At 72.4% G+C, this 57003-nt stretch carries 49 protein-coding genes and 3 pseudogenes (2 of these 52 running past the window's edge); 27 read left to right on the top strand and 25 right to left on the bottom strand.

The window, feature by feature from the left end; genetic code table 11:
- Positions 1-516 carry the 3' portion of a SpoIIE family protein phosphatase gene (locus ACFY04_RS21535; RefSeq protein ID WP_389118784.1) on the top strand. Its footprint begins 1551 nt before the window's first position, so the window shows 516 of its 2067 coding nt (coding positions 1552-2067); the start codon falls outside the window, past its left edge; the stop codon is at positions 514-516.
- A gap of 24 nt (positions 517-540) precedes the next feature.
- Here the strand turns inward: ACFY04_RS21535 and ACFY04_RS21530 are convergent, their stop codons facing one another.
- Both ACFY04_RS21530 and ACFY04_RS21525 read right to left on the bottom strand, forming a co-directional pair.
- A complete protein-coding gene (locus ACFY04_RS21530) occupies positions 541-3348 on the bottom strand; it encodes a SpoIIE family protein phosphatase (protein ID WP_389118782.1) in 2808 nt (935 codons plus the stop codon).
- The gene (locus ACFY04_RS21525; RefSeq protein ID WP_389118780.1) at positions 3345-4340 is read right to left on the bottom strand and encodes a GlxA family transcriptional regulator; all 996 of its coding nucleotides are present in this window, start codon (positions 4338-4340) and stop codon (positions 3345-3347) included. The genes ACFY04_RS21530 and ACFY04_RS21525 overlap by 4 nt, the downstream gene beginning before the upstream one ends.
- 106 nt (positions 4341-4446) lie before the next feature.
- On the opposite strand from ACFY04_RS21525, the gene ACFY04_RS21520 reads away from it, so the two are divergent.
- A complete protein-coding gene (locus tag ACFY04_RS21520) occupies positions 4447-5028 on the top strand; it encodes a cysteine hydrolase family protein (RefSeq protein WP_389118778.1) in 582 nt (193 codons plus the stop codon).
- 141 nt (positions 5029-5169) lie between these two features.
- Here ACFY04_RS21520 and ACFY04_RS21515 read toward each other — a convergent pair whose 3' ends face one another.
- Positions 5170-6318, bottom strand: a complete 1149-nt coding sequence (locus tag ACFY04_RS21515) for a glycerate kinase (protein ID WP_389118776.1) — start codon at positions 6316-6318, stop codon at positions 5170-5172.
- A 238-nt stretch (positions 6319-6556) separates the two neighbouring features.
- On the opposite strand from ACFY04_RS21515, the gene ACFY04_RS21510 reads away from it, so the two are divergent.
- Positions 6557-6799: a hypothetical protein gene (locus tag ACFY04_RS21510; RefSeq protein WP_389118774.1), complete on the top strand. Its 243-nt coding sequence runs from the start codon at positions 6557-6559 to the stop codon at positions 6797-6799.
- Positions 6800-6844: 45 nt separating this feature from the next.
- Here the strand turns inward: ACFY04_RS21510 and ACFY04_RS21505 are convergent, their stop codons facing one another.
- Complete coding sequence (locus tag ACFY04_RS21505) at positions 6845-9268, bottom strand: hypothetical protein (protein ID WP_389118773.1); 2424 nt, start codon at positions 9266-9268, stop codon at positions 6845-6847.
- An 83-nt stretch (positions 9269-9351) separates the two neighbouring features.
- A complete protein-coding gene (locus ACFY04_RS21500; protein WP_314246268.1) occupies positions 9352-10371 on the bottom strand; it encodes a glycosyltransferase family 2 protein in 1020 nt (339 codons plus the stop codon).
- A 277-nt stretch (positions 10372-10648) separates the two neighbouring features.
- Here ACFY04_RS21500 and ACFY04_RS21495 point away from each other — a divergent pair, with 277 nt between their 5' ends.
- Positions 10649-11149 carry an NUDIX domain-containing protein gene (locus ACFY04_RS21495; RefSeq protein WP_389118771.1) on the top strand — a complete coding sequence of 167 codons (501 nt, stop codon included), beginning with the start codon at positions 10649-10651 and terminating at the stop codon, positions 11147-11149.
- A 50-nt stretch (positions 11150-11199) separates the two neighbouring features.
- Positions 11200-11628 (top strand): hypothetical protein, encoded by a 429-nt coding sequence (locus ACFY04_RS21490; protein WP_389118769.1) that lies wholly within the window; start codon positions 11200-11202, stop codon positions 11626-11628.
- 10 nt (positions 11629-11638) lie between these two features.
- Here the strand turns inward: ACFY04_RS21490 and ACFY04_RS21485 are convergent, their stop codons facing one another.
- The 12 genes from ACFY04_RS21485 to ACFY04_RS21430 all read right to left on the bottom strand — a co-directional run bounded on the left by ACFY04_RS21485 (position 11639) and on the right by ACFY04_RS21430 (position 25441).
- The gene (locus tag ACFY04_RS21485) at positions 11639-12025 is read right to left on the bottom strand and encodes an SHOCT domain-containing protein (RefSeq protein ID WP_389118767.1); all 387 of its coding nucleotides are present in this window, start codon (positions 12023-12025) and stop codon (positions 11639-11641) included.
- Between the two features lie 88 nt (positions 12026-12113).
- Entirely contained in the window at positions 12114-12635 is a 522-nt protein-coding gene (locus ACFY04_RS21480; RefSeq protein WP_389118765.1) for a methylated-DNA--[protein]-cysteine S-methyltransferase, read from the bottom strand.
- Positions 12636-12647: 12 nt separating this feature from the next.
- Positions 12648-14132 (bottom strand): AlkA N-terminal domain-containing protein, encoded by a 1485-nt coding sequence (locus ACFY04_RS21475; protein ID WP_389118763.1) that lies wholly within the window; start codon positions 14130-14132, stop codon positions 12648-12650.
- 313 nt (positions 14133-14445) lie between these two features.
- Positions 14446-15306: a CDP-diacylglycerol--serine O-phosphatidyltransferase gene (pssA, locus tag ACFY04_RS21470; protein ID WP_389118762.1), complete on the bottom strand. Its 861-nt coding sequence runs from the start codon at positions 15304-15306 to the stop codon at positions 14446-14448.
- On the bottom strand, positions 15293-15949 hold the full coding sequence (locus ACFY04_RS21465; protein WP_030010161.1) for a phosphatidylserine decarboxylase: 657 nt from the start codon (positions 15947-15949) through the stop codon (positions 15293-15295). Before ACFY04_RS21465 ends, pssA begins: the two co-directional genes overlap by 14 nt.
- A gap of 186 nt (positions 15950-16135) precedes the next feature.
- Positions 16136-17341, bottom strand: coding sequence for an acyl-CoA dehydrogenase family protein (locus ACFY04_RS21460; protein ID WP_189967951.1), 1206 nt, complete (start codon positions 17339-17341; stop codon positions 16136-16138).
- A gap of 2 nt (positions 17342-17343) precedes the next feature.
- Positions 17344-17856, bottom strand: a complete 513-nt coding sequence (locus tag ACFY04_RS21455) for a MaoC family dehydratase (protein WP_112450492.1) — start codon at positions 17854-17856, stop codon at positions 17344-17346.
- Between the two features lie 5 nt (positions 17857-17861).
- On the bottom strand, positions 17862-18836 hold the full coding sequence (locus ACFY04_RS21450; RefSeq protein ID WP_030010164.1) for a CoA ester lyase: 975 nt from the start codon (positions 18834-18836) through the stop codon (positions 17862-17864).
- Complete coding sequence (locus ACFY04_RS21445; protein ID WP_389118760.1) at positions 18833-20914, bottom strand: protein meaA; 2082 nt, start codon at positions 20912-20914, stop codon at positions 18833-18835. Before ACFY04_RS21445 ends, ACFY04_RS21450 begins: the two co-directional genes overlap by 4 nt.
- A 31-nt stretch (positions 20915-20945) precedes the next feature.
- Complete coding sequence (ccrA, locus tag ACFY04_RS21440; protein ID WP_389118759.1) at positions 20946-22283, bottom strand: crotonyl-CoA carboxylase/reductase; 1338 nt, start codon at positions 22281-22283, stop codon at positions 20946-20948.
- Between the two features lie 379 nt (positions 22284-22662).
- Positions 22663-23478: a TetR family transcriptional regulator gene (locus ACFY04_RS21435; protein ID WP_314246282.1), complete on the bottom strand. Its 816-nt coding sequence runs from the start codon at positions 23476-23478 to the stop codon at positions 22663-22665.
- A gap of 163 nt (positions 23479-23641) precedes the next feature.
- Complete coding sequence (locus ACFY04_RS21430) at positions 23642-25441, bottom strand: 3-hydroxyacyl-CoA dehydrogenase family protein (protein ID WP_389118758.1); 1800 nt, start codon at positions 25439-25441, stop codon at positions 23642-23644.
- Between the two features lie 395 nt (positions 25442-25836).
- Between ACFY04_RS21430 and ACFY04_RS21425 the strand changes: the two genes are divergently transcribed.
- Positions 25837-26388 carry an adenylosuccinate lyase gene (locus ACFY04_RS21425; protein WP_389118757.1) on the top strand — a complete coding sequence of 184 codons (552 nt, stop codon included), beginning with the start codon at positions 25837-25839 and terminating at the stop codon, positions 26386-26388.
- 144 nt (positions 26389-26532) lie between these two features.
- Here ACFY04_RS21425 and ACFY04_RS21420 read toward each other — a convergent pair whose 3' ends face one another.
- Positions 26533-28125, bottom strand: coding sequence for an alpha/beta hydrolase (locus ACFY04_RS21420; protein WP_389118756.1), 1593 nt, complete (start codon positions 28123-28125; stop codon positions 26533-26535).
- Positions 28126-28237: 112 nt separating this feature from the next.
- Positions 28238-28681 (bottom strand): annotated as a pseudogene (locus ACFY04_RS21415) (radical SAM protein); the annotation flags it as partial.
- 215 nt (positions 28682-28896) lie between these two features.
- Between ACFY04_RS21415 and ACFY04_RS21410 the strand changes: the two are divergent.
- The 5 genes from ACFY04_RS21410 to ACFY04_RS21390 all read left to right on the top strand — a co-directional run bounded on the left by ACFY04_RS21410 (position 28897) and on the right by ACFY04_RS21390 (position 34503).
- A complete protein-coding gene (locus ACFY04_RS21410) occupies positions 28897-29319 on the top strand; it encodes a hypothetical protein (protein WP_389118754.1) in 423 nt (140 codons plus the stop codon).
- 75 nt (positions 29320-29394) lie between these two features.
- The gene (locus tag ACFY04_RS21405; protein ID WP_033220130.1) at positions 29395-29838 is read left to right on the top strand and encodes an SRPBCC family protein; all 444 of its coding nucleotides are present in this window, start codon (positions 29395-29397) and stop codon (positions 29836-29838) included.
- Between the two features lie 373 nt (positions 29839-30211).
- Positions 30212-31045 (top strand): M55 family metallopeptidase, encoded by an 834-nt coding sequence (locus ACFY04_RS21400; protein WP_189740868.1) that lies wholly within the window; start codon positions 30212-30214, stop codon positions 31043-31045.
- Between the two features lies 1 nt (position 31046).
- Complete coding sequence (locus ACFY04_RS21395; protein ID WP_389118752.1) at positions 31047-32474, top strand: M20/M25/M40 family metallo-hydrolase; 1428 nt, start codon at positions 31047-31049, stop codon at positions 32472-32474.
- Between the two features lie 13 nt (positions 32475-32487).
- Positions 32488-34503: a prolyl oligopeptidase family serine peptidase gene (locus ACFY04_RS21390; protein ID WP_389118750.1), complete on the top strand. Its 2016-nt coding sequence runs from the start codon at positions 32488-32490 to the stop codon at positions 34501-34503.
- On the opposite strand, the gene ACFY04_RS21385 is transcribed toward ACFY04_RS21390, so the two are convergent.
- Positions 34500-35042: a hypothetical protein gene (locus ACFY04_RS21385; RefSeq protein WP_389118748.1), complete on the bottom strand. Its 543-nt coding sequence runs from the start codon at positions 35040-35042 to the stop codon at positions 34500-34502. The two genes, ACFY04_RS21390 and ACFY04_RS21385, sit on opposite strands and share 4 nt — an antisense overlap.
- A gap of 24 nt (positions 35043-35066) precedes the next feature.
- The gene (locus ACFY04_RS21380) at positions 35067-35780 is read right to left on the bottom strand and encodes a hypothetical protein (RefSeq protein ID WP_389118747.1); all 714 of its coding nucleotides are present in this window, start codon (positions 35778-35780) and stop codon (positions 35067-35069) included.
- A gap of 106 nt (positions 35781-35886) precedes the next feature.
- Between ACFY04_RS21380 and ACFY04_RS21375 the strand changes: the two genes are divergently transcribed.
- The 7 genes from ACFY04_RS21375 to ACFY04_RS21345 all read left to right on the top strand — a co-directional run bounded on the left by ACFY04_RS21375 (position 35887) and on the right by ACFY04_RS21345 (position 45685).
- Positions 35887-36339 carry an SseB family protein gene (locus ACFY04_RS21375; RefSeq protein WP_389118746.1) on the top strand — a complete coding sequence of 151 codons (453 nt, stop codon included), beginning with the start codon at positions 35887-35889 and terminating at the stop codon, positions 36337-36339.
- Positions 36339-36905, top strand: coding sequence for a hypothetical protein (locus tag ACFY04_RS21370; RefSeq protein WP_389118744.1), 567 nt, complete (start codon positions 36339-36341; stop codon positions 36903-36905). Before ACFY04_RS21375 ends, ACFY04_RS21370 begins: the two co-directional genes overlap by 1 nt.
- Entirely contained in the window at positions 36906-41564 is a 4659-nt protein-coding gene (locus tag ACFY04_RS21365; protein ID WP_389118743.1) for a putative T7SS-secreted protein, read from the top strand. It abuts the gene before it with no gap.
- A complete protein-coding gene (locus ACFY04_RS21360) occupies positions 41561-41773 on the top strand; it encodes a hypothetical protein (protein ID WP_389118742.1) in 213 nt (70 codons plus the stop codon). The genes ACFY04_RS21365 and ACFY04_RS21360 overlap by 4 nt, the downstream gene beginning before the upstream one ends.
- A 136-nt stretch (positions 41774-41909) precedes the next feature.
- The gene (locus ACFY04_RS21355; protein ID WP_389118741.1) at positions 41910-42674 is read left to right on the top strand and encodes a hypothetical protein; all 765 of its coding nucleotides are present in this window, start codon (positions 41910-41912) and stop codon (positions 42672-42674) included.
- 72 nt (positions 42675-42746) lie between these two features.
- Positions 42747-43646, top strand: coding sequence for an arginase family protein (locus ACFY04_RS21350; protein WP_389118739.1), 900 nt, complete (start codon positions 42747-42749; stop codon positions 43644-43646).
- Between the two features lie 65 nt (positions 43647-43711).
- Positions 43712-45685 carry a DUF5107 domain-containing protein gene (locus ACFY04_RS21345; RefSeq protein ID WP_389118737.1) on the top strand — a complete coding sequence of 658 codons (1974 nt, stop codon included), beginning with the start codon at positions 43712-43714 and terminating at the stop codon, positions 45683-45685.
- Between the two features lie 163 nt (positions 45686-45848).
- Here the strand turns inward: ACFY04_RS21345 and ACFY04_RS21340 are convergent, their stop codons facing one another.
- Positions 45849-46700: a methyltransferase domain-containing protein gene (locus ACFY04_RS21340; protein WP_389118736.1), complete on the bottom strand. Its 852-nt coding sequence runs from the start codon at positions 46698-46700 to the stop codon at positions 45849-45851.
- A gap of 200 nt (positions 46701-46900) precedes the next feature.
- Here ACFY04_RS21340 and ACFY04_RS21335 point away from each other — a divergent pair, with 200 nt between their 5' ends.
- The 3 genes and pseudogenes from ACFY04_RS21335 to ACFY04_RS21325 all read left to right on the top strand — a co-directional run.
- The gene (locus ACFY04_RS21335; protein ID WP_389118735.1) at positions 46901-47473 is read left to right on the top strand and encodes a TIGR03086 family metal-binding protein; all 573 of its coding nucleotides are present in this window, start codon (positions 46901-46903) and stop codon (positions 47471-47473) included.
- Positions 47474-47634: 161 nt separating this feature from the next.
- Positions 47635-48852 carry an aminotransferase class I/II-fold pyridoxal phosphate-dependent enzyme gene (locus ACFY04_RS21330; RefSeq protein WP_389118734.1) on the top strand — a complete coding sequence of 406 codons (1218 nt, stop codon included), beginning with the start codon at positions 47635-47637 and terminating at the stop codon, positions 48850-48852.
- A gap of 205 nt (positions 48853-49057) precedes the next feature.
- Positions 49058-49315 (top strand): annotated as a pseudogene (locus ACFY04_RS21325) (hypothetical protein); the annotation flags it as partial.
- A 15-nt stretch (positions 49316-49330) separates the two neighbouring features.
- Here ACFY04_RS21325 and ACFY04_RS21320 read toward each other — a convergent pair.
- Positions 49331-49792: a MarR family transcriptional regulator gene (locus ACFY04_RS21320; protein WP_389118732.1), complete on the bottom strand. Its 462-nt coding sequence runs from the start codon at positions 49790-49792 to the stop codon at positions 49331-49333.
- Between the two features lie 62 nt (positions 49793-49854).
- Here ACFY04_RS21320 and ACFY04_RS21315 point away from each other — a divergent pair.
- Together ACFY04_RS21315 and ACFY04_RS21310 are read left to right on the top strand one after the other, a co-directional pair.
- A pseudogene (locus ACFY04_RS21315) lies at positions 49855-50529 on the top strand (serine hydrolase); the annotation flags it as partial.
- A gap of 86 nt (positions 50530-50615) precedes the next feature.
- A complete protein-coding gene (locus ACFY04_RS21310; protein ID WP_389118730.1) occupies positions 50616-50762 on the top strand; it encodes a hypothetical protein in 147 nt (48 codons plus the stop codon).
- Between the two features lie 103 nt (positions 50763-50865).
- Here ACFY04_RS21310 and ACFY04_RS21305 read toward each other — a convergent pair whose 3' ends face one another.
- Together ACFY04_RS21305 and ACFY04_RS21300 are read right to left on the bottom strand one after the other, a co-directional pair.
- A complete protein-coding gene (locus ACFY04_RS21305) occupies positions 50866-51399 on the bottom strand; it encodes a DedA family protein (protein ID WP_389118812.1) in 534 nt (177 codons plus the stop codon).
- A 92-nt stretch (positions 51400-51491) separates the two neighbouring features.
- Positions 51492-52268: an MBL fold metallo-hydrolase gene (locus tag ACFY04_RS21300; RefSeq protein WP_389118811.1), complete on the bottom strand. Its 777-nt coding sequence runs from the start codon at positions 52266-52268 to the stop codon at positions 51492-51494.
- A gap of 120 nt (positions 52269-52388) precedes the next feature.
- On the opposite strand from ACFY04_RS21300, the gene ACFY04_RS21295 reads away from it, so the two are divergent.
- The 4 genes from ACFY04_RS21295 to ACFY04_RS21280 form a co-directional block, all read left to right on the top strand.
- Positions 52389-52793 carry a hypothetical protein gene (locus ACFY04_RS21295; RefSeq protein WP_314246320.1) on the top strand — a complete coding sequence of 135 codons (405 nt, stop codon included), beginning with the start codon at positions 52389-52391 and terminating at the stop codon, positions 52791-52793.
- 189 nt (positions 52794-52982) lie between these two features.
- Positions 52983-55217, top strand: a complete 2235-nt coding sequence (locus tag ACFY04_RS21290; protein WP_389118728.1) for a phage holin family protein — start codon at positions 52983-52985, stop codon at positions 55215-55217.
- A 75-nt stretch (positions 55218-55292) separates the two neighbouring features.
- Positions 55293-56699 (top strand): amino acid permease, encoded by a 1407-nt coding sequence (locus ACFY04_RS21285; protein WP_389118727.1) that lies wholly within the window; start codon positions 55293-55295, stop codon positions 56697-56699.
- A gap of 41 nt (positions 56700-56740) precedes the next feature.
- Positions 56741-57003, top strand: partial view of an SRPBCC family protein gene (locus ACFY04_RS21280; RefSeq protein ID WP_314246326.1) — the 5' portion only. 178 nt of this gene lie beyond the right edge of the window; only the first 263 of its 441 coding nucleotides appear in the window; its start codon is at positions 56741-56743; its stop codon lies off the right edge, out of view.

Below are 57003 nucleotides of genomic sequence, written 5' to 3'. Positions count from 1 at the left end.
GTCCACGCCGCCGCCGTCATGGGGCAGTTGCGGACGGCCGTACGCACCCTCGCCCGCCACGACGTGCCCCCGGCCCAGCTGCTCCGCTCGCTCGACGCCGTCGTGGCCGACCTGGGCGAGGACGAGATGGCCACCTGTGTGTACGCCGTCCACGACGCGGCGTCCGGCGGCTGCGTGATCGCCCGGGCCGGCCACCCGCCGCCCGCCGTGGTCACCCCCGACGGGGCCATCACCTTCCTCGACGGCCCGCCCGGGACCCCGCTGGGCACGGGCGGGCAGGACTTCCGCACCGAGGAGGTACGGCTGCCGCCGGGGAGCCTGCTCGTGCTCTACACCGACGGCCTCATCGAGGCCCGGGACCGGGACCTCGACCAGGGCATGGCCCAGCTGGCGGGGGCCCTGCAGCGGGTGGAGCAGCCCCTGGAGGAGCTGTGCGAGGGGATCCTGCGGCTGCTGCTGCCGTACGCACAGCAGGACGACGTCGCGGTGCTGCTGGCCCGCACCCGGCCGGTGTGACCCCGACCCCGGTCGGCGGGCGGCTCACCAGGCCAGGTCCTCCAGCGCGTCCAGGTCCAGCGGGTCCGCCGCCCGCGCCTCCGGGCCCCCGGTCAGCGGCAGCTCGGCCCAGATGACCTTGCCGCGCTCGGTGTAACGGGTGCCCCACCGGTCGGCGTACTGGGCGACGAGGAACAGCCCGCGCCCGCCCTCGTCGGTGGTCGCCGCGTACCGCAGGTGCGGTGAGGTGCTGCTGCCGTCGGAGACCTCGCAGACGAGGCTGCGGTCGCGCAGCAGCCGCACCCGCACGGGCGCGCTCCCGTACCGGATGGCGTTGGTGATCAGCTCGCTGAGGATCAGCTCGGCGGAGAAGGAGATCTCCTCCAGCCCCCACGCCGCGAGCTGCGCCGCGCCCGCGTTGCGCACGCGCGAGACGGCCGAGGCCTCGCCCGGCACCTCCCACTCGGCGATCCGGTCGGCCTCCAGCCGCCGGGTATCGGCGACCAGCAGGGCGATGTCGTCGCTCGGCACCGGGAACAGCATCGCGGCGAGCACGTCCGAGCAGGCCTGGTCGGGGCTGCGGCCGGGCCGCGCCAGCGACTCGCCCAGCAGCTGCAGTCCGGCGTCGAAGTCCCGGTCGCGGTCCTCCACCAGGCCGTCGGTGAACAGCACCAGCCGGCTCCCCTCGGGGAGCGTGAACTCGGCGGCCTCGAAGGGCATGCCTCCGACGCCCAGCGGCAGCCCGGCCGGCAGCTCGGGGAACTCGACGTCTCCTCCGGGGCGGACCAGCGCGGGCCCGGGATGGCCGGCGCTGGCCATCAGGCACCGCCCGGAGACCGGGTCGTAGACCGCGTAGAGGCAGGTGGCACCGGTGACCCCGGCGGGCTCGGCGGCCCCGTCCGCGGCGTCCTCGGCACCGCCCTCCCCGTCCCCGTCCGCGAGCCCGCTCCCGGTGTCGTTCTGGTCGATCCGGTCGATCAGCTCGTCCAGGTGCCCGAGCAGCTCGTCGGGGGGCAGGTCCAGGGTGGAGAAATTGTGCACCGCGGTCCGCAGCCGGCCCATGGTGGCCGCGGCGTGCACCCCGTGCCCCACGACATCGCCGACGACCAGCGCCACCCGGCCTCCCGGCAGCGGGATCACGTCGAACCAGTCCCCGCCCACCCCCGCCTTCGCGGGCAGATAGCGGAAAGCCACGTCCACGGCGTTCTGGGCGGGCAGCACCCGGGGCAGGAGGCTGCGCTGGAGCGCCACGGCCACCGCGTGCTCGCGGGTGAAGCGGCGGGCGTTGTCGATGGAGACGGCCGCGCGCGCACCCAGCTCGGCCGCGAAGGACCGGTCCTCCTCGTCGAAGGCCTCCGGGGTGTCGGCCCGCCAGAAGTTGGCCATGCCCAGGACCACGCCCCGGGCCCGGAGCGGTACGGAGATCAGCGAGTGCAGCCCGTAGTCGAGCGCCACCCGGGTGCCGTGGGAGTCCTGGGCCCGCCAGCCCATGGCCGCGTTCAGGTCGGCCGCGAGCACCGCGTGCCCGGCGTCCAGGGCGGCCGCCATCGGGGCCGTCGGAACGACGAACCGGATGATGTCGCCCACCGGCTGGAGCGGCGAGTCGGCACGCACGCCGGTGATGGCGGCCCGGCGCATCTCGGTGTAGACACCGGTGACCAGCGAGGGCTCGTCACCGTGTAGCACCGGCTCCAGCAGCTCCACCGTGACGAAGTCCGCGAACCGGGGGACGGCGACCTCCGACAGCTCCTCGGCCGTCCGCACCACGTCCAGGGTGGTACCGATCCGCACACCGGCGTCGTAGAGCAGCTGCAGCCGGCCACGGGCCACCTCGGCCCGGCCGGAGAGCGCGGCGAGCTCGGTGGAATCGCGCAGGGTCACGACGCTTCCCGTGGACATGCCCTTGTACTGCGCGGTGGGCCGGACGTTGACGGCGAGCAGCCGGTCGCCCGCCAGGTGCACGTGGTCCGTCACGACCCGGCCGGAGGCGAGCAGTTCGGCGGTGCGCGGGTCGAGGCCGAGGTCGGTGACGTGCCGGTTCTCGTGGTCGGGCGGCAGGCCGAGCAGCCGGCGGGCCTCGTCGTTGGCCAGGACGAGCCGCTGGTCGGCGTCGATGATGACCACGCCCTCGCGGACGGCGTGCAGGACGGCCTCGTGGTGTTCGTTGATCCGGCTCATCTCGGCGGCGCCCAGGCCCCGGGTCTGGCGCCGCAGCCGGCCGCTGACCAGGGCGGCGCCACCGGTGCCGAGCAGCAGGGCGCCGGCGGCCGCACCGAGCAGGAGCGGGAGCTGGCCCTCGACGACCTGGGAGACGTTCTCGATGTCTATGCCGGTGCCGACCAGGCCGATGACGACGCCGTCGGTGTTCCGTATCGGGACGATGGCCCGGACGGCGTCGCTGGGCTCGCCCCGGAAGGTCTCCGTGAAGGCATGCCCGGCGAGGGCGCGACTGAGGTCTCCGGTGGCCCGCCGGCCGATCAGCTCGGGCCGCGGGTCGGTGTAGCGGATCCCGTCGGTGTTCATGACGGCGATGAAGTCGACGCCCGAGCCCCGGCGGGCGGCCTCGGCCAGCGGCTGGAGCAGGGCGGTCGGATCCGTCGAGAGCAGCGCCGACGCGATACCGGGGGCGTGCGCGAAGGACTCGGCCGCCGCGAGCGAGCGGTGACGGGCGTCGCGCTCGCTGTCGTACCGGGCCTGGAAGACCAGGGCCGCCGCGGCGGCGGCGATCAGCAGGAGCACGATCATCGCCTGGAGGGCGAAGACCTGACCGGCGACGCTGTGTGCCCACCGGGACAGGCGCGCGAACAGCCGCGAGCCCCACCCGGTCGGCTGGCGACCAAAACGTCCGGTCATGAGCCCTTTCTAACACTGTCCGGGGGGTTTGGTGCGGCTGCCGGTACGGAGGAGGCCGCACGGTACGCCCGGGGGCCGAGCCCGACGTGCGCGGTGAAGTGCTGGCGGAAGGTGACCTCGCTGGCGAAACCGGCTCGCCGGGCCACCTCCGGCACCGGGTGGTCGGTGCGCTCCAGCAGCTTGCGGGCCGCGTCCAGCCGGTGGCCCAGGAGCCACCGGTGCGGGGTGGTGCCGGTGGCGGCGGCGAAGTGCCGGGCGAAGGAACGCGGGGACATCCCGGCCCAGCCGGCCATGGTCGCCACGGACAGGGGCTCGTGCAGCGAACGCAGGGCGCGCGCCCGTACGGCGGCCAGCGCCTCGGCGGTCCGGTCCGCGGCCGGGACGGGCCGGTCCAGGTACTGGGCGTGGTCCCCGGTGCGGAAGGGGCCCGTCACCATGGAGCGGGCGATGGCGGCGGCGGCCTCGGCGCCGTGCGCCTCCCGGACCAGGTGCAGACACAGGTCGATCCCGGAGGCCACCCCGGCGGAGGTCCACAGCCCGCCGTCCTCGACGTAGAGCGGGGCGTCCTCGACCACGATCCCCGGGTAGCGGGCGGCGAGCTGCGGGGCCAGCCACCAGTGGGTGACCGCCCGGCGGCCCTCCAGCAGACCGGCCTCCGCCAGGATGAACGCCCCGGCGCACAGGGCGGCGACCGGCACGCCCCGGCCGTGCGCCTCACGCAGGGCGGCGAGGACCGGCGCGGGCGTCGGATCGGCCGGCTCGGCCAGCGCCGGTACGACGACCAGGTCCGCGGTGGCCAGCCAGTCCAGCCCCCGGTCGGGGGACAGGGTCAGCCCGCCGGGCAGCGGGATCGGACCGGGCTCCAGGGCGCACCGGCGCAGCTCGAAGCCCGGCACCCCGGCGTGGCTGCGGTCGGGGCCCCAGACCTCGGTGATGACGGCGAGGTCGAAGCTGCGGATACCGGGCTGGACGACGATCGCGACACGGCGCATCCGGCCAGTCTGCCAGGGGGCCGGAACTGCCAGTCTGGCAGGATCCCATCGATACGGGGCCTCGCGGGCGCTGTCGGGCCCGCGGCCCGGCGGACAGCATGGAGCCATGACAACGACCGCGATCGAGATCGCCCCCGACAGTGCCCTGCTGGTCATCGACGTGCAGAAGGGCTTCGACGAGGAGTCCTTCTGGGGGCCCCGCAACAACCCGGCGGCCGAGGACAACATCGCGGCCCTGATGGACGCCTGGCAGGCGGCCGGCCGCCCGGTGGTCCTGGTCCGGCACGCGTCCGTGCAGCCCGGCTCCGTCCTCGCCGCCGACCACCCCGGCCACGCCTTCAAGGACCTGGTCGAGAAGCGGAGCCAGGGAGCCCTGGTGATCACCAAGACCGTGAACTCGGCCTTCTACGGCACCCCGGACCTGGACGACTGGCTGAAGGCTCAGGGGATCGGCCAGCTGGTGCTGGTGGGCATCCAGACCAACATGTGCGTCGAGACCACCGCCCGGATGGCAGGGAACCTGGGCTACGACGTGCTCGTCCCGCTCGACGCCACGCACACCTTCGACCTCGCCGGGCCGGGGGATCTCGCCCTGACGGCGGACGAGCTCGCCACCGCCACCGCGGTGAGCCTGCACGGCGGCGGCTTCGCCCGCGTGGTCACCACGGCCGACCTCCTCGCGGCGTAGCCGCCTGGCCGCCACCGGTCTCGCCGGGCCTCCTCCAGCCCTGCCGGGCCCACATCCAGCGAGGCTGAAAAGGCGAGGCCGAAAAAGGGGGGGCCCGGACCCCGGCGAGGGAGTCCGGGCCCCCAGGAGCCAGGAGCCGGGTCAGAGGATGTCGGCGGCGATGTCGGCGGCGACCTGCTCCAGCAGGGGACCCGCGTTCGGGATGGACTTGGCCGGGTCGGGCTCCAGGTCCGTGAGCGGGTACGCCTTGCGGATCCCGGCCCCCTCCAGGGCCTCCTGGGTCAGCAGCAGCCGGCCGCAGACCGCCACCACGGGCTTGCCCGCCGCGCGCGCCGCGGCCGCGACACCCGCCGGGGCCTTGCCGTGCAGGGTCTGCTCGTCCAGGGAGCCCTCACCGGTGATGACCAGCGTGGCCCGCTCCAGCGCGGGGGCGAAGCCCAGCACCTCCAGCATCAGCTCGATGCCGGGACGGAACGTCGCGCCGAGCAGCAGGGCCCCGTAGCCGATGCCGCCCGCGCCACCGGCACCCGGGAGCACCGCGCACTCGGCGGCCTTCGCGCCGATCGACTTCTCCAGCACCACCGCGAAGTGCGCCAGCGCCGCGTCGAGCGTCGCCACGTCCTCGGGCGACGCCCCCTTCTGCGGGCCGTAGACCGCGGCGCAGCCCTTCGGGCCGGTCAGCGGGTTGTCCACGTCGCTCGCGAGGACGAACTCCACCTCCGCGAAGCGCGGGTCGACACCGGACAGGTCGGCCGAGGCCAGCTCCGCCAGCGCGCCGCCGCCCGGACCCACCGGTTCGCCGTTCGCATCCAGGAACACCGCGCCCAGGGCGGCCAGCATGCCGGCGCCGCCGTCGGTGGTGGCACTGCCGCCCACGCCGAAGACGATCGAGCGCGCGCCCGCGTCCAGCGCGGCCTTGAGCAGCTGGCCCGAGCCGTACGTGGTCGCCGTCAGCGCGGCGAAGGTGCCCGCGGGCAGCAGCTGCAGCCCGGAGGCCTCCGCCATCTCGACCACCGCGGTGCCCTCGCGCAGCGCGAAGGCGGCCGTGACCTGGTCGCCGAGGGGTCCGGTGACCCGTACCTCCCGGCGTTCGAAGCCCGCTGCCACGGCTGCCGCGACCGTTCCGTCGCCGCCGTCCGCGACGGGGAGGGTCTCGATCTCCACGTCCGGTACGGCCCTGCGCAGGCCGGCCGTGACCCGCTCCGCGACCTGCACGGCCGTGAGTGAACCCTTGAATTTGTCCGCGGCGATGAGCACGCGCGCGGCCTCAGTTACTGCTCCGTCCGTCACCTTGCTATTCCCTTGCTATCGAACAGTGCAGTCGCGCCGCCACGAGCTTATCCGGAGGATCCTCCTATGCCCATGAGTGGCCTGGGCCACACCCGGCGCGCCATGCCCCTAAATGGGGATATACGCCTGCATAGTGTGGCCGGATGAGCGCGGAATCACTGGAACGGCCACGTCCGGACCCCCGGGAGGGGGATCCGGCGGCCCGGCGGCCGGCGCGCCCGACCACGGCGTCGTCACCGTGGGTGTGATCGCCGTGGTGGCCGTCGTCGCCTGGGCGGCCCTGGCCGGGGACTCCTCGGACCCCGGCGCCGGACCCGCCCGCCACCACCCCCTGCACGGGATGCGGGACGCGGTCCGGGCCATGGTCGGCGACGCCCTCGCCGAACAGGGGGCGGCCCGCCATCCACGGCTGCGGCGCGTGGCCGGGTCCAGGGGACGGGAGCACGAGGACGGCGAAGGCCCGGGGTCCCCGGAGGCGTGACGCCTCGGGGCCCCGGGCCTCGAACCGGCGGGTCCTGCGGGCCCGTCAGGACAGCTCGTACACCGCCATCCGGCCGTTGTCGTAGACCTTCTTGGCGAGTTCGGCCAGGAGCGGCGATTCGGCGCCCGACGGGCGGTGCGCCACCACGTAGCGGACGTGGTGCCGGTCGTGGAGCCGGCCCAGGATCGCGGCCGTCGGCCGGTAGACGGCGTCCTCGTTGAGCCGGAACAGCTCCTGGTCCCAGAAGGGGCCGCCGTAGGCGGCCGAGCCGCCCGACAGCGCCATGGCCCGCGGCGCGTACGCCCAGCCCTCGATCAGCACCGACCGCTCCGAGTACGCGCTGAGCCACTGCGAGCGGACGTTGTCGCACGGCGCCCCGGCGGGCAGCGGGCCCTCCAGCTCCCAGCAGTGGCTGTTGGTCGCCAGCACGTCCGACGGCTCGCTGTGGGCACGGATCCAGCGCGCCGCCTGCACCTGCGAGCCGGGCATGACCCAGGAGTACGACCACAGGGATTCCCGGGACTGCAGGACGTCGTGGAAGAGCCCCGGGGTGCCGGCCGTGAGGGCGGCGGTCAGCAGGACGATCGCGCCGCGGCCGCGCAGCGCGGGCCACACCCGGCCGCCGAGCCGCCACAGGACCGCGCCGACCAGGGCGGCCAGGGCCAGCGCGGCGGCCAGGGCGAGCGCGGGCAGCAGCACGGAGTAGGGGGTGGCCGCGCCCCGCTCGTCCCCGGCGAGCCGCAGCACGTAGGCCCACCAGCGGCCGGAGTAGCGGTAGATCCCGAAGGTGAGCAGCGCGGAGAAGGCGATCACGCCGAAGGCGAGCGCGGCCTTGCCCCGCGCGCCGAGCGCGGCGCGTTCGAAGGTCTCGCAGAAGCCCCAGGCCGAGAGCACGGCCCCGAAGGGCAGCGCGGCGAGGGTGAAGTAGCTGGCGTTGTAGCCGTTGACGGCCAGGTAGGCACACGGTCCCGCCACGGAGGCGCCGAGCAGGAACCACTGGACGGGTTCCAGCCGGAAGCGCCGCTTCGAGATCAGCGGGATCATGCCGAGCAGCTTCAGCTGGTGGTTGAGCACGAAGGCGGCCAGGGTGCCCACGACCACGAGGGCCTGGAACGCCGGTGAGCGCAGTTGACCCGGATCGGCCCAGTAGTTGCGCACGTTGCCGAACGGGATGATCTCCAGTCCGTAGCTCTCGAAGTTGAAGATGACGGCCGTCGCGAAGAGCTGGGCACCGCCGAGGACCGCGCCCAGCCCGACCACGTGCCACGGGATGCGCCGGGTGGTGATCAGCAGGACGAGGCCGGTCAGGGCCAGGCCGGCCAGGGTGACGGGCAGGGTGCTCGCCTTGGCCGCGGTGGAGGCCAGGGCGAACAGCGCGACGAGGACGTACACCCCGCGGCCGAAGAGCGGGGCCCGGTCGACCCCCTCGCCGTCCGTGGCTGCCTCGCCGTCCTTGCGGCTCCGGCGCAGCGCGTCGCCGACGACCCCCATCAGCGCGATCAGCAGCGGCTGGCTGTACGTCTGGGAGAGGCTCGACCAGGACATCAGCCGCACGGCGGGGGCGCCGAAGGTCCAGGTGGGGACGGGGTTGGGGTAGGTGGCGGTGAACTCGGCGACCGCGAAGACCAGCAGCGCGGCGAGCGGCCCCGCCCAGGCCCGCCCGATGAGCCGGCGGGCCACCACGGCGGTGATCACCATGCCGAGAGCCGCCAGCGCGGGGACCATGAGCCTGGACTCGATCACCGCGAGGTCGAGTTGACCGACCATGTCGGTCATCGCCATGTGGGCGAAGGTGAACCAGTGGTAGTACAGGGGCTCGCCGGCAGCCTGGGGAAGGGTCAGCGGGACGTTCTGCTTCGCGTTCGCGGCGAGCGACAGCATGTACGGCATGTCGCCGAACAGCCTGCTGTCCTCCTTGTCCGGGAGCACCGGGTAGAGGGACAGGAAGACCTGGTGGAAGTAGACGCTGCTGAGCATCACCGTCCCGGAGACCGACCAGGACCAGCCCGGCGAGGGGCTGGTGTACCCGCGCGGACGCCAGTGCCGGCGGAGCTTCGGTACGGCCGCGAAGGGGACCACCACGGCGAGCGGCCACGCGAGGGCGAGCCCCTGGGCGCCGGCCCCGACGAGGACCGCCCAGGCGGCCAGTTCCAGGACGAGGCCGGTGACCGCACCGAAGGCGAGGTCCTCGACCAGCGAGTGCGGCCGCCGGCGCAGGGCCCGGAAGACCAGCGTGCCGGGGAGCATGACGCCCCAGAGCACGTAGAAGGTGTACCGGGCGATGTCGCTGACCGGGGTGTCCGAGGCCAGCAGCAGGGAGACCAGGAGAAGGTACGCGGCGGCCGCCGGCAGGAAACGCCAGAACGCGTGCGGTCCGGGCCGGTCGGTCGTGCGGGACGGGGACGAGCCGCTCAGCGGCCGCGCTCCGAGGTCGGTCCGCTCGGGCGTGGCGCTGCCAGTTGTGCCCATATGTCTTGTTCTTCCCTACCTGCTATGCGTCGGCCGCCCCGGACGGGGGCGGCCGGGAGCGCCCCGGACCGGGGCGCCAGGGATCAGGCCGCGTACTCGGAGACCCGCTGGTCGCGGTCGGCGGCCGCGGCGTCCTCGGCGGAGTCGTAGCCGACGAAGTAGGCGGGCCGGGCCTGGACGGCCGAGTAGATCCGGCCTATGTACTCGCCGAGCAGGCCCACACAGATGAGCTGGACACCGCCGATGAAGAGCATGCCGATGAACAGCGACGACCAGCCGGGCACGGTCGAGCCGAACGCGTACTGGAGCGTCGTGTAGATCGCCAGGCAGAAGCAGACGAGGAAGCTCAGCAGGCCGAGCCAGGTGGCGAGCCGCAGCGGGCTGGCCGAGAAGTTCGTGATGCTGTCGAGGGCCAGGCGGACCATCTTGGACAGCGGGTAATGGGTGCTGCCGGCGACCCGCTCCTCGCGGACGTAGACGACCTCGCCGCTGCTGAAGCCGAGCCACGGCACGAGCAGCCGGTAGACCGGCTGGTGCTCGGGCAGGGACTTGAGCGCGTCGACGGCGGCCCGGCTGAGCAGGCGGAAGTCGCCGGCCTGGTTGGGCATGTTCTTGCCGACGAGCTTGCGCATCAGCCAGTAGTAGACGCCGGCCGTACGCCGCTTGAAGAAGGTGTCGGTGCCGCGGTCGCCGCGGACGCCGTAGACGATGTCCAGGTTCTTCTCGCGGGCCAGCTCGTACATCTCGACGATCTTCTCCGGCGGGTCCTGGAGGTCGGCGTCGATGCTCACGACGTACTCGCCGTAGGCCCGGTGGATGCCCGCGGTCAGCGCGGCCTGGTGCCCGGAGTTGCGGGCGAAGCGCACGATGCGCAGCTCGGGCCACTCCTGGCGGATCTTCTGCATGATCATCGGAGTGGCGTCGGTGCTGCCGTCGTCGATGCCGACCACCTCGTAGCTGATCCCCATGCCGTCCAGGATCGGGCGCAGGCGTGCCACGGTCAGGGGCAGGGCCTCCTGCTCGTTGTAGATCGGGATCACGACGGACAGCACGGGTGCCGACCGGTCGGCTGCGTCGCGTGCCGGGGCTGCTGCGTTCTGCATGGAGGGGCTTGTCTTCAATCTCCGAGTGCGGAAGACCGCCGGCGGGTGCCTGACGATCTGACCTGCCGAGAGCAGGACGTCGGCAGTGGACCACCAGGCCGACAATGCGGAGGCGCACCAGCTACCGGAGCCCTTGGTGCCACAGGGCAGAAGTGAGTGACCCGGGCGAGCGGCAACAATATCATCAGGTAAAGCAATCATCGTGTGACCATCTCCGGTCCCGAGTGGACCGAACACCCCGCACCGCCCGGCTCCGACGCCTCGGTAGGGTTGCGGAGTGACCACCGCAGATGACTACGCCACGTACATCGCGAGCCTGCCCCGGGTGCTGGCCGGCGCGGCCGCCCTCTACCGGGACGCCGAGGGCCGGGTCCTGCTCGTCGAGCCCAACTACCGCGAGGGCTGGGCCCTGCCGGGCGGCACCATCGAGTCGGACCAGGACGAGTCGCCGCGCACCGCGGCCCGGCGCGAGAGTGCCGAGGAGATCGGCCTCGACCTCCCCCTCGGCCGTCTTCTCGCCGTCGACTGGGTGCTGGGCCCCGGCCGCCCGCCGCTGGTCGCCTACGTCTACGACGGCGGCGTACTCGACGAGACCCAGCTCGCCTCCGTCACGCTGCAGGAGGCGGAGCTGATCTCCTGGCGGCTGGTCGAACCCGCCGAACTCACCGCCTACCTGCCCGAATCGCTCGCACTGCGCACCCAAGAGGCGTACCGGATCGTGCAGTCGGGCGAGGGCACCGTGGAGCTGGAGAACGGACGGCGCCCGGTCACCTCGTGACAGGACGCGCCGTAACACCGGACTTACCCCGACCAGGACAGAATCAGCAGATGATCACGATGTACGCCTGGCCCAGCACCGCCGACGGGCCCGACGCCCTTCCCATGGTGCACTTCACCACCGACCAGCAGGCCGGTGGTGAAGTCACTCCGGAGGGGACCCCGGTCTGGCTCTTCGACACCGCGATACGCGAGGGCGGCTGGGCGCTGTTCACCGATTTCGAGAGCTGGTCCGTCCCGGCCGCCGGCTGGCAGGCCTTCTACCGCCGCGAGGACGACCTCCTCGCCGTCACCGGACCCGGCTCCTGCGAGGGCTGGTACCAGGGCAACCTCGGCGCCGACCCCGACTGGGTGGCGGCCGCCGCCACCCAGCAGAGCGTGGTCCTGCTCGCCGCCCCGGTCCAGCACCCCTCGCTGTACGGCTACGCCGTGGAGGCCGGGGCCGCCTTCGCGCTGCTCGTTCCGCTCCTCGTCGTCTGACCCGACCGGGTCAGGCCAGCAGCTTGGCCTTGGCGCGGTCGAACTCCTCCTGGGTGATGTCGCCCTTGTCCTTGAGGGCGGAGAGCTTGTGCAGCTCGTCCGCGCTGCCGCCGGAGCCCGCCGTCTTCTGGACGTAGTCCCGGAAAGCGGCCTGGTTCTCCTGGGCCTGCTTCAGGTCCCGTTCGCCCATGCTCCTGCCCCGGGCGATGAGGTAGACGAACACGCCCAGGAAGGGCACCAGGAGGACGAAGATCAGCCATCCCGCCTTCCCCCAGCCGCTGAGGCTGTGGTCACGGAAGATATCCGTGATGATCTTGAAGAGCAGGAAGAACCACATGATCCACAGGAACAGGTACAGCATCGTCCAGAAGATGTTGAGAAGCGGATAGTCGTCCATGCCCGACTCCGATCATGTAGCGGTATTCCATTCATACAACCGCTTCAAAAACTCCGCATTTCGGAATGGGGCAGGGCCGGAACGGCCTTCAGGACAGAACTGAGGCCTGCTCGCCGGACTCGAAGGCCAGCAGTCGGACCTTGCGGTCGAGCCCGCCGCCGTAGCCGGTCATCCCACCCGACGCGCCGATCACCCGGTGGCAGGGCACGATGATGCCGACCGGGTTCTTCCCGTTCGCCAGGCCCACCGCGCGCGAGGCGTTGGGCTTGCCCAGCCTGGCCGCGAGCTCCCCGTACGACCACGTCTCGCCATAGGGGATCCGCACGAGCTGGTCCCAGACGCTGCGCTGGAAATCGGTGCCCTGCAGGCGCAACGGGAGGTCGAACTCCGTGAGTTCCCCGGCGAAGTACGCGGTCAGCTGGCGCGCCACCTCGGGGAAGGGCTCCTCGGCGGCGGCCACCCGCTCCCCGAAGGACTCCTCGGCCGGCCGGTGGCGCTGCCCGGTCATGTAGAGGCCACTGAGGACCCCGTCCGTGGCGACCAGGGTCAGCGGGCCGTAGGGGCTGTCGACGACGGCGTGCGTCTTGGTGCTGTTCATGGTGGATCGCATCGCTGGTGCTCCTCAGGCGGGCAGGTGGTTGATGGGGTGGGCGTCGGTGGCCCACAGGTACTGGACGGCGTACGCGCGCCAGGGCCGCCATGCGGCCGCCCGCGCGGTGAGCGCCGAGGGGGTGAACGGCAGCCCGAGCCCCTGCGCCGCCCGCCGGATCCCCAGATCGGACGGCAGGAAGGCGTCCGGGTCGCCGAGCGCCCGCATCGCGATCACCTCGGTGGTCCACGGGCCGAAGCCGGGCAGCGCCGTCAGCTGTGCCCGCGCCGCCTCCCAGTCACTGTCGAAGCCGAGCGCCAGCGAGCCGTCGGCCAGCGCCGAGACCAGGGTGGTCAGCGTGGCGCGCCGGCTGCGCGGCAGGGCCAGAGACTCCGGGTCCAGCCCGGCGAGCGCCTGCGGGGAGGGGAAGAGGTGGGTCAGCCCGCCCAGCGGGTCCTCGACCGGCTCCCCGTGCGCGGTGACCAGCCGGGCCGCGTGCGTGCGCGCAGCCGCGGTGGAGACCTGCTGGCCCAGCACCGCCCGTACGGCGAACTCCGGCGCGTCGACCGTACGGGGTACCCGGCGCCCGGGGGCCTTGTCCACGAGCGGGGCCAGCAGCGGATCGGAGCGCAGCTGCTCGTCGACCGCCTCGGGGTCGGCGTCCAGGTCGAGCATCCAGCGGCAGCGGCTGATGGCGATGGTGAGGTCGCGCAGGTCGGTCAGGGCGAGCCGGCAGCCGATGTGGTCGGGCTGCGGGGTCAGGGCGACGACACCGGTGCCGTAGGGCAGGCGCAGGGTGCGGCGGTAGGCGCCGTCGCGCCACTCCTCGACCCCGGGGACGGCGGTCGCGGCGAGGTGCCCGAAGAGGTTGTCGGGGTTCAGCGGGGCCCGGAACGGCAGCCGCAGACTGATCGTCCCCGGGATCCGGGGCGGGGCGTTCCGGCTGCGGCCGGCCTTGACGGCCCGCTCCCGCAGCTCGCTGGGGGACAGGGCGAAGACCTCGCGGACCGTGTCGTTGAAGGTCCGGATGGAGGAGAACCCGGCGGCGAAGGCCACGTCGCCCATCGGGAGCTCGGAGGTCTCGATGAGCAGCCGGGCGGTCTGGGCGCGCTGGGCCCGGGCCAGGGCCAGCGGACCGGCCCCGAGCTCGGCGTTCAGCTGCCGCTCGACCTGGCGGGCGGAGTAGCCGAGCCGCGTGGCCAGGCCCGGCACCCCCTCCCGGTCCACCACACCGTCCTGGATCAGCCGCATCGCGCGCGCGACGGCGTCGGCGCGGGCGTTCCACTCGGGGGAACCGGGACTCGTGTCGGGGCGGCAGCGCTTGCACGCGCGGAACCCGGCCTGCTGGCAGGCGGCCGCGCTGGGCAGGAAGGTCATGTTCTCGACCTTCGGCGGCACGGCGGGGCAGCTGGGCCGGCAGTAGATCCGGGTGGTCAGGACGGCGGTGAAGAACCAGCCGTCGAAGCGGGCGTCCTTCGACTGCACGGCCCTTACGCAGCGCTCGGTGTCGGTGTGCATGGCTCTAGGATCCGGTGTCGCGGAACCGCCGGCTGGCGGTTTTCCGACATCAAGGCTAGCCGTGCCCCTGGCCGGGGCTCGGAGGCGGGCCGGGCAGGGCCGTGTCCGGCGGCGGGGCCGGACACTCCCCGCCCCGCCGCCCCCGGCCCCATCCCGCCCCCGACCCGGCTCCGGCCCTGACCCCGGCTCCGCCCGGGCCCCGGGAACGGCCCCGGCTCCGACCCCGGCTCCGACCCCGGCCCCGGGAACGGCCCCCGGGAACGGCAGAAGGCCCCCGGATGCCATCGGCATCCGGGGGCCTTCTCCGGTACAGCTAGCGCAGCGTAGTGGCGCGGGCCTCGCGGCGGTTGTGCCGGAAGGTGTTGGCCTTCCGGGTCGTCGCGAAGAGCGGAATGGTCGCCGCCATCGCGATCTGCAGGGCGCAGCCGGTCTGGAGCAGCAGCTGACCGCCCGGGGCGTCGAACGCCCAGGCCGCCAGCAGCCCCATCGCGCTGATGATCCAGCAGAGCATCGCCACGGCGAGAACACCCCGCGGCTTGGGGTACTCGACCCGGCTCACCATCAGCCAGGCCACCCCGATGATCGCCAGCAGCGTCGGGACGAACGGCAGCTCCAGCAGCACGATCGAGACGACCGTGAGCGCGCCGAAGGGGCTCGGCATGCCCTGGAACATGCCGTCCTTCATCGTCACGCAGCTGAATCTCGCGAGTCTGAGCACCACGGCGAGCAGCACCACGATCGCGGCCAGCGCCGACATCTTCTGGTGCGCGTCGACGGCGACCATGCCGTAGACGAGCACGAAGTAGGCCGGCGCGAGGCCGAAGCTGATCAGGTCGGACAGGTTGTCCAGCTCGGCACCCATCGGCGAGCTGCGCAGCTTGCGGGCCACGATGCCGTCGAAGAGGTCGAAGACCGCGGCGAGCAGCATCAGTATCACTGCCGTCGCGGCGCTGTTCCGGGCCATGCCCGATTCGCCACTGCCGGTGAGGTGCGGGATGAGGATTCCGGTGGTGGTGAAGTACACCGCCATGAATCCGCACGTCGCGTTACCGAGCGTGAGGGTGTCCGCTATCGACAGCCGCAGCGAGAGCGGCATGTCGTCCTCGGCGGACTCCTCCTCGGCAGATTCGGGAACCCAGCCGGCGGCCGGAGTCTCAGGGTCAGTCACGGTCAATTCGTGTCACCCCCGCGGTGGTGGCCTGACCGACCTCGACCGCGACCTCGACGCCCTCGGGGAGGTAGATGTCGACGCGGGAGCCGAAGCGGATCAGACCGATGCGTTCGCCCTGCTCCACCTTGGTTCCGGCCGGCAGGTACGGGACGATGCGACGGGCGACGGCGCCGGCGATCTGCACCATCTCGATGTCACCGAGTTCGGTGTCGAAGTGCCAGACAACGCGCTCGTTGTTCTCGCTCTCCTTGTTGAACGCCGGAACGAATCCGCCGGGGATGTGCTCCACGGACGTCACCGTGCCCGCGAGGGGCGCACGGTTGACGTGGACGTTCAGCGGGCTCATGAAGATCGCGACCCGGGTCCGTCCGTCCTTCCACGGCATGATGCTCTGCACCACACCGTCGGCGGGCGAGATGACACGGCCCTGAGCGATCTCACGCTCGGGGTCGCGGAAGAACCACAGCATGCCCGCGGCGAGCGCGGTGGCGGGCACGGCCGCCGCGGCCCAGCGTCCGGACTTGCGGGCCCGGGTGAGGCTGAGCGCCGCGGTGGCGACGGTCGGCAGAAGCCACGGCGATGCTCCGCGCGCGAGGCGTACGCCAAGGAGGCTGTCGCGAGGTGCAGAGGTTTGGCTGTGGGGCATGGATGACCTTCGTAGCGGGTGATTGCCGCGCCGTAAACGGGGGGACGGGACGGCGGCTTTACTGGAATGCTATCGGTTGCGCGCAACAACTGGGCAAGCCAGAAGCCGAGTCGATGACGGTCAGCCAGTCACTGCCAGTGATCCTTTCGCAACGAACCCATGGACGATTCGCTGCAAAAGGGACTTTCAGCCCTGAAGCCGGTACTCCTCGAGCAGGCGTCGCCCGATGATCATTTTCTGGATCTCGGCGGTACCTTCACCGATCAGCAGCATCGGGGCCTCCCGGTAGAGACGCTCGATCTCGTACTCCTTCGAGAACCCGTATCCACCGTGGATACGGAAGGCGTCCTCGACGACCTCCTTGCAGTACTCGGAGGCGAGGTACTTCGCCATCCCTGCTTCGAGGTCGTTTCGTTCCCCGGAGTCCTTTTTGCGTGCTGCATTCACCATCATCGCATGGGCGGCTTCGACCTTGGTAGCCATCTCGGCCAGCTTGAACTGAATCGCCTGGTGCTCGGCGATCGGCTTGCCGAAAGTGTGACGTTGCTGGGCATAGGAGACACCCAGTTCGAAAGCACGCTGAGCGACGCCGCAGCCACGCGCCGCCACGTTGACGCGGCCGACCTCGACCCCGTCCATCATTTGGTAAAACCCTCGGCCCGTCTGACCGCCGAGTACCCGATTGGCCGGAATGCGCAGTCCGTCCATGATGAGCTCGGTCGTGTCGACGCCCTTGTAGCCCATCTTGTCGATCTTGCCGGGGATGGTCAGTCCGGGACGGACCTCACCGAAGCCGGGCTCCTTCTCGACGAGGAAGGTCGTCATCGACTTGTGGGGCGCGGTGCCCTCGGGGTGTCCTTCGTCACTCCGGACGAGAACGGCCACCAGGGTGGAGCTGCCGCCGTTCGTCAGCCACATCTTCTGGCCGTTCAGGACGTACTCGTCGCCGTCCTTCACCGCCTTGGACGAGATGGCCGACACGTCGGAGCCCAGCGCCGGCTCGGACATCGAGAACGCGCCGCGCACCTCGCCCAGGGCCATGCGCGGGAGGAAGTGGTCCTTCTGCTCCTGCGTGCCGTGCTGCTTGAGCATGTACGCCACGATGAAGTGGGTGTTGATGATGCCCGAGACGGACATCCAGCCACGGGCGATCTCCTCGACGCACAGGGCGTAGGTGAGGAGCGACTCACCCAGGCCGCCGTACTCCTCCGGGATCATCAGGCCGAAGAGGCCGAGTTCCTTGAGGCCGTCGACGATCTGCTGCGGGTACTCGTCACGGTGTTCGAGCTCGGTCGCGACCGGGATGATCTCCTTGTCGACGAACTCCCGGACGGTCTTGAGGATCTCCCGCTGGACGTCGGTCAGCCCGGCGGTCTGGGCGAGTCGGGCCATGGCTACTTCCCCTGTTCCTTCAGCGTGGGGCGGCCGGGCTGCTCGCCGCCGCGCTCCTTGATGTACGTCTCGGTCGGGACCATCACCTTGCGCCGGAAGACGCAGACGAGGGTGCCGTCCTGCTTGTAGCCCTTGGTCTCCACGTAGACGATCCCGCGGTCGTTCTTCGACTTCGACGGGGTCTTGTCGAGGACCGTGGTCTCGCCGTAGAGCGTGTCGCCGTGGAAGGTCGGCGCCACGTGCCGCAGGGACTCGATCTCCAGGTTGGCGATGGCCTTCCCGGAGACGTCCGGCACGGACATGCCGAGCAGCAGCGAGTAGATGTAGTTGCCCACGACCACGTTCTTGCCGAAGTCGGTCGTGTTCTCCGCGTAATTGCTGTCCATGTGGAGCGGGTGGTGATTCATGGTCAGCAGACAGAAGAGGTGGTCGTCGTACTCGGTGACGGTCTTTCCGGGCCAGTGCTTGTAGACCGCCCCGACCTCGAACTCTTCGTACGTGCGTCCGAACTGCATCGGGATCAGGCCTCCGGAATCTCGAACTTGGTGGTGCGCTCCATGCCGGCCGCCCGGCCCTTGCCCGCGATGACCAGGGCCATCTTGCGGCTGGCCTCGTCGATCATCTCGTCGCCGAGCATCGCGGAGCCCTTCTTGCCGCCGGCCTCCGAGGTGCACCAGTCGTACGCGTCGAGGATCAGCTCGGCGTGGTCGTAGTCCTCCTGCGAGGGGGAGAAGACCTCGTTGGCCGCGTCGACCTGGCCCGGGTGCAGCACCCACTTGCCGTCGAAGCCCAGCGCGGCGGCCCGGCCGGCCACCTCGCGGTACGCGTCCACGTCGCGGATCTGCAGGAAGGGACCGTCGATCGCCTGGAGGTTGTGCATGCGGGCCGCCATCAGGATCCGCATCAGGATGTAGTGGTAGGCGTCCGCCGGGTAGCCGGGCGGCTGCATGCCCACGACCAGGGACTTCATGTTGATCGAGGCCATGAAGTCGGCCGGGCCGAAGATGATCGTCTCCAGCCGCGGCGAGGCGGCGGCGATCTCGTCGACGTTCACCAGGCCCTTGGCGTTCTCGATCTGCGCCTCGATGCCGATCTTGCCGACCTCGAAGCCCATGGTCTTCTCGATCTGGGTCAGCAGCAGGTCCAGGGCCACGACCTGCTGGGCGTCCTGGACCTTCGGCAGCATGATGCAGTCGAGGTTCTGGCCGGCGCCCTCGACCACCGTGACGACGTCGCGGTAGGTCCAGTGCGTGGTCCAGTCGTTGACGCGCACGACGCGGGTCTTGCCGGTCCAGTCGCCGTTGTTCAGCGCGTCCACGATGGTGTGGCGGGCGCCTTCCTTGGCGAGCGGCGCGCAGGCGTCCTCCAGGTCCAGGAAGACCTGGTCGGCCGGCAGGCCCTGGGCCTTCTCCAGGAACCGCGGGTTCGAGCCGGGCACCGCGAGGCAGGAGCGACGCGGGCGAAGGCGGTTCACCGGGTGGACGGGCGTGGTCATGCGGGGACCTCCGTGCTTGCAACGATTTCGTTGTCGATGTCGAGGGGGGCGAGCTTGTTTGCCTTGCGGATCTCGTCGACGATACGGCCGATGATCTCCGTGATGCCGAAGTCCTTGGGCGTGAAGACCGCGGCGACACCCGCGGCCTTCAGGGTTACGGCGTCGGCGTTGGGAATGATGCCCCCGACGATGACGGGGATGTCACCCGCCCCCGCCAGCCGCAGCCGTTCCAGGACGTCCGGGACCAGAGCGCTGTGCGAGCCGGACAGGATGGACAGTCCCACGCAGTGCACGTCCTCGGCCAGCGCCGCGGAGGAGATCTCCTCCGGCGTCAGCCTGATGCCCTGGTAGACCACCTCGAAGCCGGCGTCGCGGGCGCGGACGGCGATCTGTTCGGCGCCGTTGGAGTGCCCGTCCAGGCCGGGCTTGCCGACCAGCAGGCGCAGCCGGCCCGAGCCGAGCTCGTCGGCCGTACGGGACACCTTCTCGCGGACCTCGTGCATCGGCGTACCGGGCTCGGCGGTGACCGCGACCGGGGCCGAGGAGACCCCGGTGGGGGCGCGGAACTCGCCGAACACCTCGCGCAGGGCGCCGGCCCACTCGCCGGTGGTGACACCGGCGCGGGCGCACTCCAGCGTGGCCTCCATCAGGTTCTCGGTGCCCGCCGCGGCCTCCTTGAGGCGCTCCAGCGCCTGCTGGGTGGTGGGGAAGACGAACGGGTCGCCGTTCCCCTGGCGGTCCGAGGACTCCTGCCGCTCGGCGCGCCAGCGGCCGATGCGCTCGACGGTCAGCGCCTCCACGGCGCCGTCGACCGTCATGATGGCGCCGTCCAGGTCGGCCGTGAGCGGGTTCTCCTCGGTCTGCTGGAAGCAGTTGACACCGACGATCTTGTCCTCGCCGGCCTCGATCCGCGCCCGCCGTTCGGCGTGCGAGGAGACCAGCTCGCCCTTCAGGTACCCGGACTCGACGGCCGCCATGGCGCCGCCCATCTCCTGGATCCGGTCGATCTCGGCCAGGCAGTCGGCGACCAGGGAGCCGACTTTGGCCTCGATGACGTGGGATCCGGCGAAGATGTCCTCATACTCCAGCAGGTCGCTCTCGAGCGCCAGGACCTGCTGGATGCGCAGCGACCACTGCTGGTCCCAGGGCCGGGGCAGACCCAGCGCCTCGTTCCAGGCGGGCAGCTGCACGGCGCGGGCCCGGGCGTCCTTGGACAGGGTGACCGCGAGCATCTCCAGCACGATGCGCTGGACGTTGTTCTCCGGCTGGGCCTCGGTCAGCCCCAGGGAGTTGACCTGGACGCCGTAACGGAAGCGACGCTGCTTCGCGTTCTCGATGCCGTAGCGCTCGTGGGTGACCTTGTCCCAGATGCGGCCGAAGGCGCGCATCTTGCACATCTCCTCGATGAAGCGGACGCCCGCGTTCACGAAGAAGGAGATCCGGGCGACGACCTCGCCGAAACGCTCCTGGGGCACCTGGCCCGAGTCGCGCACCGAGTCGAGGACCGCGATCGCCGTGGACATCGCGTACGAGATCTCCTGGACCGGGGTGGCCCCGGCCTCCTGGAGGTGGTACGAGCAGATGTTGATCGGGTTCCACTTGGGAATGTGGTTGACCGTGTACGCGATCATGTCCGTCGTCAGCCGCAGGGACGGCCCCGGCGGGAAGACGTGCGTCCCGCGCGAGAGGTACTCCTTGACGATGTCGTTCTGGGTGGTGCCCTGGAGCTGGGCGATGTCCGCGCCCTGCTCCTCGGCGGCCACCTGGTAGAGCGCCAGCAGCCACATGGCCGTGGCGTTGATCGTCATCGAGGTGTTCATCTGCTCCAGGGGTATGTCCTGGAACAGCCGCCGCATGTCGCCCAGATGGGAGACCGGGACCCCGACCCGGCCCACCTCGCCGCGGGCGAGGATGTGGTCGGGGTCGTATCCGGTCTGGGTCGGCAGGTCGAAGGCGACCGACAGACCCGTCTGGCCCTTGGCGAGGTTGCGGCGGTACAGCTCGTTGGACGCCTCGGCCGTGGAGTGGCCGGCGTACGTCCGCATGAGCCACGGACGGTCCTTCTGGCGCTCTGTCATCTCAGGCTGTCCCTTAGGCCTTTGAACGGTCTCAGACGTTACGGAAGCGGTTGATCGCGTCGAGGTGCGTCGCGCGCAGCTCGTGGTCGCGCACGCCCAGGCCCTCCTCGGGGGCCAGCGCGAGGACGCCGACCTTGCCCTGGTGGAGGTTGCGGTGGACGTCGTAGGCGGCCTGTCCGGTGTCCTCCAGGGAGTAGACCTTCGACAGGGTGGGGTGGATCTTGCCCTTGGCGACCAGGCGGTTCGCCTCCCACGCCTCGCGGTAGTTCGCGAAGTGCGAGCCGACGATCCTCTTGAGGGACATCCACAGGTAGCGGTTGTCGTACTCGTGGTTGTAGCCGGAGGTCGAGGCGCAGGTGACGATCGTGCCGCCCTTGCGGGTGACGTAGACGCTCGCGCCGAAGGTCTCGCGGCCCGGGTGCTCGAAGACGATGTCCACGTCCTCGCCGCCGGTCAGCTCGCGGATGCGCTTGCCGAAGCGCTTCCACTCCTTCGGGTCCTGGGTGTGCTCGTCCTTCCAGAACTTGTAGCCCTCGGCGTTGCGGTCGATGACCGCCTCGGCGCCCATGGCCCGGCAGATGTCCGCCTTCTCGGGGCTGGAGACCACACAGATCGGGTTGGCGCCGCCGGCGAGCGCGAACTGGGTCGCGTACGAGCCGAGGCCGCCGCTGGCGCCCCAGATCAGGACGTTGTCGCCCTGCTTCATGCCGGCGCCGTTGCGGGAGACCAGCTGGCGGTAGGCGGTGGAGTTGACCAGACCGGGGGAGGCGGCCTCCTCCCAGCTCAGGTGGCCGGGCTTCGGCATCAGCTGGTTGGACTTGACGAGGGCGATCTCCGCCAGGCCGCCGAAGTTGGTCTCGAAGCCCCAGATGCGCTGCTCGGGGTCGAGCATCGTGTCGTTGTGGCCGTCCGAGGACTCCAGCTCGACCGAGAGGCAGTGGGCGACGACCTCGTCGCCCGGCTTCCAGGCGTTGACGCCCGGGCCGGTGCGCAGCACGACGCCCGCGAGGTCGGAGCCGATGATGTGGTACGGCAGGTCGTGGCGCTTGGTCAGCTCCGACAGGCGCCCGTAGCGCTCCAGGAAGCTGAAGGTGGACACCGGCTCGAAGATCGAGGTCCACACGGAGTTGTAGTTGACCGAGGAGGCCATGACGGCGACCAGGGCCTCGCCCGGGCCCAGCTCCGGCACCGGGACGTTGTCCAGGTGAAGGGACTTGCGCGGGTCCTTCTCGCGTGTCGTCAGCCCCGCGAACATCTCCGCCTCGTCCTTGTGCACGGTGATCGCGCGGTACGAGTCGGGCAGCGGCAGGGCCGCGAAGTCTGCGGCGGTGGCGGACTGCGACTGAATCGCGTCCAGGATGTCCTTCACGGTAGAGCCTCCGGCTAGCGCTGATGAGGGTGCGCTGAGGGGAACGGGGGTGCGTGGTGCAGGTGTGGTGTGCCGTCGGTCCGGCTGCTGCGGTGGTGCTGGGCGACGCCCGTGGTGAGGCGTGCGGTGCCTGGTGACGCAGGCGATCCGGGGCGCGTTCCGTGCCGTGTGGGCGCGGGCCGCGGGGACATCCGGACGTCTTCAACGTATGGCACCCCGTGTCACCCGGCAAGGCACCGCGTGCCAAAACTTTCTCTCATTTGCCGATTGACCTGCACCGATGAGCGATGATCGATCAAAGTTACCCGCGAGTAGGGGCAAGCCGGACATACGAAAGCGGCCGCCCCCGGATCGGGAGCGGCCGCTGTGACGAGAGTGACTACTGCTTGGCGCGCAGGGCTTCTTCGATGGTCCGCATGACCTCGTCCAGCGGGGCATCGGTGCGGGCCACCGCCACCAGCACCTCGCCCTGCGTACGGACGGCCGCCGGCGCGGCCGGGGCCGTGCTCAGGGTGCGGCCCGCGCCGATGCCCGAACCGAAGGTCTTCCGGACGATCGAGAACGCGTGGTCCAGCTGCGCCTCCACGTCCCCCTGGCCGCCCGCGCGCAGCCAGCGGCGCAGCACGTGGTTGTGGGCGGTGACCACCGCCGAGGCGGCCACCTCGGCCAGCAGCGGGTCGTCGTTGCCGTCGTGGTGGTCGTGCTCGTCGAAATGGGCCAGCAGGTAGCGGGTGAACAGCCGCTCGTACCGGGCCACCGAGGCGATCTCCCGCTCCCGCAGCGCCGGCACCTCACGGGTCAGCCGGTACCGCTCCACCGACACCGCCGGCGAGGCGGCGTACATCTTCATGACTTCCTTGATCCCGCGGCACACCGTGTCGAGCGGGTGCTCGTGCGCCGGGGCCACGTCCAGCACGGCCTCGGCGCGGGTCAGGGTGTCGTCGTGGTCCGGGAAGATCGCCTCTTCCTTGGACCGGAAGTGCCGGAAGAAGGTCCGCCGCGCCACCCCGGCGGTCGCGGCGATCTCGTCGACCGTCGTCGCCTCGTACCCCTTGGTCGCGAAGAGCTCCATGGCCGCGGCGGCGAGCTCACGGCGCATCTTGAGCCGCTGAGCGGCCGCCTTGGTGCCCGCCGGGCTCTCCGGGGTGTCGGAGGCCGTGGCGGCGCGGGGCGAGGTCTTGGCGGGCTGGGACATAGAGCGAAAGTACTTCATTCGTGCAGGGGTGCGCGCCTGCGGGGGGTGGGAGAGGGGTGGATGCGGGGGAGAGCCCGCACTGGGCTCGTGAGGGTTGGCCCGCCGTGAGGGTCCGGCGGGCCCGAGCAGCCCTCCCCACGCATCCGGCTCGTGGCCCGACGGATTACCGGCGGGCGGCGTACTCACGGAATCCGCGGCCGGTCTTCCGGCCCAGGCAGCCCGCCGCCACCAGGTGCTCCAGCAGCGCGGACGGGGCCAGGCCCGGGTCGCGGAACTCCTTGTGCAGGACCTTCTCGATGGCCAGCGAGACATCCAGGCCGACCACGTCGAGGAGCTCGAACGGGCCCATCGGGTAGCCGCCGCCCAGCTTCATCGCCGCGTCGATCTGGTCGATGTCGGCGTAGTGCTGCTCGACCATCTTGATCGCGTTGTTGAGGTACGGGAACAGCAGCGCGTTCACGATGAAGCCGGCCCGGTCGCCGCAGTCCACCGGGTGCTTGCGCACCTTGAGACAGATCTCGCGGACCGTGGCGTGCACGTCGTCGGCGGTCAGGACGGTCCGGACCACCTCGACCAGCTTCATCGCAGGGGCCGGGTTGAAGAAGTGCATGCCGATCACGTCCTGCGGACGCGAGGTCACGCGGGCGACCGCGATCACCGGCAGCGAGGAGGTGGTGGTGGCCAGCACCGCACCCGGCTTGCAGACCTTGTCCAGGGCCGTGAACAGCTCCTGCTTGACCGCCAGGTCCTCGGCGACGGCCTCCACGGCCAGGTCCACCTCGGCGAAGGCGTCCAGCGAGCCGGCCGGGGTGATCCGGTCCAGGGTCTGGGCCGCACCCTCCTCGGTCAGGCGGCCCTTGGACACCGCACGGCCCAAGGACTTCCCGATCGCGGCCTTGGCGGCCTCGGCCTTCTCCTGGCTGCGGGCGGCGAGCACCACGCTGTAACCGGCCTGCGCGAAGACCTGGGCGATCCCGCTCGCCATGGTCCCCGAGCCGGCCACGCCGACCGAGCTGACGGGACGGCCGCTGCCGACCAGGGACCCGTCGAGCGGGGTCTGCAGGTCGCGGACGATCACCGAGCTGCCCGGCGCCTCGTACGTGTAGAAGCCGCGGCCGGACTTCTGCCCGGTCAGGCCCGCCTCGGCCAGCTGGCCCAGGATCGGGGCCGGGGCGTGCAGGCGGTCGCCGGAGGAGGCGTACATGGCCTCCAGGACGGTACGGGCGGTGTCCACGCCGATCAGGTCGAGCAGCGCGAGCGGGCCCATGGGCAGCCCGCAGCCCAGCCGCATCGCCGCGTCGATGTCCTCGCGGGAGGCGTACCGCGCCTCGTACATGGCGGCGGCCTGGTTGAGGTAGCCGAAGAGCAGGCCGTCGGCGACGAAACCGGGCCGGTCGCCGACCGGAACGGGCTCCTTGCCGAGCTCGCGGGCCAGTTCGGTGACCGCCTCGACGGCCGGCGGGGCGGTGAGGACGCAGGAGACGATCTCGACCAGCTTCATCGCCGGGACCGGGGTGAAGAAGTGCAGGCCCAGCACGCGCTCGGGGCGCAGGGACTCGGCGGCCATGCGCGTCACCGACAGGGCGTTGGTGCCGGTGGCCAGGATGGTGTCGGGCCGCACGATCGCGTCGAGCTCGCGGAACACCTGCTGCTTGATCTCGTACGACTCGGGGACGACCTCGATGACCAGATCGGCCTCGGCGGCGGCGCCCAGATCGGTGAAGGTGCGGAAGCGGGCGAGCACGTCGGCCCGCTCCTGCTCGGTGAGCCGCTCCCGGGCGACGGAGCGCGCGGTGGCCGCGGCGAGGGCGGTCGCGGCCCGGTGGGCGGCGGCCTCGCTGATGTCGATGCCGATGACCTCGCGGCCGGCCCGGGCGAGGACCTCGGCGATGCCGGTGCCCATCGTGCCGAGGCCGACGACGGCGATGGTCTGGAGGGTGGACTGACTGGACTGACGGTCCATCGAGGGACTCCAGTGGAAGAGGGTGACGACTGAGGGGGCGCGCGGCGCACGGCGCGCGCGGATGCCGTACGGAAGAGCCGTGCGGTGAAGGACCCGGGGTGAGCGGGCCCGAGGAGAGGAGCCCGCGGGGAGCGAGTCCCTGGGGCGGAAACGGCGGAACCCTGTCCCGGGGTCACACCGTGAAGAAACGAACCGACCGGCACGAGGCGGCTGCGTCACCAGGCCGCCCTCGTACGTGTTGCAACGACAGTAACCCGCCGGTAACTGGTCCGCCAGAGCGCGGAGATGTGACCTGTACCGCCCAAATGTACCGATCATCGATCATCGATCAACCGGCTGTCTCCGATGTCCCGAAACCCGGCACGGCGACCGCTGTGTCCCCCTAGGGTGGCCGGGTGAACGACGTGCTGGAGCGCCTGCGGGCGGAGGCGGGACCGTCACCCGAGTACGAGGTGCTGCTCACGGCCGCCCCCGACGCTCTGGCCGCTTCCCTGACCTCGGCCGGGCTGCCCCTGTGGGCCCGCGAGCTGGCCGCGTACCGGCTGGGCCTCGCGGGAGACCGCCGCGCCTTCGAATCCCTCGTCCTGCTCCTCAACCACCGGGACCCGGCCCGCTGCGCGGCCGCCGCCGAGGCGCTGGCCGTCCTGGACGACCCGCGCACCGCCCGCGCGGCGGCGGCCCTCGCCACCAACAGCCTCCGCACGGCCTACGCCCTGCAGCCCGTGCGGCTGCTCACCGCGCTGCGCGCCCCCGAGTCCGTACCGGCTCTGATGGCCACCCTGTCGCGGCTGCTGTCCCCGCACGACCCCTACTGGCGGGTGGCCCTGGCCTGCGTCGAGGGCCTCGGCGCCCTCGCCGACCCCCGCGCCCGCGACGTGCTCACCCGCGCCCAGTCCCACCCCCGGCTGGCGGTGGCGGCGACGGCAGCGCTGCGCAATCTGGGCTGAGGTCGCGACCCGCCTGCGCGACGGTGATCACGAAGGCCTCGACGTCGGCGAGGAGTTCGGGCCGGAACAGCGCCGCGACCCGCACCGCCGAGGAGGCGGGGAGCCGGCCGGTCGGGAGCCCGCCGGCCGGGAGCCCGCCGGGTGTCAGCCCCGGAAGCCGAGCAGGCCGTGCAGGGCCGCGCCCCCCGCGGAGGCGGGCACGGCGCGGGTCGCCGTGGTCGGCTTCGGCGCCGCCTGGGCGGGGCAGGTGGCGTCCGTGGCCTTGCCCGTCGTCAGGTAGGCCGCCACCTTCTCGTCCAGGCACTTGTTGCCGCTCAGGGCGATGCCGTGGTTGCCGCCGCCCTCCTCCACCACCAGGGCCGAACCCGACAGCTTCTCCCGCATGCTGAGCGCCCCCTCGAAGGGGGTCGCCGCGTCGTCCGTCGCCTGGAGCAGGAGGGCGGGCGGGAGATCCGCGTTGGTCACGTCCGGGGCCTGGAGCGGCTCCGTCGGCCAGAACGCGCACGGGGCGTTGTACCAGGCGTTGTTCCAGGTCATGAACGGCGCCTTGGCGTGGGTGCGCCACATGTCCGCGCGCCACTGGTTCCAGTCCTTCGGCCAGGCCGAGTCCCGGCACTGGACCGCCGTGTAGACGCTGTAGCCGTTGCCCGCGGAGGGCTCCACCGCGCCGAACCGCTCGTAGGCGGCCACCAGCGGCTTCGGGTCCTTGGCCACCGCGTACGCGGCGAAGGCCTCGGCCAGGTTCGGCCAGTAGCCGTTGAAGTACCCGCCCGGCATGAAGGTGTCCTCCAGCTCCGCCGGGCCCACCTTGCCTCCCGCCGGACTCTCGCGCAGCGCGTCCCGCATCGCGTACCAGGCCTCCTCGACCGCCGCCGGGTCGGTGCCCAGCTTGTAGGTGGCGTCGTACTGGGCCACCCAGGCCAGGAAGGCCTTGTGGCGGGCGTCGAAGGCGTGGTCCTGGGCGAGGTTGTCCTCGTACCAGACGCCGCCCGGGTCGACCACGGAGTCCAGGACGAGCCGGTGGACGCGGCCCGGGTGGAGCTTGGCGTACACCGCGCCCAGGTAGGTCCCGTACGAGTAGCCGAAGTAGCTGATCCGCTCCGCGCCGAGGGTGCCGCGCAGCGCCTCGATGTCCCGGGCGGCCGAGACGGTGTCGATGTACGGCAGTACGTCCGCGTGCTTGGCCCCGCAGGACTCGGCGAAGGAGCGCACCCGGTCGAGGTTGGCCCGCTCGGTGGCCTCGTCCATGGGGACGGAGTCCGGCCGGGCGGGCTTGAAGTGCCCGGCCGCGCAGTCCAGGGCGGGCTCGCTCTTGCCGACGCCCCGGGGGTCGAAGCCGATCACGTCGTACTGGGCGGCCACCTCCTTGGGCAGGGCGGAGGCGATGTAACCGGCCAGGCTGCGGCCGCTGCCGCCCGGGCCGCCGGGGTTGACCAGCAGCGGGCCCTGGGAGGTGGGGCCGGTGTGGGGGACCCGGGTCAGGGCGAGGGCGATCTGCCGGCCGTCCGGCCGTGCGTGGTCGAGGGGCACCTTGAGGGACGCGCACTGCAGCGTGGGGTACCGCGGGGTGGCGCAGCCGGTCCAGCGCAGCGCGGCCCGCGCCGGCGCCTGGGCGGCAGGATCGGCCGGGGCGGCGGGCGCGGCCGTGACCGGGCTCGCGAGGGCGGCCGCGACGGTGGCGGCGACGGTGGAGATCGACAGCAGGACAGCGGCGCGCTTCTTCAAGGGGTGGAGCATGGGGCCTCCCAGCCGAGGGTTCTGGGCGGAATCGTCCCGGAAACCACGCCTGGAAGGCGGGATTGGGCCGCCGATTGGCCCGATGTGATGACCGTTCAGGCGGTGCCGGCCGTCACAGGAGGCTGAGCTGTGTGGCTTCGGCGGGCGCGGAGCCGTCCGGACGCTCCGGTGCGACGATCTTGCGGGCCTCGCCCCGCCGGGCCGGGCCGATGCCGAATTCGGCCGCCAGTTCGTGGACTTGGCGGGTGATCCGGCGCTGGTACCAGGTGGGCGCGTACGACCCGCCCGCGTACATCCGCTCGTACCGGGGGACCAGGTGGGGGTGGCGGGCTCCCAGCCAGGCCGTGAACCACTCGCGTGCCCCGGGCCGCAGATGGAGTACCAGGGGTGTCACGGAGGTCGCGCCGGCCTCGGCCACGGCCCGTACGGTCGCCCGCAGCTGCTCCGGGGAGTCCCCGAGGAAGGGGATCACCGGGGCCATCAGCACTCCGCACTCGATCCCGGCGTCGGTGAGCGTCCGTACGGCGCCCAGCCGGGCGGTGGGGGAGGGGGTGCCTACGCGATCCGTCCCGGTCACGAAGCGGACCCCCGGATCATTCACGACCAGTCGTTGCGGGACGGCACCCGCAGGCCGAGCCGACCGGGCTGGTGCACGGGCGGGCCGCGCGGACTGCTCGCCCCGGGCGAGCCGCAGAAGCGGGCCGCCGAACTGGCCGGCGTCGCCTGGGACCGCTGGCACGAGATGGCGGCGGAGCACCCGCCCGGCCGGTCGTGGGAGGAGTTCGCCCCGGCGTCGACACCGAAGCTCGGCACGCGGGGTGGGAGAGGTACCTCGCGCAGCCGCCCGCCCCCGCCTTCCGCGAGTGGGCCGCCGGGCTGCCGGACCACCCGGATGCCGGCAGTTTCGGCGCCGTCCTGCGCCGCGCGGACGACCCTCTCAGGATGGTCGGCGGGCGCAGCCGGGAGGAATTCCTCGCCTTCGGCGCCGACCGGGCGGTCGGGTACGGCAACGTCCTGACCCTCGACGGCTGGTGGTGCGAGGAGGGGTGCGATCCCGTCCACGGCGACTGCGACGGCCCGGACGCCTGCGTCCACCGCCCGCCCCTGCCCGGGCCCCGGGCCACCGCCACGACCAGGTACCTGGAGGAGCTGCCCGGGGACACCCTCCTCGTGTACGTCCGCTGCCACGTCTGATCCGGATTTGGGCCACCGCTCCGAAGGTGGTTGGCTTCGCCGTGACGAGCGGACACAACTGCTGGAGGAACAGCTATGGCGCAGGTCGAGGCCACCACGGAGCGGATCATCGCGGCTGACGCGGAGACCGTGTTCGACGCGCTGGCGGACTACACCGGGACCCGCAAGAAGCTGCTGCCCGAGCACTTCAGCGAGTACGAGGTGCGCGAGGGCGGCGACGGCGAGGGCACCCTGGTGCACTGGAAGCTGCAGGCCACCAGCAAGCGCGTACGCGACTGCCTGCTGGAGGTCAGCGAGCCCACGGACGGCGAGCTGGTGGAGAAGGACCGCAACTCCTCCATGGTCACCACCTGGCGGGTCACCCCGGCCGGTGAGGGCAAGTCCAAGGCCGTGGTCACCACCGTCTGGAACGGCGCCGGCGGCATCGGCGGCTTCTTCGAGCGCACCTTCGCGCCCAAGGGTCTCGGCCGGATCTACGACTCCGTGCTGGAGAACCTGGCCACCGAAGTGGAGCGCTGAGCAACGGCGTTGGCGGTGAGGCCGGGACCGCGGCCTCACCGGATCGGGTGAACCCGGCGTGTCCGAGGGCCGTAGTCCCCCGCGCCGACGGCGCGACCGGCCGACAGCGCGACCGGCCGACAGCGCGACCGGCCGACCGGCCGGCGGGCCGACGGGCCGCGGCCGAGGTACCGCGCACCGAGGTACCGCGCACCGAGGTACCGCGCACCGAGGTACCGCGCACCGAGGTACCGCGCACCCACGGGCCGCGCACCACGGGCCGCGTGCCGAGGGTCACGCACCGCGCGCCGCGCCGGGGCGTGAGCCCCACAGCCACCGGGGGCCTCGGCGGCTAGGGTGGCACCCTGAGCGCAACCGACCGCCCGGGGGCCCGATGAAGATCCTCATCTCCGCCGACATGGAAGGCGCCACCGGCGTCACCTGGCCCGCGGACGTGCTGCCCGGAACCCCGCAGTGGGAACGCTGCCGCGCGATGTTCACCTCCGACGTCAACGCCGCCGTACTCGGCTTCTACGACGGCGGAGCCGACCAGGTCCTCATCAACGAGGCGCACTGGACCATGCGCAACCTGCTGCTGGAGAAGCTCGACGCCCGCGCCGAGATGATCACCGGCCGCCACAAGACCCTCTCCATGGTCGAGGGCGTCCAGCACGGCGACGTCGACGGCATCGCCTTCGTCGGCTACCACACCGGAGCCGGCTCCGAAGGGGTCCTCGCCCACACCTACCTCGCCAACTCCATCACCGGAGTCTGGGTCAACGGGACGCGCGCCAGCGAGGGTCTGCTCAACGCACACGTCGTCGCCGAGTACGGGGTCCCCGTCATCCTGGTCACCGGCGACGACCTCACCTGCGTGGACGCCGCCGGATACGCCCCCGGAGCCGCGACCGTCGCCGTCAAGGACCACGTCTCGCGCTACGCCGCCGTGTGCCGCACCCCGGCCCGTACCGCCGCCGACATCCGGGCCGCGGCCAAGGAGGCCACCGCCCTGGCCGTGCGCCACGATCCGGTCCGCGGCGGCCCCTTCACCGTGGAGCTGGAGTTCGACGCCGCGCACCTGGCCATGTCCGCGACGGTGGTCCCCGGCGTGGAGCGGAGCGGGGAGCGCAAGGTCGCGTACACCAGCGAAACCATGTACGAGGGGATCCGGGCCTTCAAAGCGGTCACGACGGTCGTCTCGGCGGCCGTGGAGGAGCAGTATGGCTGACATGTGCGCAATCAACGCCGAGATCCCCGCGGGCGCCGGCGCCGGCGCCGTCGACACCGCGGACCCGGTGGACGCCGTGCGCGGGTTGGACGCGGCGGGCGTGGCGGACGTGGTGGACGCGGTGGCTCTCGACGAGGCCGTCGAGTTCACCTCCGGCCTCATCCGGATCGACACCACCAACCGGGGTGGCGGCGACTGCCGCGAGCGCCCCGCCGCCGAGTACGTCGCCGAGCGGCTCGCCGCCGCCGGCCTGGAGCCGCTCCTGCTGGAGCGCACCCCCGGCCGCACCAACGTGGTCGCCCGGATCGGGGGCACCGACCCCTCCGCCGAGGCCCTCCTCGTCCACGGCCACCTCGACGTGGTCCCGGCCGAGGCCGCCGACTGGAGCGTGGACCCCTTCTCCGGCGAGGTGCGGGACGGCGTGGTCTGGGGGCGCGGCGCCGTCGACATGAAGAACATGGACGCGATGGTGCTGGCCGTCGTACGGGCCTGGGCACGCGCGGGGGTCAAGCCGCGCCGGGACATCGTGATCGCCTACACCGCCGACGAGGAGGACAGCGCGGTCGACGGCTCCGGCTTTCTCGCCGACCACCACCCGCACCTCTTCGAAGGGTGCACCGAGGGCATCAGCGAGTCCGGGGCCTTCACCGTGCACGGCGGCCCGGGCGGCCGCGCCCTCTACCCGATCGCGGCGGGGGAGCGGGGCACCGCCTGGCTGAAGCTCACCGCCCACGGCACCGCCGGCCACGGCTCCAAGCCCAACAGGGCCAACGCCGTCAGCCGGCTCGCCGCCGCCGTCGCGCGGATCGGTGAGTACGCATGGCCGGTCCGGCTCACCGACACCGTCACCGCCTGCATCACCGAACTCGCCTCCCTGCAGGGCCTGTCGGTGGACCCGCGGCGGCCGGGCCTCGACGTCGACGAGCTCCTCGACGCACTCGGACCGGCCGGCTACCTGGTCCGCGCCACTGTGCGCAACAGCGCCAACCCGACCATGCTCAGCGCCGGTTACAAGCTCAACGTGATCCCCGAGCACGCCACCGCCTACGTCGACGGCCGGACCGTGCCCGGCGGCGAGGCCGAGTTCGCAGCCACCCTCGACGCCCTCACCGGCCCCGACGTGCGCTGGGAGTTCCACCACCGGGAGGTCGCCCTCCAGGCCCCCGTGGACGGCCGGACGTACGGGATCCTGCGTGAGTCGGTCGAGCGGTTCGACCCGGCCGGCCACGTGATCCCCTTCTGCATGGCGGGCGGCACCGACGCCAAGCAGTTCTCCCGCCTCGGCATCACCGGCTACGGCTTCTCCCCGCTGAAACTGCCGCCCGGCTTCGACTACTGGGCCCTCTTCCACGGCGTGGACGAGCGGGTGCCCGTCGAGGCCCTGCACTTCGGCGTCCGCGTCCTCGACCGCGCGCTGCGGACCCTGTGAACGGGGCCCGGTGATGGCGGCGACGACCCGGCCCTACGGCAGCTGGCCCTCACCCATCGACGCGGGCCTCGCGGCCTCCCTCGACGGGCGGCCCGAGTACCTCGGCACGGTCGGCCCCGAGGTGTGGTGGACCGAACCCCGGCCCGAGGAGGCCGGCCGCCGCACCCTGGTGCGCCGCCGCCTCGCCGACGGCGGGCCCGAGATCACCGAACTGCCCGCACCGTGGAACGTGCGCAGCCGCGTCACCGAGTACGGCGGCCTGCCCTGGGCAGGGCTCGAACGGCCCGCCGGCGGACCCCTGCTGGTCTTCGTCCACTTCGCCGACCAGCGGCTGTACGCGTACGAGCCCGACGCCCCCGGCGGCCCCGAGCCGCGGCCGCTGACCCCGGTCTCCCGGACCGGCGGCGGCCTGCGCTGGGCCGACCCGGTGCTGCGCGGCGGCGAGGTGTGGTGCGTGCTGGAGGAGTTCACCGGGCCCGCGCCGACCGATGTGCGCCGGGTACTGGCCGCCGTACCGCTGGACGGCTCGGCGGCCGGGAACCGCGGCGCGGTGCGGGAGCTGACGCACGACCGGTACCGGTTCACCACCGGGCCCCGGCTCTCCCCGGACGGCCGGCGGGCCGCCTGGCTGGTGTGGGACCACCCGCTGATGCCGTGGGACGGTACCGAGCTCAGGGTGGCCGAGGTCACCGGGGACGGGGAGCTTGCCGACGCCCGGACCGTACTCGGCGGCCCCGACGAGGCCGTCGCCCAGGTCGAGTGGACGGCCGAGGGGACCCTCCTCGCGGTCAGCGACCGCGGCGGCTGGTGGAACCCGTACAGCGTGGACCCGCGGACCGGCTGGGCGATCAACCTCTGCCCGCGGGAGGAGGAGTTCGGCGGCCCGCTGTGGAAGCCGGGGCTGCGCTGGCTCGCACCGCTCCCCGGGGACGCCCCGCACCCGGCGGGCTCGGGGGCCGGGCTCGTCGCCGTCCTGCACGGGCAGGGCGCCTCGGTGCTCGGCATCCTCGACCCGGAGAGCGGCGACCTGGTGGACGCCGCCGGGCCGTGGACCGCCTGGCAGCCGACCCTCGCCGTGCACGGCACCCGGGTCTACGGGGTCGCCGCCAGCCCGCGCAGCGCGTACGAGGTGGTCGAGCTGGACACCGCCACCGGGCACGCCCGGGCGGTCGGCGGGCAGCGCCCGGACCCGGTGGACCCGGCCTACTACCCGGAGCCGCAGAGCCGCATCTTCCTCGGCCCCGACAACCGCCACATCCACGCGCACGTCTACCCGCCGCACCACCCGGCCTGCCGGGCCGCCGCCGACGAACTGCCCCCGTACGTGATCTGGGCGCACGGCGGACCCACCGACCACGTGCCGCCCGTACTCGACCTGCACATCGCCTACTTCACCTCGCGCGGCATCGGCGTGGCCGAGGTGAACTACGGCGGGTCCACCGGCTACGGCCGCGCCTACCGGGAGCGGCTGCGCGAGCAGTGGGGCGTGGTGGACGTGGAGGACTGCGCGGCGGTCGCCCGCGCGCTGGCCGCCGAGGGCACCGCCGACCCCGCCCGGCTCGCGATCCGGGGCGGCAGCGCGGGCGGCTGGACGGCGGCGGCCTCGCTGGCCGCCACCGACCTGTACGCGTGCGCCGCGATCATCTACCCGGTGCTGGACCTGCTGGGCTTCGCCGGGGAGACCCACGACCTGGAATCCCGCTACGTCGAGAGCCTGGCCGGGCCGCCGCAGACCCTGGCGGTACTCAACCGCGAGCGTTCCCCGGTGGCCCGTGCCGACGGGATCACGGCGCCGTTCGTCCTCCTCCAGGGACTGGAGGATCCGATCTGCCCGCCGGCCCAGGCGGAGCGGCTGCTCGACGCCCTGCGGGGCCGGCCGGTGCGGCACGCGTACGTGACCTTCGAGGGCGAGGGCCACGGCTTCCGGCGGGCCGACACCATGATCCGCGCGCTGGAGGCAGAACTGTCGCTGTACGCGCAGGTCTTCGGCATCGAACGCACCGACGTGCCACGGCTGGACCTGGCCTAGCGGGGGGCGCGCAGGCTCCGGGCGACGGAGCCGAGCAGCAGGGCGCCGGGGGCGATGCCCGCGACGGTCGCGATGACGGCGAGGGAGGCCCCGCAGGCGGCCAGGACCAGACCGGCGGCACCGCAGGCGGCCATCGCGGCCGCCAGCAGCCGGAGCGCCGGCATGCGCCAGACGACCGCGAGACCGAAGAAGTGCAGGCCGACGATCAGAGAGATCCAGGCCACCGTGGCCTGCGGGACGTGCAGCACGAGGTTGATGACGAGGACGCCGGCCAGCGCGGCGACCACCTCGGCGGCCACGACGAGGACGTAGCCCCGCCCGAACATCCTCGGCGCCGCACCGGGGCGGGCGTCGCCGCCCACGCCGCCGGCCGGGGACGTACGTGCCCGCCGCAGTGCGATGAACAGCCAGATGAACGAGGCGATCGCGAGGAGGCGCAGGGGAACGGCGGCGGCCGTGGGCAGGGCTCCGGCATTCGCCACGACGAAGACGAGTCCGGATATGGCGCCGATGAGTCGGCTTGTCTGATGCGATGTCACGGCGCCGGTCTCACCCGAAGTTGATCACTGGGCAAAAAGCCAGACCCGCAGCGGACCGATGGGGGCGAAGCCGCAGCGGACCGCCGCCTCCAGGTCCTCCCCGTGCTCGTAGCCGACCACGTCCAGCTCCGGCCACCGGGCGGAAACCGCACCGAGGACACCCTCCCAGGCGGCCCCGAAGAGGTTGGACACGCCGACCACACCCCCGCCGGTGCTCGCGACGGCCCCGGCGACGATCCGGCCGCCGTCGCGCCCGGCCAGGAAGACGATCCCCTCGCCGAGCAGGGCGGGCCGGAACAGCCCGTCGCCTTCGGTGCTTTCCCCGCCGTCGAAGGCGGCCTCCCAGGCCGCCAGCTCCTCGGCGCCCGAGACCTCGGACCACTCCAGCCCGGCCGCCTCCGCCTCCGCCTCGGGGAGCGGCGCCCCGGCGGGCCGATGGATCCACTGCGCCTCGAACAGCACCTCGAAGCCCGCCCCGGCCAGGTCCAGGTCGGCGAAGCTGTCCTTCACCGAGCAGCCGGGGGAGTCGGTGTCGACGCCCCGGACCACGCTCCTGGCCGGCACGGCCGGTTCCAGGGTCACGGCATCGGGATACATCGGCGGAGTCCGCCGCGCACTGAACCAGAGCTGCTCGCCGTCGTACCGCGGCGCCAGCCCGTGCGCACGGCACACCGCCTCGCACCAGGCGGCGTTGTTCACCGCGGCCCTGCGGAGCAGCGCCATCCTCGTCTCGTCCATGATCACGCTGGTAATGCAACACACCCCGGCAGCAATGTCCATCTGATTATGTGATCAAGGTACTGTTCCCTCTTTGTGAATGCATCGGGTGGAGGGGCGCGACGCCGTGGGACTGACCGAACAGATAGCCCGTTACCGTGAAGGATCGGGGGATCCGGCGAGTCTGGTGGGGGAGTTCCGCCGTACTGCCCTGCTCGTGCCGCTCACCACGGCTGACGGTGATGAGGACGCCTCACCTCCCGGTGATGCCGCTGGCGGTCTGATGGCGGCGGTGTCGGGCGGGATCCGCTGGCTGTACGCGTTCACAGAAGAGGAGGCCCTCGTCCGCTTTGCACAAGCGCGCGGAGAGGGCGGCCGGGACTGGCCGTACCTGGCGATGCTCGGCGCCCGGCTGATGGATGCGGTGGTGCCGGAGTCGGACGGTCCGACGGGCGTCGCCGTCAACGTGGCGGACGGCGACGGGGCGATGCTGTTCCCGCCGGTGGCCGGGATCGTCCCGGATGCCTTCGCCGTCGACCTGCGCCAGGATGCCGACAACGACCGCGGGGCGGTGGCCTGATGGCGGGCGACGGTGACCTTGAGGTCTCCCCACAGGCGGTCGCGGCGGTCCAGAGCGGTCTGCGGGCGGCGATATCGGAGCTGCGCGAGTCCGGGGACGCGGCGGGCGCCTCGCAGGGCGCCGGTTTCGAGAACCTGTCGATGACGGGGATGGAGACCGGGCACGCAGGGCTGGCGACCGACTTCGAGGACTTCTGCGAGCGCTGGGAGTGGGGTGTGCGCGCCCTGATCCAGGACGCGTCGACGCTGGCCGCGAACCTGGGGATCGCGGCGGGGACGATGTGGGAGGAGGACCAGTACATCGAGGGCGCCTTCAAGGTCGCCGCGAACGCCGCGTACGGAAATCCGTACGCGAGCGAGGACGAGATCGAGAAGAAGAAGTGGGGCGACATCTTCCGCGCTGACGTCTACAAGCCGGACTACAGCGACGAGTCGTTCGAGAAGGGCGCCAAGGACATCAAGCAGACCTGGTCGGACACCAAGGACACGGTGACCTCGAACGGCAAGATCGGTTCGTTGATGGACCTGCTGGACCAGTCCGGCGTGGGCAATGGGGGGAAGCGCTAGATGGGCTGGCGGGATTGGGTACCGGACTCGGCGGAGGACTGGGCCGAGGACCGTGCCGAGGACGTCGGTGACTTCGTCGAGTGGGGCGGCGACAAGGCTGCCGGCTGGGCCGACGAGGTCGGCGCGGACGGCGCGGGCGACTGGCTCCGCGAGAAGAGCCGCTCCGCCGCGAACCAGCTCGGCGCGGAGGTCGCCGAGCTCGAACTCGGGCAGACCGAGGACCCGAAGAAGCTGGTCTTCGGCAGCCCTGCCGAGATCCGTGCACAGGTCGCCCACCTGAACGACTTCAAGAAGGCCTTCGAGTCAGTCGGGAACGGCCTGAAGAACCTCGCCGAGCCCGACGGGCTCAAGGGCGCGGCCGCCACCGCGTTCCGGGAGTCCGTCGCGAAGGAGCCGCCGCGCTGGTTCGACGCGGCCGACGCCTTCGGGAAGGCCGCCGATGCCATGGGCCGGTTCGCCGAGACCGTCGAGTGGGCCCAGGGCAAGGCCAAGGAGGCGCTGGAGGACTGCAACAAGGCGCTGAAGGCCTCCCAGGACGCCTACGACGCGCACGAGAAGCTCCGCAAGACCTACAACGACGCCCTGAAGGCGAAGTCGGAGCACCTGCCGCCGCGGCCGTCGGACGAGTACCCCGACCCCGGGAAGGAGATGGAGAAGGCCGCGAAGGAGAAGCTCAACAGCGCCCGCAAGCAGCGCGACGAGCAGGCCGAAACCGTCGCGGCGGCCGTCCGCGCGGCCCGGGACTCCGCCCCGCCCAAGCCCTCGTACAGCGAGCAGTTCGCCGACGGCGTCGACTACCTCGACCTGGCCTCCACCCACCTGGTCGGCGGCCTCGTCAAGGGATCCGCCGGCGTGGTCAACTTCGCGCGCGGCCTCAATCCGCTCGACCTGTACAACCTGTCCCACCCCGCCGAATACCGGACCAACCTGAGCTCCACGGCTGCCGGCCTGGTCGTCATGGCCAACGACCCCGTGGGCGCGGGCAAGCAGATGCTCGACGAGTTCATGAAGGACCCCACCGAAGGAGTCGGCAAACTCATCGCCGAAGCCATCGGCTCCAAGGGCACCGGCGCGGCCAAGCGGCTCGCCACCGCCACCAAGCACCTGGACGATGCCAAGGGCCCGGCCCGCAACGGACTGGACACGGATGGTCCGCACCCCTCGGAACGGCCGGACAACGCCAAGACGAGCGGTAAGACGGACCCCATCGACTTGGCGACAGGGCGGATGTACCTCCCCCAGACCGATGTGGTCCTTCCGGGTACGCTCCCCCTCGTCTTCAGCCGCCGAGCGGAATCCGGGTACACCGCCGGACGCTGGTTCGGGCCGACCTGGTCGTCCACGATCGACCAGCATCTGGAGATCGATCCCGAGGGCATCGTTCTCGTCACCGAGGACGGCCTTGTCATCGCCTATCCGCACGGGGCGCCCGGCATTCCGGTACTACCCGTCTCCGCGTCGGCGCCGCAGCGCCGGCTCGAGCGCCTACCGGAAGGTGACTGGACGGTCACGGACCCGGTCACCGGCCACTCCCGCCGTTTCAGCCTGCCTGCCGGATCCACCGCGGGAGACGAGTACGGCGAGGTGCACGGCATTGCACCGATCGTCGAGCTGGAGGATCGCCACGGCAACCTCATCACGTTCGAATACGACGAGCAGGGCACTCCGAACGGCATCAGCCACAACGGCGGTTACCGACTCCGCCTCGATTCCGCCGATGGTCGCATCACTGCGCTGCACCTCGACGGTGGGCCGCGCATCCTCTCGTACGGTTACACCGACGGGAGCCTGACCGATGTCACCAACTCGTCCGGCCTGCCGTTGCGTTTCACCTACGACGAGCGCGCACGCATCACCTCCTGGACCGACAGCAACGGGAGCAGCTACGCATACACCTACGACGAACTCGACCGGTGTGTCGCGGAAGCAGGAGAAGCCGGTCACATCGCCCTGACCATCACGTACGGGGAGGCCGACCCCGAAACTGGCCTCCGTACGACCCGGTTGACCACGGCTGCCGGCCAGTCCCACCGTTACCTCATCGACAAGCGCTGCCGAGTCGTCGCGGAGATCGACCCGCTGGGTGCCCAGACCCGCAATACGTACGACCTCAAAGGCCGCCGACTCGCCCAGATCGGGTCGCTCGGCATCACCACGCAGAACGCCTACGACGATGAAGGGCGTCTGGTCTCGGTCACGCGTCCGGACGGCCGCGCGGCACGAGCCGAGTACGACGTACACGGGAACGCGGTCAAGTTGGTTGGCTGGGACGGCAATGTCATCCGTCAGACCTTCGACGATCGGGGCAACCGGACGTTGATCACTCGAGCAGACGGTACCGTCACCCGGTATACCTACAACGAACGTGGGCACCTCACCACGATCACGGATCCGCTTGGGTCGGTGACCCGTATCTCCTGCAATTCGGCAGGTCTTACCGTAGCCGTCACAGACCGGCTGGGCGCCACCACCGCGTGCAAGAGGGACGGCTTCGGACGGCCGATCGAGGTCACCGATGCCGCGGGCGGGGTCACCCGCACCGAATGGTCAGTCGAAGGCAACCTGCTGCGCCGGGTCGGACCGGATGGCGGGGAGCAGCGTTGGGTTTACGACGGCGAGGGCAACTGCGTCTCGGAGGACGACGGTTCCGACACGACATCCACGCGCTTCGAGTACACCCACTTTGATCTTCTTGCTGCGCGGACCGACGCGGACGGTGCACGCCATGAATACACCTACGATGCCGCCCTGCGCCTGACAGGGGTACGAAATCCGCAGGGCCTGCTCTGGGAGTACGAGTACGACGCGGCCGGAAGGCTTGTCACGGAGACGGACTTCGACGGTCGCTGTCTGCGCTACGAATACGACGCGGCATCACGGCTCGTCGCCCGCACCGACGCGCTGGGACAGCGGGTCACGTACGAGCGCGACACCATGGGCCAGGTCATCCGCAAGGACGCTCAAGGCTTTGTGACGTCGTACGAGTACGACACCTTCGACAAGGTGGCAAGGGCTGCCAGCGCCGACTCGGTACTGGTCCGTCTGCGTGATCGCACGGGACGGCTCCTGCAGGAGACCGTCGACGGTCGCACCCTCACCTTCGACTATGACGCCACTGGCCGTCGTACGGGTCGAACCACTCCGACCGGCGCGAGTACAGAGGCTGGGTTCGATGCGGTGGGGCGTCGAGAGACGCTCACCACCTCCGGACGGCCGATCTCGTTCACTCGCGACGCTCTGGGCCGCGAGATCGGCCGCGCATACGGTGACGTGGTGTCCTTGGCCAGCAACCGGGACGCGGTCGGCAGGCTGACGGGCCAGTTGTTGACCGACCGGGACGGGCGCGTTCTTCAGCGCCGCGGCTACGCCTACCGCGCCGACGGACACCTGACCGGCATGGACGATCTCCTTGCCGGGCCGCGCACCTTCGAACTCGACGTGCTCGGCCGCGTGACGGCGGTCCACGCCGAGGACTGGACCGAACGGTATGCCTACGACGTGGGCGGCAACCAGACGTCGGCCTCTTGGCCCGAATCCCACCCGGGCGGCCAGGAAGCCGGCGGTCCCCGCATCTACGACAACGGTCGGTTGGTCCGTGCGGGTGGAGTGCGGTACGAGTACGACGGACTTGGTCGCATCACCCTCCGCCAGAAGACCCGGCTGTCGCGCAAGCCCGACACTTGGCTGTTCAACTGGAACGCTGAGGACCAGATCACCGAGGTCACCGATCCGGCCGGCACCCGATGGCGGTACACCTACGACGGACTCGGCCGACGCACCGCCAAGGATAGGCTGACGGCCGACGGCCGGGAGGTGGCCGAGCGGACGGTCTTCACTTGGGACGGCGAGGTGCTGTGCGAGCAAGTGACCCATTCTCCTGCAGGCAGTCGGTCGACCGGAGTGGCGATCACCTGGGACCATCAAGGCTCCATACCCATCGCACAGACCGAGCGCGTCCTCTCGGACGCAGAAGTGGTCGATGAGCGATTCTTCGCAATCGTCACAGACCTCATCGGTGCACCTCGCGAGCTGGTGGACGAAGACGGCAACATCGCCTGGCGAACCAGATCCACCCTCTGGGGCAGCACAACATGGAATCGCGATGCCTCCGCGTACACTCCGTTGCGGTTTCCCGGCCAGTACTACGATCCCGAATCAGGTCTGCATTACAATTATTTCCGCACCTACGACCCGGAAACCGCTCGGTATCTTTCCCCCGACCCGCTAGGGCTGGCCCCTGCTGCAAACCCAGTGGCCTACGTCCAGAACCCTCATCGGTGGGCCGACCCGCTCGGCCTCTCTCCGTACGATCTGGAGGATTTGGGTGACGGCTGGTTCCGTAGCCGGGAGGGGCTGGACTACGGACCGGGTCGGAACGGCGAGCATCGGATCACGCATGTGATGGACCATGGACATCCGAATCCCTCCAAGCCTGATCACGGTGTCTTCGATACGGGTAGCAAGGGCATCCTCGAAACAGTTGACGAGGCGTGGGTGCAGCGAGACCTTGCCGTGAATGTGAACGTCCAGGGGGCGCGTACCACCTATATCATCCCCATGGGCAGACAAGTCGGCTACGAATTCGGGCAGGACTATATATCGATAACCGTCGAGCACGGAAATGAAGTTATCACCGCCTTTCCCAGGAGCTTCCCATGAGTAGCAAGGTCATCTGTCGTCACTGTCAGCAGGACTGGCTGGCCCAGTACGAAGTCAAATCCACGGGCGAGGAGTTCTTTATGTGCCCGGAGTGTGAATCGATTTGGCTGGGTCGCCAGGACACGTCCGAGGAGACGGAGGACTATCTCAGCGAGTTCCTTGAGTCGAGAGGGCTCTCTTGGGGTGACCTCGAAAGGCGGGAATCCTAGCTTTGGGGCGAGATGCAGGTGGCCTCGAGCCGTCACATTCCGCCTGGGCTCCGAGCGGGTCCGGCTCGTCCCGGTCCGTGGTGCTGACGCTCGTCGCGCGGCCGCGCCGGGGCGGGGCGGATCGGACGGACCGACTATGACCGTGAAGCTGGCCCTTGACGGCGACTGGACCGCGACGGTGACGGGGGAACCCCTGGGCATGGCCCCGCGTTTCGATTTCCGGGACTTCTGCGTGCGCGTCGCGCCGTACGCGGACGTGGAGGAATGGCAGCGGTTCCTCGGCGAGACCTTCGGCAGCCGGCCGTGGCTGTGGGACACCCCCGACGAGCTCTGCTTCGACCCGGGCTCCCGGGAACTGGTCGGCGTCGTGGTCCAGTTGCCCTGCGGGGACACCGATGCCGAGGACGCGGCCCGTGTCCCGGTGGCACCGCTCGTCCGCCCGGCCGGTCTTCGCGCGGAGGAGGTCCGGGACTTCCGCCTGGAGGTGACCACGGAGCTGTGCCGCGCCCCCGGGGACACCGTGCTGACCTGCCTGCGTGACCTCGACGTTCTCGACGAGCCTCTGGAAGCCCGCATCGGCATCGCCCCCGACGTGGCGCTCCTGGTCCAGCACGGAACCGTCGTCGGCTGGAGCCTGACCGACCCGGTGCGCTACCTGACCACCACCTTTGCCCCGCCTGATCCAGGTGCCCCCGCCCCTGCCACCCGGCTCCTGTTCACCGCATGCCTGGATCTGGTCACCGTGCCGCTGATCGACGAGGTGACGGACCGCGAGCCGGCCGCCCTCGCCAGGCTGCGGGCCGCCGACGAGGCCCTGCGGAACCAGCGTGAGGACCGGCACCGGGCCGACGCCCTGTCCGCGCTGATCGCCGACCTGGTGGAGAACTACGGGAACCGGTGACGCGGTGGGCCCCGCGGGGCGGCGCCGGGGAAATGCCGGGCCCCGCGGGGCCGCATCGCACAGGATGAGGGCATGCGAACCCTCGTGCTCCTCGACGCCCCCTCCAATCTCGGGCTGCGCCCGCCCGCGCCCGGCACCGTGCCGGGCGTCTACAAGCTCGCCGGTGCCCTGCGCGAGCAAGGGCTGCTGGCCCGGCTCGGTGCCATCGAGGGCGGGGAGGTGGTGCCGCCGCGCTACGACCGCGGCGACTGGCGGGAGGGCGACGGCGTGTTCCACGCCGAGGCCCTCGCCGCGTACACCGTCACCCTCGCCGACCGCATCGAACGGCACCTGCGGGCGGGGGAGTTCCCCGTCGTGCTCGGCGGCGACTGCTCCATCCAGCTCGGCGCGGCCCTCGCCATGCGCCGCCTGGGACGCTACGGCCTGGCCGCGATCGACGGCTCCGCCGACTTCCGCCACACCGGCAACGAGGCCGTGAACGGACCCGTCGGCGCCGCCGGCGGCGAGGAGCTGGCCCTGTCGACCGGCCGCGGCCAGGCGGATCTCGCCGACCTGGAAGGGCGCGGCCCCTACCTGCGCGACGAGGACGTGCGGCTCTTCGGGCTGCGCGACGGCGACCCGGACCTCGCCGAGCTGCACGCGGCCGGGATCTCCGTCGCCACCGTCGGGGAGATCCGCCGGCGCGGCGCGGGACCGGTGGCCCGGGCGGCCCTGGACGGGCTGCACCCGCCGGAGACCGCCGGGTTCTGGGTGCACCTGGACGCCGACGTGCTGGACCCGGCCGTCATGCCGGCCGTGGACAGCCCCGACCCCGGCGGCCTGCTCCCCGACGAACTCGCCGAACTGCTCGCCGTCCTGGTGGGATCACCGCGCTGCGCCGGGCTCAACGTCACGATCTACGACCCGGACCTGGATCCGGACGGACGTGCGGGCGCCCTCCTCGCCGACCTGGTCGCGGGCGCCTTTGCGTAATCCTGACCGGTGGTGATCCGCGGAACCCCTGTGCACCGGCCGCCGTGGCGTGTTCCATTTCCTTCATGGCCACCACCGTCCGACGTGCCGTACTGACCCTCCCCGCAGCCCCGTTGGGCCCGGACAACCCGCTGCCGGCCCTGCGCGCGCCCGACGACGCGCACGTACTGGACGAGCGTGCGCGCGAGGGGATGCCGCGCGACATGGCACGGCAGATCGGCTACGAGCCACTGCGCTCGCTCCTGCCCGTACGGATCCGCGACGGGTACGGACGGGAGCGTGTGGAGCGGGAGTTCGAGTCGATCGTCATCGAGAACGACCACCTCCGGGTCACCGTGCTCCCGGGCCTGGGCGGGCGCGTCCACTCGCTCGTGCACCTGCCGACCGGCCGTGAACTCCTCTACCGCAACCCGGTGTTCCAGCCGGCCAACTTCGCGCTCAACGGGGCCTGGTTCTCCGGCGGCATCGAGTGGAACACCGGTGCGACCGGACACACCACCCTGTCCTGCGCCCCGGTGCACGCCGCGCTCGTCCCGGCCCCCGACGGGGGCGTGATGGTCCGGCTGTGGGAGTGGGAGCGGCTGCGCGACCTGCCCTTCCAGGTGGACCTGTGGCTGCCGGAGGACTCGGAGTTCCTCTACGTCGGCGTCCGCGTGCGCAACCCGCACGAGCGGCCCGCCCCCGTGTACTGGTGGTCCAACATCGCCGTCCCGGAGGACCCCGGCACCCGGGTGCTCGCCCCCGCCGACGAGGCCTGGCACTTCGGCTACGAGCGCGCGCTGCGCCGCATCCCCGTACCGGAGTGGGAGGGCGCGGACCGCACGTACCCCCTGCGCGGCGAGTATCCGGCCGACTTCTTCTACGAGGTCCAGGGCGGGGCCCGGCCCTGGATCGCCGCCCTGGACGCCGCCGGGCACGGGCTCGTGCAGACCTCCACCGCGCGGCTGCGCGGGCGCAAGCTGTTCGTGTGGGGCGCGGGCGGCGGTGGCCGGCGCTGGCAGGAGTGGCTGACCGAGCCGGGCACCGGCGGCTACGCGGAGATCCAGGCCGGGCTGGCCCGGACCCAGCTGGAGCACGTACGGCTGGAGGGCGGGTCGGAGTTCAGCTGGCTGGAGGCGTACGGGCCGCTGTCGGCGGATCCGGCGCAGGTGCACGGCGCGGACTGGGCGGCGGCCCGCGGCGCGGCCGAGGGTGCGCTGGACGCCGCACTGCCGCGGGAGCGGGTGGACGCGGCGTACGAGGCGTGGCGGGGCCGGGCCGACACCGAGCCGGGGGAGCGGCTGGCGCAGGGCTCCGGCTGGGGCGCGCTGGAGCTTCTGTGCGGGGGATTCGAGCTGCCGGGCACCCCGTTCGCGGAGGACATGCTCGGGGAGGAGCAGGAGCCGTGGCTGCAGCTCTGGCGCACGGGCGTCCTGCCGGCCCCGCCCCGGGTGGTCCCGCCGGGGCCGAGCCTGGTCGCCGCGCACTGGCGGGACATGCTGGAGACGGCCGCGGCGGATCCGCTGACGGAGTACCACCTGGGCGTGGCCCAGTGGCATGCCGGGGACGTGGCCCAGGCGGTACGCAGCTGGGAGCGCGGGATGGCGCTGGCCCCCTCGCGGTGGCCGCTGCTGCGGTGCCTGGCGGTGGCGGACGCCCTGGCGGGCGACGCGGAGAGGGCGGCCGACGGATTCGCGGCGGCCTTCGAGGACCTGGCCGTGGAGAGCCGAGGCGGCGAGCCGTGGACGGCCGCCGAGTCGGCGCTCGGCCAGGAGGCGATGGCCGCCCTCCTCGCGGCGGGCCGGCTGCCGCAGGCCCGCGCCGTCTGGGACCGGCTGCGGCCCGCCCTGCGCGAACAGGGCCGCTTCCGGCTCCTCGCGGCCCGGCTCCTCGCGGCGGAGGGGCATGTGCGGGCGGCCCGCCGGGTCTTCGAGGACGGCTTCGAACTCCCGGACCTGCGGGAGGGTGAGGAGACCCTCGCCGAGGTCTGGTCCACCCTCACCGAGTGCCCGCTGCCCGCGCGCTACGACTTCAGGATGCGGCCGCCTACTTCTTCTTGATCCCGTCGAAGCAGAGCACGAACCGCTTGCCGGACCCCTGCTGGGGCGAGGGTCCCTGCGGCGGTCCGGTCATGGGTGTGTCCCCCGGTGTGCGTGAGATGCGTATTGACGTGCACACGCTATATCAACGGGCAGGCACTCCCGAGGGCGAGGCCGCCCGGCGTCAGGCCCGGCACAGGATCTCGGCGTTCAGGACCGAGAACCACGCGTCGGGTTCCGCGCCCCAGGCGTGCCAGGCGTCGGCGACGGCCGCCAGGTCCGCGGCCGTCGTGTGGCCGCCGCCGGTGGCGACGGAGGCGTACGCGGAGGCCTGCGTACGGTCCGCCCACAGGGCCGACCACCACGCGGTCTCCTCCGGGGTGGCGAAGCACCAGGCCGTCGCCGAGGAGGCCACGTCCGTGAAACCGGCCTGCCGGGCCCAGGCCCGCAGGTGGCGGCCCGCGTCCGGTTCGCCGCCGTTGGCGCGGGCCACCCGCCGGTACAGGCCCAGCCAGTCGTCCAGGCCCGGCGCGGCCGGATACCAGGTCATCGCCGCGTAGTCGGCGTCGCGCGCGGCCACGATCCCGCCCGGCCGGCACACCCGCCGCATCTCGCGCAGCGCCTGGACCGGGTCGCCCACGTGCTGCAGCACCTGGTGGGCGTGGACCACGTCGAAGGAGCCGTCCGGGAAGTCCAGCGCGTGGACGTCCGCGGTGGCGAAGGACACGGCCTCGCCCAGGCCGCGCTCCTCGGCGCACGCGCGGGCCTGCTCCAGGACGTCCTCGGCGGCGTCGACCGCGGTGACGTGCCCGCCCGGCGCGACCAGCTCCGCCAGGTCCGCGGTGATCGTGCCCGGGCCGCAGCCGACGTCCAGCACCCGCATCCCGGGGCGCAGCTCGCCGATCAGGTACGCGGCGGAGTTCTCGGCGGTGCGCCAGCGGTGCGAGCGCAGCACCGACTCGTGGTGGCCGTGCGTGTAGACGGCGGTCTCCTTGGCTGCGGCTTCCCTGGTGGCGGTTTCGCCGGCGGTGTTCATGGCCGGACCCCTCCTCGTTTCCTCGTCGAAGCGTTGTCCCCACCGTAGACGATCAGTTCGTCATCTGAGATCGGCGTTTTGACATGTGGACATGGATGGTGTGCGCCAAGGGGATCGGGTGGGGCGGTGGCAGGCTGATGCGGGTGCGAGGAGAGTGGCAGCAGGGGGACACATCCCCATGGCAGAGGGCGGTGAGGGTCATGACGGACACGCTGCTCGAACGGCACGCCGAGGCGCTGAGGCTCTTCGGCGAGCGGGTGCGTGACGTCCGCGGCGGCCAGTGGGGAGAGCCGACCCCGTGCACGGAATGGAACGTGCGGGAGCTGGTCAACCACGTCACCGCGGAACAGCTCTGGATCCCGCCGCTGGTCGCCGAGGGCCGGACCGTCGAGGAACTGGCGGGCAGGTTCTCCGGCGACGTGCTGGGCGACGACCCGGTCGCGGCCTGGGACCGGGCCTCGGCCGCCGCGCACGCCGCCTTCGCCGCGTCCGGCGCGATGGACCGGACCGTGCGCCTGTCGTACGGGCCCGCGCTCGGATCGGCGTACTGCTCGGAACTGACCGCCGACTGTGTCGTGCACACCTGGGACCTCGCCCGGGGCATCGGCGCGCAGGACCGGCTGCCCGACAGCCTCGTCGAGTTCTCGATCAAGGAGATCATGCCGTACGCCGACGGGCTCGCGGCCAGTGGCGCGTACGCCGAGCCGGTGGAGGTCCCGGCGGGCGCGGACGCGCAGACCAGGCTCCTGGCGATGGTGGGGCGCAAGGGCTGACGCGCGAGGCGGGGATCCCGCACAACAGGCATATGGCCTTAAATAATCGTATAAAGGTCAGGTCTGGCGGGGCGCCGTGGGCATCGTGGGGCACCGCGGTGCGTCGAGGGGTCCGGCGGGCGTGGCAGGGCGAGCGCGGAAGGCGGGAAGCGGTGGCGGGGATGCAGCGCACGGCGGCGGAGGGCCGCGGCCCGGTCCGGTACGGCCCGCCCGCCCCCCAGCCCGGCCTGCCCGTGCTCCCCGAACTGCTCTCCGTGCTCGCCGCGGCCGCCGGACGCGCCGCCCCCGAACCCGCGGGCGGCGGCGAGGCCGTACGGGCGGCCGCCTGCCGGCACTGGGGGCGGCGAGGGCTCACCACCTCGCCCGAGAACGTGGCCGCGGGCCCCGGAGCACCCGCGCTGCTCCTGGCCCTGCTCGGGGCGTACGGGGGAGACGTGATGCTGCCCCGGCCCTGTCCCGCCTGGTGGACCCCGCAGGTCCGGCTGCTGGGACGGCGGGCCTATCACGTGCCGACCCCGGCCGAGTGCGGCGGAGTACCCGACCCCTACGCCCTGCTGGAGACCGTCCGGCGGGTGCGCGCCGAGGGCGGCGACCCGCGCGTGCTGCTGCTGTCGGTCGCCGACGACCCCACCGCGACCGTGCCGCCGCCCGAGATGCTGCGCGAGGCCTGCGAGGCCGCCGAATCCGCCGGACTGTTCGTCGTCAGCGACGAGAGCTGGCGCGACACCGTCCACCGGCCCCACGAGACCCTGGTCCTGAGCCCCGCCGAGATGCTCCCCGAACAGGCGGCCGTCCTCATCGACCTGTCCGGGGCGATGCTGCCGGCCGGCTGGCCCGCCGCCGTCGTCCGCTTCCCCGACACCCCGCGCGGGACCTGGCTGCGCGCCCGTACCCTCGACGTCCTCACCGCCACCGGGGCGATGGTCGCCGGACCCGTCGCGGGGGCCGCCGCGCACGCCCTCGACGAACCCGACGCCGTCGCCGGGCGCGCGAACGCCGCCGCCGCCCTGCACGGGGTGGTGGCTGCCGCCGCGCACCGGCGGCTGCTGGAGGCCGGGGCACTGGCCCGGCCCCCGCAGGCCGGCCGGCACCTGTACGCCGACCTCACCCCGCTGCGCGCCGGACTCGCCCGGCACGGGGTCGGCGACGCGATGGAGCTGGAGGACTGGCTCGGCGGCCGGCTCGGCGCGCCCACGCCCGGCGGGCAGCGGTTCGCCGACGAACTGGGCGCGCTGCGCGTGCGGTTGTCCACCGGACCGCTGCTGGGCGCCACCCCGCAGGAGCGGCTGGCCGCGCTCACCGCCCGCGATCCGCTCGCGCTCCCGCACGTACGCGACTCCCTTGAACTCCTCGGATCAGTCCTGGCCGGGCTGGCCTGACCACCCGACCCCGCTGAACGGAGACTTCGCGATGAGGGACCGGACGGATGCCCCCGCCCCCGCCCCCGCGCATGACCCCGCCCCCGCTCATGCCCCCGCCCATGACCCTGACTCCGGACCCGACCTGGCCCCCGCGGCGCCGGAGCGTGCGTCCGCGCCGCGCCCGCTCGGCGCACACCGCCGTTGGCCCCGCTCGTTCGCGGACCGGCTGCCCCGGCACACGCCCCTCTTCGTACCGGCGGGCCCGGCCGGCTGGTTCCGCCGCCGCGGCTTCACCCGGGTCACCGACCTCGACTGGTGGGAATCGGCTACCTTCGTCCTCTCCGCGGAGCCGGTCATGGAGCCCCTGCACCGCACCCTGGCCGCCTGGCACCGGGCCGGCCTGCCCCGCGAGGACCTCTGGGACCTGCCGATCGGCGCCTCCCGCACGCTGGTCCCGGAGGCCTCCCGGACCGGCGGGTGAGCGGCTGCGCCCGGCTCAGTGGTGCCAGGCCTGACCGCCCACGTTGTGGATGAACCGCTGGAGCACCTTGAGGGTGATCAGGTACTCCTCGTCGGAGATTCCCGCGTGCCGCTCGTCCCACAGGTCCTTCTGCAGGGCCGCGGCCCTGTCGAAGAACTCCCGCCCCTCGGGGGTCATCTCCAGGCGCCCTCCGGCGTCCTCGGTGATCCAGCCCCGGACGATGACCGTGTCCATCTCCTCGGACAGCGCCTCCTCGCCCACCGCGAGGTAGCCCCGCAGGGTCTCGGTCAACCCGTCCCGGGTCCTGACCTCGTCGCCCGCCAGGGCGACCCGGGCGAGGATCCACCACTGGGGCTGGGTGGTACCGAGCTCGGCGAGCGCGCCGCGGGTGCGGCTCACGATCGCGTCGTAGGCGGCCCAGCTCCAGTAGCCGATGGGCTGGCGGATCAGTTCGGCGTCGTCGTGCGAGTACTCCATGGCGGATCGACTCCCCGTCGGTGGTGCGGCGTGGTGCGGTGTGGTGCGATGGACAAGACCCTATGAACTCAACCGCACTTGAGGTCCAGCCCGCGGCGGGACCCGTCCCGATTCCGCCCCTGCTGGGGTGCAGCGGGGTGTGGCTGGGGTGCAGCGAGGTGGAGGGGACGCCTCCCCTGGTAAATCGGGTGGTTCCACCCGCTTCGGGGGCCGAGCGCGACGGTCGTGATGCGCGTATGAAGACCTTCCGGGCGAGCCACCGCCTCCCGGCCCTGCTGGCGCCCTGTACGGCCCTCCTGCTCGCGGGCGGCTCCCTTTCCGCCGGATCGGCCGCCCTGGCCCTCGCGGACCCGTCACCCGCACCCACACCCGTCACCCCGGCCACGGCCGGTGCCCCCGCCCCCGTGCCCGCCCCCAGTCTTACCCCCGTCCCCACCACTCCGGCGCTGAAGCCCATCGACCCGGCCGCCTTCCAAGCCTCCGTCGAACGCGCGGCGAAGAAGCTCATGGTCCCCGGCGCCCTGGTGCTGCTGCGTACCCCGCAGGGCACCTACCGGGCCGTCGTCGGCACCGTCGAGCGGGGCAAGGCCGATCCGCCGGACGTGCGGGACCACTTCCGGATCGCCTCCAACACCAAGACGATGACCGCAGCGCTGATCATGCTCCTCGCCCAGGACGGCAAGCTGCGACTGAGCGATCCGGTGTCGGAGTACGTGGCGGACGTACCGAACGGCGCGAACATCACCCTCCCGGCGCGGCAGGTGCGGCGGGCGCCGCGCAGCCCGGTGACGTACGGTCGTCGCCCGCCGGCCCGCCCCTGTACGTGTCCGACTACGGAAACAACCGGGTGGTGCCGGTCCGCGAGACGGGCGGCGGACAGGTCACGCTCGCCTCCACCGGCCGCAACACGCCGACGGGCCTCGCGCTCCCACCGGCCGGCGCCCGGCCGGGACCCCACCGGGACCGGTAAGAACCCGCAACGAGATCGCGTGGTGGAACGGCTCACCCGCCGTCGTCCGCCGGGACCCGGTCGCGACCTGGACCGAGGCCGACTGCCCCGGCCGGGGGCCGGCTCAGGGGCGTGGCCGCAGGCGGCGCCGGAGCGAGGGGCCCGCGCTGATCGCGAGGGCCAGGCCGACCGCCAGGGCCACGCCCTTCCAGGGCTCCGCGAAGAGGGTGCCGCCCAGGATGCCGATCAGACCGTACGTCGCCGCCCAGGCCAGGCAGGCCGGGGCGTCGCCGCGGGCGAAGCGGCGCAACGGCATCTGCGCCAGGAGGCAGGCCAGCATCACCGGGATCCGGCCCGCCGGGACCAGCCGCGACAGGACCAGGACCAGTACCCCGTGCTCGTCGAGCCGCGTCCGCGCCTGCTCCAGCCGCTCCGGTGTGGCCCGGCTGCGCAGTGTCTCCAGCCAGCGCGAACCGCCCCGTGAGCGCACCCCGCGCTGCCCGAGCCAGTACAGCGTCATGTCCCCGGTGAACGCCGCCAGCGCCGACACCGCGAACACCAGCAGCACCCCGTAGGGCGGAGACTGGTGGTGGAAGGCCACCACCGCCGCCGAACTCACCAGCGCACCCGTCGGGATGACGGGTACCAGCGCACCCATGGCCACCAGCAGGAACAGCGCCGGGTACCCCACCGCCTGCTGGGTGCTCTCCGGCGGCACCTGGCCGGCCGCCGCCGCGAGCTCGCGCCACGTCACGGCAGTCGCACCCGCTCGCCGTGCTGCGGCACCCGTACGGTCACCTTGGGCGCCAGGTGCCGCGCGAGCCGCTCGAACTCCTCGCCCGGCGCGTGGAATTCATGCGGCCGCACCGCGTCCATCCCGACGGGCCAGTACGTCCCGTAGTGCACCGGGACCGCCGCCGCGGGCGCCAGCCGGGCCAGCGCCTGTGCCGCCCGCCCCGCGTCCAGGTGCCCCGGGCCGAGGTACGGCCCCCAGCCGCCCACCGGCAGCAGGGCCACGTCCACCGGCCCGACCTCCTCGGCCATCGTGTCGAACAGCCCGGTGTCCCCGGCGAAGTAGGTCCGCGCCGCGCCCCGCACCACGTAACCGAGCGCCGGGCACAGGTGCGGCCCGAACGGCAGCCGGCGTCCGTCGTGCCGCGCGCCGACCGCCCGGATCCGTACGCCGTCCCGTACGGGGACCTCCTCGCCCGGCACCACCTCCGTCACGGCCAGCCCGCGCAGCCCGGCGACCCGCGCCAGCCCCGGCACGGCCCGGCGCGCCCCGCGCGGCACCAGCAGCCGGGTGCCGGGCGCGAGCCGGGCCAGCGAGGGCAGGTGCAGGTGGTCGGCGTGCAGATGGGAGACCAGCACCACGTCCGCCACCGCCGCCTCGGGCGGGGGCACCGCCCCGCGCCGCCGCCGCAGGTGCGCGAGCCGCCGCGCGAACAGCGGGTCCGTGAGCAGCCGGACCCCGGAGTCCTCGACGGTGCACGTGGCATGACCCCACCAGGTGATCTCCACCGGCACCCGGCCCTCCCTCCCTCGCGCCTCGTTCACGAGCCTAAAGTCTGCCCCGCGCGGCCGCTCGGAACCGGATCTCGGCCGCCCCCTCCTCTACGGCGGAGTATCGGAGTAGGGTCCGGCGGCATGGAAGAGTTGCGCGTGGCCGCGATCACCAGCCTGGCCCCGCTTGAAGACCTCGACGCCGACCCCTTCGCCGTGGACACCCGCGGCCAGCACGCCATGTGCGCGCGCTGGGCCGCCGACCGGGGCTACGTCGTGACGAAGCAGCTGCTGGTCTACGGGCTGCGCGCCGATCACTGCGGGCTCTGGTCCGACGTCGACACCGGGCAGGTCGACCTCTTCGTCGCGGCCAACCACCGGGTGCTGGCCCGCGCGCTGCGCTCCGTCGAGGAGTTCACCGCCGAGTGCGAGCGGCGCGGCGTACGGCTGGAGACCGCCGGGGGCGAGGAGCCCCGGTACACCTCCGCGATGAAGGCCGAGGTGCACCGCAGGCTGTCCATGCCGACCGCCGGCTACGACGGCACCTGACCGGACCGGACCGGACCGGACCTGAGCTGAGCTGAGCTGACCGGGCCGCCTGACGCGCTCCGCTCCGCCTTGCCCCGCCCCGCTCCGGCCCGCCCGCCATGCGCCCCTGTGCGCCGTCCGCTTCGCCCGACCGGGTGCGCCGGGCTGTGCGAGCCTGGAGGCGGGACCGGGCGCGCGGGAGGTGGCGGCGTGGGGCGAGGACGGTGGCGGACCGCGGGCAGCGCCCTGGTGCGGGTGCTCCTCGTCTGGGCCGTGTCCACCCTCACGATGCTCGCCCTGGCCGGGATCCTGCCGGACTTCCGGCTCCAGTCCGACGACGGTGACAGCATCACGCAGATCGGACTGACCGCCGCCTGGGCCGCCGGGGCCTTCGGCCTGCTGAGCGCGCTGGTCTGGCCGGTGCTCGTCCGGGCCCTGCTGCTGGTGCCCGCCCTGGTGCTCGGGCTGCTCGTCTTCTTCCTCAACGGCTCGCTCCTGCTGATAGCGCTCAGCCTGATCCCGGACGGCCGCAGCGAGGTGGCCCCCGAGACCGCGGTGGTCGTCGCCGCCGTGATGTCCGCGGTGGCGTCCGCGACCTCCACCGCCCTCGCCGTGCGCGACGACGAGGCCTACCGGCGGCGGCTCTACCGGCTCGCCGACCGGCGCCGCCGCAGGCAGGGCAGGGCGGGCGCGTCCCGGGCCGCCGAGGCCCCGCCGGGCCTGCTCATGCTCCAGCTGGACGGGGTGGGGTACGAGGAGTTGCGCCGGGCGTGCGGCAGCGGGCTGATGCCCACCGTCGCCGGCCTGCTCGAGGGCAGCCACCGCGCCCGGTCCTGGCGCACGGACTGGTCGAGCCAGACCGGTGCCAGCCAGCTCGGGATCCTGCACGGCTCCAACTTCGACGTGCCCGCCTTCCGCTGGTACGAGAAGGACACCGGCGAGGTGATGGTCTGCAACCGGCCGACCAGCGCCGCCGAGCTCCAGCGGCGGGCCATGGGGCGCACCGGGGACGGCGGACTGCTCACGCTGGACGGGGCGAGCCGGGGCAACCTGTTCAGCGGCGGCGCCGACCAGCTGGCGCTGGTGCTGTCGGTCTCGGCCCGGCGGGGGCGGGCCAACCGGTCCCGCGCGGGCTACTTCGCGTACTTCTCCGATCCGGCCAACGCCGTCCGTACGGCCGGGTCCTTCGTGGCCGAGGTGGTCCGGGAGGTCGTCCAGTCACTGCGGGCGCGGATCCGCGGGGACCGGCCACGGGTGTCGCGCGGCGGGCTGTACCCGCTCATCCGGGCCTTCGCGACCGTGGTCGAACGGGACGTGGTCGTCGCGGCCGTGATCGGCGACATGCTCGCCGGGCGCTCCGCGGTCTACGCCGACCTGGTGGCCTACGACGAGGTCGCGCACCACTCGGGCCCGCGCGGCCGGGACACCGACCGGGTGCTGCAGCGCCTGGACCGGAGCCTCGCGCTGATCGTCCGGGTCGCCGAGCACGCGCCGCGCCGGTACCGGATCGTGCTGCTCTCCGACCATGGCCAAAGCCCGGGGGAGACCTTCCTCGGCCGCTACGGGCTGAGCCTCAAGGACCTGGTCCGGGCGGGCTGCGGGCTGCCGGTCCCGCGCCGGGCCGGCCGTACCCCCAGCGGGGCCGAGGCCCGGGCGGCCGTGCTCGCGGCGCTCCACCGGCCGGTGGAGGAGGGCGAGGAGGCGCACCCGGGGCCGGGCTCCGATCCGGTGGTGCTGGCCTCGGGCAACCTCGGCCTGATCTCCTTCCCGGACATTCCCGGCCGGGCCTCAAGGGCGCGCGTCGAGCGTGCGCACCCCGCCCTGCTGCCCACCCTGGCGAACCATCCGGGCGTGGGATTCCTGCTGGTGGACGGGGTGGTACTGGGCCGGGACGGAAGGGTGGCCCGGCTGGACGTCCCGGGCGAGGCGGAGGAACTGCTGGCTCCCTTCGGCCCGGGCGCGGCGCGGGCCGTCCGCCGGACCGACGCATTCCCGCACGTGGCGGACGTCATGGTGAACTCGGCGTACGACCCGCGGACGGGCGCGGTGCACGCCTTCGAGGAACAGATCGGCTCGCACGGCGGGCTGGGCGGGGAGCAGGGGCACCCGTTCCTGATGTGGCCCACGGAACTGTCGGACCCCGGGGAGGAACTGGCCGGCGCGGAGGCGGTGCACGCCGTGCTGCGGCGCTGGCTGCGGGAGGCGGATGGGCCGCAGGTACCGGTGGCCGCGCCCGTGGCACCGCCGGCGGAGCGGTCGTCGGGAGACCCCGCCGTGCGGGCGCTTGCGAGCGACCCCGCCGTGCAGGCGCTTGCGAGCGACCCCGCCGTGCGGGCGCCCGCGAGCGAGCCCGCGGGGGAGCCGGTGGAGGAAACCCCGCCCGGGGGCGAAAATAGCGGAAGCCTTCCTTCCGCAGGGGTGCCCGCGCGGGACGAAATCCGCTGATTTTGTGGCGCTTTCACGGTGGTCAACCATGTGTCGACCTGCCCAGCATGTGAGACATCCAGAGGCGCACCACCGATGACCAGCACCGCAACCCTGCCCGCCGAGGCCGCCGCCGCACCCCCCGAGCAGGGCAGCGACCCCCACGCGCGCCACGACCCCCACGCGCGCCGCTTCGGCCTGCCCGTCGCGACCTGCCTGGTCATGGGCAACATCATCGGCGGCGGGATCTTCCTCCTCCCCGCCTCGGTGGCCCCCTTCGGCACCATCAGCCTCGTCGCCTTCGCCGTCCTCACCGCCGGCGCGATCGCCCTCGCCCTAGTCTTCGGCCGGCTCGCCGAACGCCACCCGCAGACCGGCGGCCCCTACGTCTACGCCCGCGCCGCCTTCGGCGACTTCGCCGGCTTCCTCGCCGCCTGGAGCTACTGGATCACCGCCTGGGTCTCGAACGCGGCCCTGGCCGTCGCGGCCGTCGGCTACCTCACGGTGCTCTTCCCCGCCGCGGGCGAGCACAAGTGGTCCATGTGCCTGGCCGCCCTCGCCGTCCAGTGGCTCCCGGCCCTCGCCAACCTGGCGGGCACCCGCTACGTCGGTGCGGTGCAAGTCGTCGCCACCGTGCTGAAGTTCGCCCCGCTGCTCCTGGTGGCCGTGGGCGGGCTGTTCTTCTTCGACCCCGCCAACCTCGGCCCCTTCCGGGCCACCGACCAGAGCGCGGCCGGCGCCGTCTCCGCCTCCGCGGCGATCCTGCTGTTCAGCTACCTCGGAGTCGAGTCCGCCACCGTCAGCGCGGGCGAGGTCCGCGACCCGGCCCGCAACGTCGGCCGGGCCACGGTCCTGGGCACCGTGGGCGCCGCCACCGTGTACCTGCTCGGCACGGTCGCCGTCTTCGGCCTGGTCGCCCACGACCGGCTGGTCGCCTCCACCGCCCCCTTCACCGACGCCGTCAACGCCATGTTCGGCGGCACCTGGGGCGGCACCGTGGTCGCCTGCGCCGCCGTGATCTCGATGCTCGGCGCCCTCAACGGCTGGACCCTGCTCAGCGCGCAGACCCCCTACGCCGCCGCCAAGGACGGGCTCTTCCCGAAGGCCTTCGAGACCAAGAAGCGCGGCGTCCCCGTCGTCGGCGTGATCGTCACCGTCTCCCTGGCCTCCGCCCTCACCGTCTACAACTACACCGCCGGAACCCAGGGCGTCTTCGAGAGCCTGGTCCTGATCACCACCTTCACGGCGACCGTCCCGTACCTGCTGGCCACCGCCGCGCAGATCTACTTCCTGCTCTCCGGGCAGGGCGAGCGGGTCCACCCCGGCCGCCTGGCCCGCGACGGCGTCCTCGCCGCCCTCGCCTTCGGCTTCTCGATGTGGCTGGTCGCGGGCTCCGGCTACGCGGCCGTCTACCAGGGCGTGCTCTTCCTCTTCGCGGGCGTCCTCGTCTACGCCGCCATGTCCGCGAGGAAGCACCGCGCCGCCGCGTCCCCCGCGGAGTAGCGTGGAGGAAGGGGTCGGCCAGGGGGCGCCAAGGAACCGCCATGTCCGCGATGAGGAAGAGCATCGACATCGACCGCAGGCCCGAGGACGTCTACTCGTACCTGACGGACCCCACACACCTGCCGGAGTGGCAGGACAGCGCCGTATCCGCCGTCCCGATCGGCGATCTCCCCGTGCACGTCGGTTCGCGGGTCCTCGTCACCCGGCAGATCGGCCGCCGGCGGGTCCCCACGACCATGGAGTTCGTGGAGCTCGACCCGCCGAGGAGCTGGCACGTGCACGGGGTCGACGGGCCGGTACGACC

This window comes from Streptomyces sp. NPDC001549, assembly GCF_042894025.1.
Classification (GTDB): domain Bacteria; phylum Actinomycetota; class Actinomycetes; order Streptomycetales; family Streptomycetaceae; genus Streptomyces; species Streptomyces kutzneri.
This window is presented reverse-complemented; position numbering and strand designations above follow the sequence as displayed.

Coding starts and splice junctions, on each gene's coding strand:
- ACFY04_RS21530 (WP_389118782.1), bottom strand. CDS start 3,348: ATGACCGGACGTTTTGGTCGCCAGCCGACCGGGTGGGGCTCGCGGCTG.
- ACFY04_RS21525 (WP_389118780.1), bottom strand. CDS start 4,340: ATGCGCCGTGTCGCGATCGTCGTCCAGCCCGGTATCCGCAGCTTCGAC.
- ACFY04_RS21520 (WP_389118778.1), top strand. CDS start 4,447: ATGACAACGACCGCGATCGAGATCGCCCCCGACAGTGCCCTGCTGGTC.
- ACFY04_RS21505 (WP_389118773.1), bottom strand. CDS start 9,268: ATGGGCACAACTGGCAGCGCCACGCCCGAGCGGACCGACCTCGGAGCG.
- ACFY04_RS21500 (WP_314246268.1), bottom strand. CDS start 10,371: ATGCAGAACGCAGCAGCCCCGGCACGCGACGCAGCCGACCGGTCGGCA.
- ACFY04_RS21490 (WP_389118769.1), top strand. CDS start 11,200: ATGATCACGATGTACGCCTGGCCCAGCACCGCCGACGGGCCCGACGCC.
- ACFY04_RS21485 (WP_389118767.1), bottom strand. CDS start 12,025: ATGGACGACTATCCGCTTCTCAACATCTTCTGGACGATGCTGTACCTG.
- ACFY04_RS21480 (WP_389118765.1), bottom strand. CDS start 12,635: ATGCGATCCACCATGAACAGCACCAAGACGCACGCCGTCGTCGACAGC.
- ACFY04_RS21475 (WP_389118763.1), bottom strand. CDS start 14,132: ATGCACACCGACACCGAGCGCTGCGTAAGGGCCGTGCAGTCGAAGGAC.
- ACFY04_RS21465 (WP_030010161.1), bottom strand. CDS start 15,949: ATGCCCCACAGCCAAACCTCTGCACCTCGCGACAGCCTCCTTGGCGTA.
- ACFY04_RS21460 (WP_189967951.1), bottom strand. CDS start 17,341: ATGGCCCGACTCGCCCAGACCGCCGGGCTGACCGACGTCCAGCGGGAG.
- ACFY04_RS21455 (WP_112450492.1), bottom strand. CDS start 17,856: ATGCAGTTCGGACGCACGTACGAAGAGTTCGAGGTCGGGGCGGTCTAC.
- ACFY04_RS21450 (WP_030010164.1), bottom strand. CDS start 18,836: ATGACCACGCCCGTCCACCCGGTGAACCGCCTTCGCCCGCGTCGCTCC.
- ACFY04_RS21445 (WP_389118760.1), bottom strand. CDS start 20,914: ATGACAGAGCGCCAGAAGGACCGTCCGTGGCTCATGCGGACGTACGCC.
- ACFY04_RS21435 (WP_314246282.1), bottom strand. CDS start 23,478: ATGTCCCAGCCCGCCAAGACCTCGCCCCGCGCCGCCACGGCCTCCGAC.
- ACFY04_RS21430 (WP_389118758.1), bottom strand. CDS start 25,441: ATGGACCGTCAGTCCAGTCAGTCCACCCTCCAGACCATCGCCGTCGTC.
- ACFY04_RS21420 (WP_389118756.1), bottom strand. CDS start 28,125: ATGCTCCACCCCTTGAAGAAGCGCGCCGCTGTCCTGCTGTCGATCTCC.
- ACFY04_RS21405 (WP_033220130.1), top strand. CDS start 29,395: ATGGCGCAGGTCGAGGCCACCACGGAGCGGATCATCGCGGCTGACGCG.
- ACFY04_RS21400 (WP_189740868.1), top strand. CDS start 30,212: ATGAAGATCCTCATCTCCGCCGACATGGAAGGCGCCACCGGCGTCACC.
- ACFY04_RS21395 (WP_389118752.1), top strand. CDS start 31,047: ATGTGCGCAATCAACGCCGAGATCCCCGCGGGCGCCGGCGCCGGCGCC.
- ACFY04_RS21390 (WP_389118750.1), top strand. CDS start 32,488: ATGGCGGCGACGACCCGGCCCTACGGCAGCTGGCCCTCACCCATCGAC.
- ACFY04_RS21380 (WP_389118747.1), bottom strand. CDS start 35,780: ATGGACGAGACGAGGATGGCGCTGCTCCGCAGGGCCGCGGTGAACAAC.
- ACFY04_RS21370 (WP_389118744.1), top strand. CDS start 36,339: ATGGCGGGCGACGGTGACCTTGAGGTCTCCCCACAGGCGGTCGCGGCG.
- ACFY04_RS21365 (WP_389118743.1), top strand. CDS start 36,906: ATGGGCTGGCGGGATTGGGTACCGGACTCGGCGGAGGACTGGGCCGAG.
- ACFY04_RS21360 (WP_389118742.1), top strand. CDS start 41,561: ATGAGTAGCAAGGTCATCTGTCGTCACTGTCAGCAGGACTGGCTGGCC.
- ACFY04_RS21355 (WP_389118741.1), top strand. CDS start 41,910: ATGACCGTGAAGCTGGCCCTTGACGGCGACTGGACCGCGACGGTGACG.
- ACFY04_RS21350 (WP_389118739.1), top strand. CDS start 42,747: ATGCGAACCCTCGTGCTCCTCGACGCCCCCTCCAATCTCGGGCTGCGC.
- ACFY04_RS21345 (WP_389118737.1), top strand. CDS start 43,712: ATGGCCACCACCGTCCGACGTGCCGTACTGACCCTCCCCGCAGCCCCG.
- ACFY04_RS21340 (WP_389118736.1), bottom strand. CDS start 46,700: ATGAACACCGCCGGCGAAACCGCCACCAGGGAAGCCGCAGCCAAGGAG.
- ACFY04_RS21335 (WP_389118735.1), top strand. CDS start 46,901: ATGACGGACACGCTGCTCGAACGGCACGCCGAGGCGCTGAGGCTCTTC.
- ACFY04_RS21330 (WP_389118734.1), top strand. CDS start 47,635: ATGCAGCGCACGGCGGCGGAGGGCCGCGGCCCGGTCCGGTACGGCCCG.
- ACFY04_RS21320 (WP_389118732.1), bottom strand. CDS start 49,792: ATGGAGTACTCGCACGACGACGCCGAACTGATCCGCCAGCCCATCGGC.
- ACFY04_RS21305 (WP_389118812.1), bottom strand. CDS start 51,399: ATGGGTGCGCTGGTACCCGTCATCCCGACGGGTGCGCTGGTGAGTTCG.
- ACFY04_RS21295 (WP_314246320.1), top strand. CDS start 52,389: ATGGAAGAGTTGCGCGTGGCCGCGATCACCAGCCTGGCCCCGCTTGAA.
- ACFY04_RS21285 (WP_389118727.1), top strand. CDS start 55,293: ATGACCAGCACCGCAACCCTGCCCGCCGAGGCCGCCGCCGCACCCCCC.